The 56,675-nt window shown below is 66.3% G+C and carries 49 protein-coding genes and 2 pseudogenes; 22 read left to right on the plus strand and 29 right to left on the minus strand.

Translation table 11 applies throughout. The features are described 5' to 3' along the window. Nucleotides 1-81: 81 nt before the first annotated feature. Nucleotides 82-1,068: a TRAP transporter substrate-binding protein gene (locus O1Q03_RS05530; RefSeq protein ID WP_269502072.1), complete on the minus strand. Its 987-nt coding sequence runs from the start codon at nt 1,066-1,068 to the stop codon at nt 82-84. 558 nt (nt 1,069-1,626) lie between these two features. Between O1Q03_RS05530 and O1Q03_RS05535 the strand changes: the two genes are divergently transcribed. Beyond that, nucleotides 1,627-1,821, plus strand: a complete 195-nt coding sequence (locus tag O1Q03_RS05535; protein WP_269502073.1) for a hypothetical protein — start codon at nt 1,627-1,629, stop codon at nt 1,819-1,821. A gap of 126 nt (nt 1,822-1,947) precedes the next feature. On the opposite strand, the gene O1Q03_RS05540 is transcribed toward O1Q03_RS05535, so the two are convergent. After that, nucleotides 1,948-2,628 (minus strand): GntR family transcriptional regulator, encoded by a 681-nt coding sequence (locus tag O1Q03_RS05540; protein ID WP_269502074.1) that lies wholly within the window; start codon nt 2,626-2,628, stop codon nt 1,948-1,950. Nucleotides 2,629-2,838: 210 nt separating this feature from the next. After that, a complete protein-coding gene (abaF, locus tag O1Q03_RS05545; protein WP_269502075.1) occupies nt 2,839-4,218 on the minus strand; it encodes a fosfomycin efflux MFS transporter AbaF in 1,380 nt (459 codons plus the stop codon). A 588-nt stretch (nt 4,219-4,806) separates the two neighbouring features. On the opposite strand from abaF, the gene O1Q03_RS05550 reads away from it, so the two are divergent. Next, entirely contained in the window at nt 4,807-5,748 is a 942-nt protein-coding gene (locus tag O1Q03_RS05550; protein WP_269502076.1) for a dihydrodipicolinate synthase family protein, read from the plus strand. Nucleotides 5,749-5,940: 192 nt separating this feature from the next. Here O1Q03_RS05550 and O1Q03_RS05555 read toward each other — a convergent pair whose 3' ends face one another. Continuing rightward, nucleotides 5,941-6,447, minus strand: a complete 507-nt coding sequence (locus O1Q03_RS05555; RefSeq protein WP_269502077.1) for a hypothetical protein — start codon at nt 6,445-6,447, stop codon at nt 5,941-5,943. Between the two features lie 43 nt (nt 6,448-6,490). Further along, the gene (locus O1Q03_RS05560; RefSeq protein ID WP_269502078.1) at nt 6,491-7,141 is read right to left on the minus strand and encodes a hypothetical protein; all 651 of its coding nucleotides are present in this window, start codon (nt 7,139-7,141) and stop codon (nt 6,491-6,493) included. Between O1Q03_RS05560 and O1Q03_RS05565 the strand changes: the two genes are divergently transcribed. Next, nucleotides 7,140-7,490 carry a hypothetical protein gene (locus tag O1Q03_RS05565; RefSeq protein WP_269502079.1) on the plus strand — a complete coding sequence of 117 codons (351 nt, stop codon included), beginning with the start codon at nt 7,140-7,142 and terminating at the stop codon, nt 7,488-7,490. The two genes, O1Q03_RS05560 and O1Q03_RS05565, sit on opposite strands and share 2 nt — an antisense overlap. Nucleotides 7,491-7,633: 143 nt before the next feature. On the opposite strand, the gene O1Q03_RS39955 is transcribed toward O1Q03_RS05565, so the two are convergent. Continuing rightward, a complete protein-coding gene (locus tag O1Q03_RS39955; protein WP_332112515.1) occupies nt 7,634-7,885 on the minus strand; it encodes a hypothetical protein in 252 nt (83 codons plus the stop codon). 398 nt (nt 7,886-8,283) lie between these two features. On the opposite strand from O1Q03_RS39955, the gene O1Q03_RS05575 reads away from it, so the two are divergent. Then, entirely contained in the window at nt 8,284-9,390 is a 1,107-nt protein-coding gene (locus O1Q03_RS05575; protein WP_269502081.1) for a PAS domain-containing protein, read from the plus strand. Nucleotides 9,391-9,444: 54 nt separating this feature from the next. Here O1Q03_RS05575 and O1Q03_RS05580 read toward each other — a convergent pair whose 3' ends face one another. Beyond that, entirely contained in the window at nt 9,445-10,188 is a 744-nt protein-coding gene (locus O1Q03_RS05580) for a TetR/AcrR family transcriptional regulator (protein WP_269502362.1), read from the minus strand. A 52-nt stretch (nt 10,189-10,240) separates the two neighbouring features. Here O1Q03_RS05580 and shc point away from each other — a divergent pair, with 52 nt between their 5' ends. Further along, nucleotides 10,241-12,310, plus strand: a complete 2,070-nt coding sequence (gene shc, locus O1Q03_RS05585) for a squalene--hopene cyclase (RefSeq protein ID WP_269502082.1) — start codon at nt 10,241-10,243, stop codon at nt 12,308-12,310. 84 nt (nt 12,311-12,394) lie between these two features. Here the strand turns inward: shc and O1Q03_RS05590 are convergent, their stop codons facing one another. Next, entirely contained in the window at nt 12,395-13,309 is a 915-nt protein-coding gene (locus tag O1Q03_RS05590; protein WP_269502083.1) for a LysR substrate-binding domain-containing protein, read from the minus strand. A 149-nt stretch (nt 13,310-13,458) separates the two neighbouring features. Between O1Q03_RS05590 and O1Q03_RS05595 the strand changes: the two genes are divergently transcribed. From O1Q03_RS05595 to O1Q03_RS05610, 4 genes are read left to right on the plus strand one after another with little or no spacing between them, the layout of a single operon-like run. Beyond that, entirely contained in the window at nt 13,459-14,583 is a 1,125-nt protein-coding gene (locus O1Q03_RS05595; RefSeq protein ID WP_269502084.1) for an NAD(P)/FAD-dependent oxidoreductase, read from the plus strand. Further along, nucleotides 14,576-14,875 (plus strand): (2Fe-2S)-binding protein, encoded by a 300-nt coding sequence (locus O1Q03_RS05600; protein WP_269502085.1) that lies wholly within the window; start codon nt 14,576-14,578, stop codon nt 14,873-14,875. Before O1Q03_RS05595 ends, O1Q03_RS05600 begins: the two co-directional genes overlap by 8 nt. Then, nucleotides 14,872-16,308 (plus strand): FAD/NAD(P)-dependent oxidoreductase, encoded by a 1,437-nt coding sequence (locus O1Q03_RS05605; protein ID WP_269502086.1) that lies wholly within the window; start codon nt 14,872-14,874, stop codon nt 16,306-16,308. The genes O1Q03_RS05600 and O1Q03_RS05605 overlap by 4 nt, the downstream gene beginning before the upstream one ends. Before the next feature lie 52 nt (nt 16,309-16,360). Then, nucleotides 16,361-17,149: an ABC transporter substrate-binding protein gene (locus tag O1Q03_RS05610; RefSeq protein ID WP_269502087.1), complete on the plus strand. Its 789-nt coding sequence runs from the start codon at nt 16,361-16,363 to the stop codon at nt 17,147-17,149. A 158-nt stretch (nt 17,150-17,307) separates the two neighbouring features. Here the strand turns inward: O1Q03_RS05610 and O1Q03_RS05615 are convergent, their stop codons facing one another. From O1Q03_RS05615 to O1Q03_RS05655, 9 genes are all read right to left on the minus strand, one after another. Continuing rightward, nucleotides 17,308-17,907, minus strand: a complete 600-nt coding sequence (locus O1Q03_RS05615; protein WP_269502088.1) for a TetR/AcrR family transcriptional regulator — start codon at nt 17,905-17,907, stop codon at nt 17,308-17,310. Nucleotides 17,908-18,136: 229 nt separating this feature from the next. Beyond that, nucleotides 18,137-19,153: an ABC transporter ATP-binding protein gene (locus tag O1Q03_RS05620; protein WP_269502089.1), complete on the minus strand. Its 1,017-nt coding sequence runs from the start codon at nt 19,151-19,153 to the stop codon at nt 18,137-18,139. Next, nucleotides 19,137-20,153, minus strand: a complete 1,017-nt coding sequence (locus O1Q03_RS05625) for an ABC transporter ATP-binding protein (protein ID WP_269502090.1) — start codon at nt 20,151-20,153, stop codon at nt 19,137-19,139. Before O1Q03_RS05625 ends, O1Q03_RS05620 begins: the two co-directional genes overlap by 17 nt. Beyond that, nucleotides 20,150-21,712 (minus strand): ABC transporter substrate-binding protein, encoded by a 1,563-nt coding sequence (locus tag O1Q03_RS05630; RefSeq protein WP_269502091.1) that lies wholly within the window; start codon nt 21,710-21,712, stop codon nt 20,150-20,152. Before O1Q03_RS05630 ends, O1Q03_RS05625 begins: the two co-directional genes overlap by 4 nt. A gap of 49 nt (nt 21,713-21,761) precedes the next feature. Then, complete coding sequence (locus O1Q03_RS05635; RefSeq protein ID WP_269502092.1) at nt 21,762-22,652, minus strand: ABC transporter permease; 891 nt, start codon at nt 22,650-22,652, stop codon at nt 21,762-21,764. Beyond that, complete coding sequence (locus tag O1Q03_RS05640) at nt 22,649-23,566, minus strand: ABC transporter permease (protein ID WP_269502093.1); 918 nt, start codon at nt 23,564-23,566, stop codon at nt 22,649-22,651. The genes O1Q03_RS05635 and O1Q03_RS05640 overlap by 4 nt, the downstream gene beginning before the upstream one ends. 4 nt (nt 23,567-23,570) lie before the next feature. Continuing rightward, nucleotides 23,571-24,395, minus strand: coding sequence for an enoyl-CoA hydratase/isomerase family protein (locus O1Q03_RS05645; protein WP_269502094.1), 825 nt, complete (start codon nt 24,393-24,395; stop codon nt 23,571-23,573). Beyond that, the gene (locus O1Q03_RS05650) at nt 24,392-26,536 is read right to left on the minus strand and encodes an acetate--CoA ligase family protein (RefSeq protein WP_269502096.1); all 2,145 of its coding nucleotides are present in this window, start codon (nt 26,534-26,536) and stop codon (nt 24,392-24,394) included. The genes O1Q03_RS05645 and O1Q03_RS05650 overlap by 4 nt, the downstream gene beginning before the upstream one ends. 7 nt (nt 26,537-26,543) lie before the next feature. Beyond that, on the minus strand, nt 26,544-27,347 hold the full coding sequence (locus tag O1Q03_RS05655; protein WP_269502098.1) for an enoyl-CoA hydratase/isomerase family protein: 804 nt from the start codon (nt 27,345-27,347) through the stop codon (nt 26,544-26,546). 414 nt (nt 27,348-27,761) lie between these two features. On the opposite strand from O1Q03_RS05655, the gene O1Q03_RS05660 reads away from it, so the two are divergent. Beyond that, entirely contained in the window at nt 27,762-28,703 is a 942-nt protein-coding gene (locus tag O1Q03_RS05660) for a LysR family transcriptional regulator (protein WP_269502099.1), read from the plus strand. On the opposite strand, the gene O1Q03_RS05665 is transcribed toward O1Q03_RS05660, so the two are convergent. Together O1Q03_RS05665 and O1Q03_RS05670 are read right to left on the minus strand one after the other, a co-directional pair. Beyond that, nucleotides 28,696-29,010: an NIPSNAP family protein gene (locus O1Q03_RS05665; RefSeq protein ID WP_057923989.1), complete on the minus strand. Its 315-nt coding sequence runs from the start codon at nt 29,008-29,010 to the stop codon at nt 28,696-28,698. The genes O1Q03_RS05660 and O1Q03_RS05665 overlap by 8 nt on opposite strands. Nucleotides 29,011-29,073: 63 nt before the next feature. Further along, nucleotides 29,074-30,237, minus strand: a complete 1,164-nt coding sequence (locus O1Q03_RS05670) for an iron-containing alcohol dehydrogenase (RefSeq protein WP_269502103.1) — start codon at nt 30,235-30,237, stop codon at nt 29,074-29,076. A 235-nt stretch (nt 30,238-30,472) separates the two neighbouring features. On the opposite strand from O1Q03_RS05670, the gene O1Q03_RS05675 reads away from it, so the two are divergent. Next, nucleotides 30,473-31,798, plus strand: a complete 1,326-nt coding sequence (locus tag O1Q03_RS05675) for an MFS transporter (RefSeq protein WP_269502105.1) — start codon at nt 30,473-30,475, stop codon at nt 31,796-31,798. Between the two features lie 90 nt (nt 31,799-31,888). On the opposite strand, the gene O1Q03_RS05680 is transcribed toward O1Q03_RS05675, so the two are convergent. Next, nucleotides 31,889-32,908, minus strand: coding sequence for an aldo/keto reductase (locus O1Q03_RS05680; protein ID WP_269502106.1), 1,020 nt, complete (start codon nt 32,906-32,908; stop codon nt 31,889-31,891). A gap of 101 nt (nt 32,909-33,009) precedes the next feature. Here O1Q03_RS05680 and O1Q03_RS05685 point away from each other — a divergent pair, with 101 nt between their 5' ends. Next, nucleotides 33,010-33,918 carry a LysR family transcriptional regulator gene (locus tag O1Q03_RS05685; RefSeq protein WP_269502108.1) on the plus strand — a complete coding sequence of 303 codons (909 nt, stop codon included), beginning with the start codon at nt 33,010-33,012 and terminating at the stop codon, nt 33,916-33,918. A 115-nt stretch (nt 33,919-34,033) separates the two neighbouring features. On the opposite strand, the gene O1Q03_RS05690 is transcribed toward O1Q03_RS05685, so the two are convergent. The 4 genes from O1Q03_RS05690 to O1Q03_RS05705 form a co-directional block, all read right to left on the minus strand. After that, nucleotides 34,034-35,617, minus strand: a complete 1,584-nt coding sequence (locus tag O1Q03_RS05690; protein ID WP_269502109.1) for an aldehyde dehydrogenase (NADP(+)) — start codon at nt 35,615-35,617, stop codon at nt 34,034-34,036. A 200-nt stretch (nt 35,618-35,817) separates the two neighbouring features. After that, on the minus strand, nt 35,818-36,606 hold the full coding sequence (locus O1Q03_RS05695) for an SDR family oxidoreductase (protein WP_269502111.1): 789 nt from the start codon (nt 36,604-36,606) through the stop codon (nt 35,818-35,820). Nucleotides 36,607-37,031: 425 nt separating this feature from the next. Further along, on the minus strand, nt 37,032-37,445 hold the full coding sequence (locus tag O1Q03_RS05700; protein WP_269502113.1) for an SRPBCC family protein: 414 nt from the start codon (nt 37,443-37,445) through the stop codon (nt 37,032-37,034). Between the two features lie 17 nt (nt 37,446-37,462). After that, nucleotides 37,463-38,482, minus strand: a complete 1,020-nt coding sequence (locus O1Q03_RS05705; RefSeq protein WP_269502114.1) for an aldo/keto reductase — start codon at nt 38,480-38,482, stop codon at nt 37,463-37,465. Nucleotides 38,483-38,804: 322 nt separating this feature from the next. Here O1Q03_RS05705 and O1Q03_RS05710 point away from each other — a divergent pair, with 322 nt between their 5' ends. The 4 genes from O1Q03_RS05710 (at nt 38,805) to O1Q03_RS05725 (ending at nt 45,272) form a co-directional block, all read left to right on the plus strand. Beyond that, nucleotides 38,805-39,146, plus strand: a complete 342-nt coding sequence (locus O1Q03_RS05710; protein ID WP_332112516.1) for a DUF4148 domain-containing protein — start codon at nt 38,805-38,807, stop codon at nt 39,144-39,146. Between the two features lie 299 nt (nt 39,147-39,445). Next, the gene (locus tag O1Q03_RS05715; RefSeq protein ID WP_269502117.1) at nt 39,446-40,681 is read left to right on the plus strand and encodes an efflux RND transporter periplasmic adaptor subunit; all 1,236 of its coding nucleotides are present in this window, start codon (nt 39,446-39,448) and stop codon (nt 40,679-40,681) included. Then, complete coding sequence (locus O1Q03_RS05720; RefSeq protein ID WP_269502119.1) at nt 40,678-43,881, plus strand: efflux RND transporter permease subunit; 3,204 nt, start codon at nt 40,678-40,680, stop codon at nt 43,879-43,881. Before O1Q03_RS05715 ends, O1Q03_RS05720 begins: the two co-directional genes overlap by 4 nt. After that, a complete protein-coding gene (locus tag O1Q03_RS05725) occupies nt 43,878-45,272 on the plus strand; it encodes an efflux transporter outer membrane subunit (RefSeq protein WP_269502120.1) in 1,395 nt (464 codons plus the stop codon). Before O1Q03_RS05720 ends, O1Q03_RS05725 begins: the two co-directional genes overlap by 4 nt. 132 nt (nt 45,273-45,404) lie before the next feature. On the opposite strand, the pseudogene O1Q03_RS05730 reads toward O1Q03_RS05725, so the two are convergent. The 5 genes and pseudogenes from O1Q03_RS05730 to O1Q03_RS05755 all read right to left on the minus strand — a co-directional run bounded on the left by O1Q03_RS05730 (nt 45,405) and on the right by O1Q03_RS05755 (nt 49,936). Further along, nucleotides 45,405-46,180: pseudogene (locus O1Q03_RS05730) on the minus strand (ornithine cyclodeaminase family protein). After that, nucleotides 46,129-46,359 carry a hypothetical protein gene (locus O1Q03_RS05740; RefSeq protein WP_269502122.1) on the minus strand — a complete coding sequence of 77 codons (231 nt, stop codon included), beginning with the start codon at nt 46,357-46,359 and terminating at the stop codon, nt 46,129-46,131. The pseudogene O1Q03_RS05730 and the gene O1Q03_RS05740 overlap by 52 nt, the downstream one beginning before the upstream one ends. Nucleotides 46,360-46,377: 18 nt before the next feature. Next, nucleotides 46,378-47,373, minus strand: coding sequence for an asparaginase (locus tag O1Q03_RS05745; RefSeq protein WP_269502123.1), 996 nt, complete (start codon nt 47,371-47,373; stop codon nt 46,378-46,380). A gap of 59 nt (nt 47,374-47,432) precedes the next feature. Continuing rightward, nucleotides 47,433-48,686, minus strand: coding sequence for a D-amino acid dehydrogenase (locus tag O1Q03_RS05750; protein ID WP_269502124.1), 1,254 nt, complete (start codon nt 48,684-48,686; stop codon nt 47,433-47,435). Between the two features lie 167 nt (nt 48,687-48,853). After that, nucleotides 48,854-49,936, minus strand: coding sequence for a GlxA family transcriptional regulator (locus tag O1Q03_RS05755; protein WP_269502125.1), 1,083 nt, complete (start codon nt 49,934-49,936; stop codon nt 48,854-48,856). 227 nt (nt 49,937-50,163) lie between these two features. On the opposite strand from O1Q03_RS05755, the gene O1Q03_RS05760 reads away from it, so the two are divergent. The 6 genes and pseudogenes from O1Q03_RS05760 to O1Q03_RS05785 form a co-directional block, all read left to right on the plus strand. Beyond that, nucleotides 50,164-51,318 carry a branched-chain amino acid ABC transporter substrate-binding protein gene (locus tag O1Q03_RS05760; RefSeq protein WP_269502126.1) on the plus strand — a complete coding sequence of 385 codons (1,155 nt, stop codon included), beginning with the start codon at nt 50,164-50,166 and terminating at the stop codon, nt 51,316-51,318. 181 nt (nt 51,319-51,499) lie between these two features. Beyond that, nucleotides 51,500-52,450 (plus strand): branched-chain amino acid ABC transporter permease, encoded by a 951-nt coding sequence (locus O1Q03_RS05765; protein ID WP_269502127.1) that lies wholly within the window; start codon nt 51,500-51,502, stop codon nt 52,448-52,450. Between the two features lie 15 nt (nt 52,451-52,465). Further along, on the plus strand, nt 52,466-53,635 hold the full coding sequence (locus tag O1Q03_RS05770) for an ABC transporter permease subunit (protein WP_269502129.1): 1,170 nt from the start codon (nt 52,466-52,468) through the stop codon (nt 53,633-53,635). Nucleotides 53,636-53,657: 22 nt separating this feature from the next. Continuing rightward, a complete protein-coding gene (locus O1Q03_RS05775) occupies nt 53,658-54,434 on the plus strand; it encodes an ABC transporter ATP-binding protein (protein WP_269502130.1) in 777 nt (258 codons plus the stop codon). A gap of 17 nt (nt 54,435-54,451) precedes the next feature. After that, nucleotides 54,452-55,156, plus strand: coding sequence for an ABC transporter ATP-binding protein (locus tag O1Q03_RS05780; protein WP_442865751.1), 705 nt, complete (start codon nt 54,452-54,454; stop codon nt 55,154-55,156). A gap of 858 nt (nt 55,157-56,014) precedes the next feature. Next, nucleotides 56,015-56,485, plus strand: a pseudogene (locus O1Q03_RS05785) (PLP-dependent aminotransferase family protein); the annotation flags it as partial. Nucleotides 56,486-56,675: the final 190 nt, after the last annotated feature.

Here is a 56,675-nt window from a genome sequence, read left to right on the forward strand (position 1 = left end):
GGCACGGTGCCGCCCCGTCCGCGGCGGCGGCCGCTTCCGCCGAGCCCACGGCCGCGGCGCCGTTCAGGGAAGTGCGACGGGTCACTTGGTCGCCTCGATCTCGTCGACGATCTGCTTCATCTGCGGCGTCTTTTCGTACTTCGCCCACAGCGGCTGCATCGCCTTCACGAACGCCGCGCGGTCGATCTGCGCGGCCGGCAGGATCTTCGCGCCGCCCTTCGTCACCAACTGCTGCGCGGACGCCTCGCGCGCCGTCCACAGCTTCTGGTAGTACGGCACCGAATCGGCCGCGGCCTTCTTGATCGCGGCCTGCTCCTGCGGCGACAGCGTGTCCCAGATCTTCTTCGAGAACACCAGCACTTCCGGCGTCATCGCGTGCTGCGTCTCCGAGTAGTCGGGCGCCACTTCGAAGTGCTTGGTTTCCTCGTACGACGGCAGGTTGTTTTCCGCGGCGTCGACGAGGCCCGTCTTCAGGCCCGTGTACACCTCGGCGAACGGCATCGGCGTCGGCGTGCCGCCCATCGCCTTGATCTCGTCGACCATCAGGTCGGATGGTTGCACGCGCACCTTCAAGCCCTTCATGTCCGCCGGCGAGCGCACCGGGCGCTTCGCGTAGATCGAGCGCGCGCCGCTCTCGTAGAACGTCAGCGCGACCATCCCCTTCGCCGAGAACGCGTCGAGGATCTTCTGGCCGGCCGGCCCGTACATCGCCTTGCGGAAATGATCGATGTCGCGGAACAGGAACGGCAACGACGGGATCAGCGACTCCGGCACGATCTCGTTGAACGACGCACCGTTCACGCGCGCCATGTCGATCGCGCCGATCCGCACCTGGTCGACCGTATCCTTCTCCGAGCCGAGCGCGCTGTTGCCGAACACCTTGATCGAGTCCTTGCCGCCCGTCATCTTCGACAGCTCGTCGCCCATGTACTTGACCGCCATGTTGGTCGGGAAGTTGTCGCCGTGCACGTCCGCCGAGCGGAACACGCGGGCATGCGCGGATGCCGCGAAGCCGGCCATCAGCGCGACGGCCAGTGCAGTACGGGAGCGGGTGAATCGGTGTTTCATCGTCTGTCTCCTTGATGGTTGCTCATTGTTTCGCGGCGATCGTGGCGGCATCCGCAGGCGGCGGTGCACGGCTTTCGTCTGATCGCAGTCATACGTTGTATGACGTGTCGTTGGAAATGTACGTCGGTTAATCGTTTAACTCACTCGGTGCATACCCCTATAATGACCTCCGATGCGGGTTTGCGGCCGACTACGAGGAAAAGCGTTCTCTGCGCGGCTGCCGTTGCGAGAAACGTTTTCCGGAACGACGTCCGCATGCTGAATCGACGTGCTGCCGCGTCGTTTTGCTGGCGCTGAACGCCAGGGTTTCGTTTCCGCTTAGCAGTGTTATAGGATGACTGACTACCAAGCCGCTCAAGGGCAACAGCCACCGTCGCCCGCCGGCTCGGGCGTGTTCGGCATCCACCGCAATCGCGACGTGCGCTCGGATCGCCAGTGCGGCGTCGTGGTCGCGCAACCAGCTACTGGCGAAAGGATCCCGATCGGCAGCGAGACCAACGAGCGGGCACGCGTGATGCGTGCTCGCCGCAATACGCGAGTCGCGAAAGGAGGTGTGCGATGCAGAACAGCAGAACGTCATCGGAACAGCGCGAGGACACGCCGTTGAATCCGGGCGACGAAGGACCGCCCGATGCGCCGGGGGTCGGCGAGGATCTGTGTACCGTGTGTCGCGGTACCGGCCTCGTCGAAGGGCAGGCGTGTACGGTGTGTGGCGGAACGGGGAAGGTGCTGCAGGGAATTGGTGGCGGTTAGCGTCGAGTTGGCGCAGGCAATCCGGTCGGCCACACGCCGGGAACCGCGCGCCGCATTCGCCCCTGCGTCAGCGCTGATACGCGCTACAGCAGGATTGCCGCCGCGCGGCGCGCGGCGGCAACGATCTCAGCGCCCAGCCCGCCGCTCCCGCAAAAACGCATTCAGTTCGCCGCCCGCATGCTCGATATGCCGCTTCAGCAGCGATGCGGCCGTACGCGTATCGCCCTTGCGGCACAACGCGACGAGTTCGGCGTGCTCGGATTCGGCGACGTCGCGCGCCGCTTCGGACAACGATAGTTGCACGCGCGTGTAGCGGTCCGTCTGCTGCAGCAGCGACGCGACGATCGCGGACGTCTTCGGCTGGTCCGCGCGCGACAGCAGCACATGATGGAGTTCGGTGTTCAGCTCGCCCCAGCGCCCCGACTGGCTCGCGTGCAGCACTGCGCTGTATTCCTCGAGGATCGCGTCGAGCCGCGCGAAATCGTCGGCGGTCAGCTTCGGAATGGATTTTTTCAGCAGCACGGGCTCCAGCAGCGCGCGCAGCTCGAACAGTTCGGTGATGTCCTCCGGGGACAACTCCGACACGATCGCGCCCTTGTGGGGCAGGATCTTCACGAGCCCTTCGCTCTCGAGCTGCACCAGCGCTTCGCGCAGCGGGATGCGGCTGATGCCCAGTTCGGTAGCCAGCGCATCCTGGCGCAGTTGATAGCCGTCGACATACTCGCCCGTCAGGATGCGGCGACGCAGTTCATTCGCTGCGGCTTCGGCGCGCGTGGCGTAGACAAGAGCTGGGCGTTTCTCGTTCATGTTGCGGTTCGGACTGGGGATGGCGGTCAGGCAAGTGCCGACGCCGCGGCGACGGATATTGCATATTTTCTACAATATTAGCAGAGCGCCCTTGCCGTCGAGCATCGGCGGCAGGATATCCCGGCGCGGTGCCGCGTCTCGATCGCTCCATCAAAAAAGCCACCATCGCTGGTGGCTTCCATGCATGCACGCCGGCTTCGGCTGCCGGAATTACGCGTTCGTGCGCCGATTGGCCTCGGCATCGACGTCGCGCAGCGACTTGCCGCGCGTTTCCTTCGCAAGGCCGACGCACACGATCGAGATCGCCGCCGCGGCGACCAGATAAAGCGCGATCGGCGTCGACGAATGATAGCGGTCCAGCAGCGACAACCCGATCAATGGCGCGAGCGAGCCGGCCATCAGCGGCGCGACCTGATAACACAGCGACAGCGCCGTGTAGCGCACGTTGGTCGGAAACATCTCCGTCATCAGCGCCGAATACGGCGAGTAGGTCATTGATTCGATGAACAGGCCGAGCACGATCGCGGCCATGATGATCCAGTCGTTGCCGGTGTCCATCATCGGGAACGCGACGAAGCCCCAGCCGGCGGTCAGCACGGCGCCCGTCAGGTACACCGGCTTGCGGCCGACCAGGTCCGACATCAGCCCCATCAGCGGGATGAACACGAAGTGGATCGCGTTGGCCGCGAACATCAGCTTCAGGATCCGCGTCGTGTCGAAACCGACAACGAGCTTCAGGTAGGTCAGCGAGAACGTGACGACCATGTAGTACAGGATGTTCTCGGCGAAACGCGCGCCGATGCCGATCAGCACCTGACGCCAGTGATACTTCAGCACGTGAACCACGCCGAGCTGCTTTTCCTGCTTCTTCTCGCGGCGCGCCTGCGCTTCCTTGAAGATCGGCGCATCGTCGACCTTGCGGCGAATCCAGAAACCGATCAGCACCACCACCGCCGAGAACCAGAACGCCGCGCGCCAGCCCCATGACAGGAAGTCGGCCTCCGACAGCGAGCTCGACAGCACCAGCAGGATGATGGTGGCAACCAGGTTGCCGGCCGGCACGCCGGCTTGCGGCCAACTGGCCCAGTAGCCGCGACGGTTGTCCGGGCTGTGTTCGCTGACCAGCAGGATCGCGCCGCCCCACTCGCCGCCGAATGCGAAGCCCTGGATCAGGCGCAGCGTGACCAGCAGCGCCGGCGCCCAGTAGCCGATCGAATCGAAGGTCGGCAGGCAGCCCATCAGGAAGGTCGTGATGCCGACCACGATCAGGCTCACCTGCAGCAGATACTTGCGGCCGAACTTGTCGCCGTAGTAACCGAACACCAGCCCGCCGATCGGGCGCGCGGCGAAGCCCACCGCATACAGCGCGAACGCGGCGAGCAGGCCGTCGATCGGGTTGCCCGTCTTCTTGAAGAAGTGCGTGCCGAACACCAGTGCCGACGCCGTTCCATACAGGAAGAACTCGTACCACTCCGCGATCGAGCCGACCATCGACGCCGCGACGACCCGTTTCAATTCCCGCTTCGACGCCGCGTCCTGCACGCCGGTTGTGTTGCGTGGCGAGACTGCCTCGCCGACCTGACTTGTCATCTCCGTATCTCCTCTCGTTATCTTCCATTTCCCTTGACGGGCGGTTCGCGAGTAAGCGCGCCGAAAGATTTTATACAATATTCAATAGACGATGTACGAAATCTCAAAAACGCCTTCGGCAGAAATGCGACACGGCGGGCGGCGGCTTGCGGTCGGGTTGGAAGCCGGCAAGACGGGGCATTGTTGTCGGAGGAAAACACGGTGAAAACGTCTTCCAGCACGCGCGGGGTTCGGCTCCGGAGGCCGCGGGCGCGACACGGGAGCACCGGAACAGCCATTGACCCGCTTCATCGGGATTCCCCCGAGATCCCCGCCGGCGGCCGCTGCGACGCGGGTTTTCCGCCCTTCCGCACGCCCGGAACGATCGCCTTCGTCACGCCCTTTTTATTTTATATTGTATAAAATATGCGAAGTGGCTAGAATGACTTCGTCGATGGCTGACTCTCGGGCGAAACCGGAGGCAACGTTTCGGTACCGAGGCAAACAAGAGGTGGCCACCGCGGTCCCGATCACGCAGACGAGACGGCGGGCGCGTACAGCCCAAGTTGCCAGCAATGGCAGTTGACCCTATCTGAATGAGGAAACGAGATGAGCGACAACATTTTTACCGGCACCATTCCGGCCCTGATGACTCCGTGCACCGCTGACCGTCAGCCGGATTTCGACGCGCTGGTAAAGAAGGGCAAGGAGCTGGTGGCACTCGGCATGCGCGCGGTGGTGTACTGCGGCTCGATGGGCGACTGGCCGCTGCTGACCGAAGCGCAGCGCCAGGAAGGCGTCGCGCGCCTGGTCGAAGCCGGCGTGCCGACCATCGTCGGCACCGGTGCCGTGAACTCGAAGGAAGCCGTGTCGCACGCGGCGCATGCCGCGAAGGTCGGCGCGCACGGCCTGATGGTGATCCCGCGCGTGCTGTCGCGTGGCGCGTCGCCGGCTGCACAGAAGGCGCACTTCGCCGCGATCCTGAACGCCGCGCCGAACCTGCCGGCCGTGATCTACAACAGCCCGTACTACGGTTTCGCGACCCGCGCAGACCTGTTCTTCGAACTGCGCCGCGCCCATCCGAACCTGATCGGCTTCAAGGAATTCGGCGGCGCCGCCGACATGCGCTACGCAGCGGAAAACATCACGTCGCAGGACGATAGCGTGACGCTGATGGCCGGTGTCGACACGCAAGTGTTCCACGGCTTCGTGAACTGCGGCGCAGCAGGCGCGATCACCGGTATCGGCAACGCGCTGCCGCGCGAAGTGCTGCAACTGGTCGATCTGTGCAAGAAGGCCGCGCAAGGCGATGCAGTGGCGCGTGTGCGTGCGAAGGAACTGGAATCGGCGCTGGCCGTGCTGTCGTCGTTCGACGAAGGCTGCGACCTGGTCCTGTTCTACAAGCACCTGATGGTGCTGAACGGCGACACGGAATACACGCTGCACTTCAACGAAACGGATGCACTGAGCGACGCGCAACGCAACTACGCGGAAGCGCAGTACACGCTGTTCCGCAACTGGTATGCGAACTGGTCGAAGTCGATCGCGTAAGCGGTTTGGCGATGTGCGCGATGCGCGGCCGTGAAACGGCTGCGTGACGGGAAAAGCCACGGAGGGATCCGTGGCTTTTCTCTTTGGTTGTTCGCGGATTTCCGTGGACGTCGCTTGCCGACCCGAAGCGGACTGTTGCATTCGCGGATAGCGGTCCTTGGGACGCTCTCGCGCATCTTGTACAGCCGCCATCTAGCCACTTGTAATGCGGAACTGTTCGTGTCTTAACCGCTGGATAAATTGATTCAGCACTGCAGATCTGTTTGCCCAGACATCGACAAGGTCTCCCTCCCAAAGAAGAAACGTGGCTCTTAGGGGTATGTATATGTATGCGCTCATGCCGCAACGAAGCGCTCTGGCGCAACACCCAAACATTTCATCCGCTTCACTGGCCTCAAATAGCAGGCCAAAGCCATCCCACGGTTTTAATTTTCCAGAGCATGTCGACTCCATTTCCTCCAATATTGAATTCTCAAGCGCCTCATACCTCGACCAGTCCGTCACCTGGAACAAGCAGGTTCGCAACGGTTCAAGATAACTACGGATGCCATCGACAATAATGGGGACTGCCTCATCGTTTTTCGGCACAGCGAACTGCAAATACGATGTGTAGTTTGATTCGGATCGTTCGTACGGCGATTCAAAATATTCTTCGCTTCTCAGCCATGCCGAACAATCGGAAGGGGAAAGCAATTTCATGTCGGTATCCGCGTCTCTGAACTTCATTCCAATTCATCTGGCCCTAGAATGAACCGCTTGGGGAGTTTGGCTGGCTTGCACCCGCTCGTGCTTTGGCTGCACGAATGTATGCGTCTGTCTGCCACTCCTCATAACCTAGAAGGAAGCCCTCCATGCGTTCAAGTGATTCGTTCCAGCCAGTCACTTGGCCCATGTGCCAAAGAAGGATATAGGCATCAATTCGCCACGCTTCATCAGGTCGCGCATACAAAACGCGCCGTGTACGGTAGCCTTTTAGAATTTCTGTATCGACGTACTCTCTCTTGAGAAAGCGCCCATCCGCCACATAGCGGTCGAATAGTTGCTCTGGAATCACGCTGTCGTCGATCGACAATGGATATTCTTCGCTGAAAGCCGCAAACGGCTTCGTTCCCTCAAGCATCAGCGCAAGCTCCCGGCCTGTGTGGACTTGGTAAGGAAGGTCATCAACCCAATGACGGGGTCTCAGAATCCCCGAGGCCGATTCTCCAACCGAGAAATCGAAATGCGATGAGAATCTAGCCGCCTCGTGCGCGTCCAACTCATAGTGACGCTCCGCGTCAAATTCCTCGTCCTCCAACAAAGAGGAAATGACAGACGAATCTGGGACTTCGATCAGAAAGCTCCTTACGGGACACGCCGTGGTCCTATCAATGGTTTCGAGGATGAATTTCATGACCTTATCGAAGCCCTCGAAGTTTGATGCTGAAGATTGTCGCCAATCTAGCGCCATCAGTCCAACGACCGCTCTTGGCCGAACGCCGCCGTTCCGCCACGGCGTTCCCTCGGAAATCCACGAAGAACTTTTTCCGGAATTGCCAGCGTATCCAGCGGTGTCAAACGCTATATCCCGCAGCCCGCATCAACGCGCGCGACACGTCGGCGCGCGCACCTTCCGCATCGAATTCAGCGCGCAGTTTCGCATCGGCCCGGCGGGTACGCCGCGCTGCATGGCTACGATCAATGCACGCGGCGCGAGGACATGCGAAGCCGATGGTCGCCATGCTGGCGCAGTCTTGAAGTGACCGAGAGAGCGTCGGCCAAGAACCAGACACTGTATCCAACTTACCGCCGGCAGCGAAGATCCGCCGCGGCCCACCCCACCGGCCCGCCATTCCCCGATGCGTCAGTCAGGTATTTTCAGCGAAAGCCACGCCCGCCCCATCCACTACTTCCCCACCGCCGCGCGCGACTCCATCCCGCCGAGCTTCGCGAGCAGCGCATCGCCGAGCCGCCTGGCGTCGCGCGGCAAACCGGGAATGGCCAGCAACGCCTCGATCCGCCCCCGCCAGTAGCTCGGGCGACTCACGCGCGTCGCGCACGGCAGCATCACGTCGCCCGCCCCTGTATCGCTTTCCAGCAGCGCGACCATGCGCTGGATGTGCGAGAGCTCCCGCTCCACATAGTCTCTAGTCAGCATCTGATCAAGCTCCTCGAAACCCGGCACCCGCCCTGTCGCAATCGGCGCGGCACCGCATGGTCTTTCGTCCGCCCGCTCGCTGTATACGCATTCCGGCGCCGTACGCGCGCCCTGTGTCAGAACATCGGCGGCAAGCGCGACGACGTCGTTCCATTCGTCGGACCAAAGGCCGCGCAGTCGCGCGACATGCAATCGTCGCGCTCCATCGGTTACCTTCACACCGCGATATTCCGTTGCCGATCGTAGACATTCGTCCCGTCGCCGGCATCCCCAAAATTGAGGACGCTTGCTAGAATCGATCGCACCGCGTCCGCATCGCGTGCCAGCGCGCACGATCCGGCGAACGCGGTGCGACGACACGCGCGACGCGCCGCGCGTGCGGCAACCGGGGAACGGGGATGTCCAAGGTACGATCGGCCGACGAGTCGATCGCGGCGCTCTACACGGCCGCCATCGACCCCGAACAGTGGGATGTCGCGCTCAACGCCCTCACGGCGCTCGCCGATGCGCGGGCCGCGAACTGCTTCGCGCATGACGCGCGCACCGGCACCTTCCTCGAATACCACTTCACCGGCTACGGCCCGGCCTGGGCCGATGCGTATGCGAGCCACTATCACGGCCTCGATCTCGCGCGCGGCGTGCTGATGCGCGAGCCGGCCGGGCGCATGTATCCGATGCATCGCTTCCTGCCGGATCAGGTGATCGAGCACAGCGAGTATTATCAGGACTTCTACATTCGCGAAGGGTTGCGCTATTCGTGCGGCGGAATGCGGCTCGACGGCAACCGGCGGCTGATTCTCGCCGTGCATCGCCCAGTCAATCACCGGCCGTACGACGCGCACACGACCCGCGAACTGCAGCGCGTGCTCGATCACCTGCCGAACGTGTTCCGCCTCCGGCAAACGGCCACGCCGCCAGCGGCGAGCCGCGAGCCGCTGATGGCGGCGGCACTCGACGCGCTGCCGCGCGCGGTGATCGTGGTCGACGACACGCTGCGCGTGCGCTACCTGAATGCCGCCGCGCTCGCGATGCTGCAGGCGTCGACGGAGCTCCGTACGCAAGCCGATCGGCTCGTGCTGTGGGCGCCGCAAGTCGCGGCGCAACTCGTGCAACGGGTCAGGGATGCGTGTTCGCCGAGTCCGGTCGTCGAACCGTTGCCGCTCTATGCGCTCGATCGCGAGCAACGTCCGACGCTGGAAATCCATGTCGTGCCGCTGAAGCCGCAATTGACCGCGCCGCTCGATCGCGACACGCGGCCGCTCGCGATGCTGCTGTTGCGCCGACCGTTCCAGCGCACCGTGCGAGCGCACGCGCAACAGCGTCCGTTCTCGCTCACGCGTGCGGAAATGGCCGTCGCGACGGGCATCGCGCGCGGCCAGACGCCGGCCGAATACGCGGCGTGCACCGGCGTGCAGGTCAGCACCGTGCGCAGCCAGATCAAGGCGATCTTCGGGAAGACGGGAATTCGGCGAATCGCGGATCTGGTCGCGTTGTTCGGCGATTGAAACGGTACTCGCGACAACCCCGCTTCGCGCGTCGTCGCTCGACTGAAACCGCGCTCAGCCGCGCCCGCCGCGCGCCTGCTTGCGTGTGGCGGCCGGCAGCTCGCCTCCGCTCATCCGGTCCAGTTGCCGGACGATCTCCGCGCGCAGTTCGGCCGACATCTCCACGCTGTCGAGCAGCTCCGAGATCCACAGCCCGTCGGCCGCGAGCCGGCAGATCATCAGCGTCGCCGCGTGCTCGAGCGGCACCGGGTCCGGCCGCGTCCACTCGCGCATCGGCACCGACCAGCGCGCGCGCGTCTCCTGTTCGGTAATCATCGAAGCGACGAGCACGCGCAGCACGTCGGTACTCGCCGCCGGCTGCGCGGTGTCGAGCACCGCATGCAGATACGCGCGCGCCGCCGCGCCTTCGCCATGCGGATCGGCAGCGCGGCGCGTGGCCATCTGCGCCGCGAAGCGCTCGGTCGCCTGCTCGAACAGCGCATCGAGCAAACCCTGCTTGTTCGCGAAGTGATATTGCAACGCGCCTTTCGTCACGCCCGCGCGCTCGGCCACGGCGTCCAGCGTCAACGCGGCCACGCCGTGATGGGTCGCGATTTCCGACGCGGCCTCCAGCAACTGCGCGCGCACCTGTTCGGGCGCTTTTTTTCGCCGAACGCCCACGGGCGCAGCAGCGGAAGCCACTACAGCCGCGGCAGCGGGCGCTTCCAAGGGCGCGGCGCGCCGCCGCGCGCCGGCCGGTTTGGCCGAGTGGTCGGGCACGGATGCGTCACGCAATGCGGGTTCGGGGCGTTTTTTCATGGGGGCGATGTTAGCACCCGCGGTCTCGATATAAACATTCCGGCTGGATGGTATGATCCGCCGCATGAACAAACCCGCCTCTTCCCCCTGGTCCGCGCTCGACACCGCGATCGCCCGCGGACGCGACGCGCTCGCGCGTCTACAGCAGCCCGACGGCAGCTGGTGTTTCGAACTCGAGTCCGATGCGACGATCACCGCGGAATACATCCTGATGATGCATTTCATGGACCGCATCGACGACGCGCGCCAGGAAAAGATGGCCCGCTACCTGCGCGCGATCCAGCGGCTCGACACGCATGGCGGGTGGGACCTGTACGTCGACGGCGAGCCGGACGTGTCGTGCAGCGTGAAGGCGTACTTCGCGCTGAAGGCGGCCGGCGACAGCGAGCATGCGCCGCACATGATCCGTGCGCGCGACGCGATCCTGAAGCTCGGCGGCGCGGCGCGCTCGAACGTGTTCACGCGCATCCTGCTCGCGACGTTCGGCCAGGTGCCGTGGCGCGCGGCGCCGTTCATGCCGATCGAATTCGTGCTGTTCCCGAAGTGGGTGCCGATCTCGATGTACAAGGTCGCGTACTGGGCGCGCACGACGATGGTGCCGCTGCTCGTGCTGTGCTCGCTGAAGGCGCGTGCGCGCAATCCGCGCAATATCGCGATCCCCGAGCTGTTCGTCACGCCGCCCGACCAGGAACGCCATTACTTCCCGCCCGCGCGCGGGATGCGCCGCGCGTTCCTCGCGCTCGATCGCGTGGTTCGCCACGTCGAGCCGCTGCTGCCGAAACGTCTGCGGCAACGCGCGATCCGGCATGCCGAAGCGTGGTGCGCGGAGCGGATGAACGGCGAAGACGGGCTCGGCGGAATCTTTCCGCCGATCGTGTACAGCTATCAGATGATGGACGTGCTCGGCTACCCGGAAGATCATCCGCTGCGCCGCGACTGCGAGAACGCACTGGAGAAGCTGCTGGTCACGCGGCCCGACGGCAGCGTGTACTGCCAGCCGTGCCTGTCGCCGGTATGGGATACCGCGTGGAGCACGATGGCGCTCGAACAGGCACGCGGCGTGGCCATGCCGGAAGCGGGCGAACCGGGCGGCGCACTCGATGAACTCGACGCACGCATCGCACGCGCATACGACTGGCTGGCCGAGCGCCAGGTCAACGACCTGCGCGGCGACTGGATCGAGAACGCGCCCGCCGACACGCAGCCGGGCGGCTGGGCATTCCAGTATGCGAACCCGTACTACCCCGACATCGACGACAGCGCGGTCGTCACCGCGATGCTCGATCGCCGCGGCCGCACGCATCGCCGCGCGGACGGCTCGCATCCGTATGCGGCCCGGGTCGCGCGCGCACTGGACTGGATGCGCGCGCTGCAATCGCGCAACGGCGGCTTCGCGGCGTTCGACGCGGATTGCGACCGCATGTACCTGAACGCGATCCCGTTCGCCGATCACGGTGCGCTGCTCGATCCGCCGACCGAAGACGTGTCGGGCCGCGTGCTGCTGTGCTTCGGCGTGACGAAGCGCGCGGACGACCGCGCATCGCTCGCGCGCGCGATCGACTACGTGAAGCGCACGCAGCAGCCGGACGGCAGCTGGTGGGGCCGCTGGGGCACGAACTATCTGTATGGCACGTGGAGCGTACTCGCGGGCCTCGCGCTTGCCGGCGAAGACGCGTCGCAGCCGTACATCGCGCGCGCGCTCGCGTGGTTGCGCGCGCGCCAGCATGCGGACGGCGGCTGGGGCGAAACGAACGACAGCTACATCGACCCGGCGCTTGCCGGCACCAACGGCGGCGAAAGCACGTCGAACTGCACCGCATGGGCGCTGCTCGCGCAGATGGCGTTCGGCGACTGCGAGTCCGACTCGGTGAAGCGCGGCATCGCGTATCTGCAATCGGTGCAGCAGGACGACGGTTTCTGGTGGCACCGGTCGCACAACGCTCCGGGCTTTCCGCGCATCTTCTACCTGAAGTATCACGGCTACACCGCGTACTTCCCGCTGTGGGCGCTCGCACGCTATCGGCGGCTCGCCGGCGCGAAGGATGCGGGCGCAGCCATGTCGCGTGCGTCGTCTACGTCCGGCGTACCCGCCGCACGCGCCACCGACAGCGCACCCGCCTGAGCCGGCACCCCGGCCGAAACGGCAATGCGCCGGCACGCCTGACGGCGTCCGGCGCGATCAACGCGGTTCCCCTTCCCTTCCCCCTTACGCGTCGCGCGGCGCCCGCAACCGCGCGAACGCGTCGCGCAAGTCCGCACAGAATGCGTCGCCGATCATCGACAGCGGCTGCGACGCGGACGTCACCAGATAGAAATGATCGGGCACGGCCGGCTCGAACGGCTTGACGGCCACGCGCTGCCCCGCATACGCGGCCGTCACCGGATCGATCAACGCGACGCCCGCGCCGTTCGCGACGAACGCGACGATCGTCTGCGACAACTGCGCCTCGATCGACAGCACGCGCGACACGCCGGCCTCGACGAACACGCGATCGATCGCGCTGCGCGCCTCGAAACTCGGCGGAAACGAAATGAACGGTTCGTCGCGCAGGTCCGCAGGCTGCACCACGCGCTTGCGCGCGAGCCGGTGTCCGCGCGGCACGATGCAGCACATCGCCGCTTCCGCGAGCCGTTCGCTGCGCACCGCCGGATGCGGCACGGGCTCGGCGATCAGCCCGACGTCGCACTGCCCTGACGCGACCTTGTCGACGACCGTCGACGCACTGTGCGCGAGCAGCGTGATGTCGACGCCCGGATGCGCGCCCGAGAAGCGCGTGACGAGCTCCGGCAGCAGGTCGAGCGCCACGGCGGGCGAGCCGGCCACGCGCAGCGTGCCGCGCCGCATCGCGCGGATCTGCTCGGCGGCCTGCGCGACCCGGTCGAGCCCGACGAACGCGCGCTCGACCTCCTCGTACAGCACGCGCGCCTGCGCGGTGGGCGTGAAACGCCCCTGCTCGCGCTCGAACAGCACGAAGCCGACACGATCCTCGAGATCGGCGATGAGCCGGCTCACGGCCGGCTGCGAGATATGCAGGTCGCGTGCCGCGCGCGTGACGGTATGGCGCTGCATCACCGCGCGGAACGCTTCGATCTGGCGAATTCTGAGCGAAGGCGTGGTCATAACATTGGATTATGGGTCGTTGATCAAGCTGTATTGGACAGTCTATTTTGCCTGCCCGAACATCGGTTCCGCAACGCACTGAAAGACAGGAACCGCGCCATCATGGCCCATAACACGAAGACATCGCCCCATCACAACCGGAGCCGCACATGACCGTGCGTCGCTTCGACGTCGTCGTGGCCGGCGGCGGTCTCGTCGGCATGGCGCTCGCGTGGGGCATCGCGCGGCTCGGCAAGCGCGTGGCCGTGTGCGACGGCGACGACATCGCATATCGCGCGGCACGCGGCAACTTCGGGCTGGTGTGGGTACAGGGCAAGGGCGGACGCTGCCTGCCGTACGCGCGCTGGTCGCGCGAATCGTCCGAGCGCTGGCACGCATTCGCCGCGCAATTGCAGCGCGCGACCGGCGTGGACTGCGGGTTCGAGCGCCCGGGCGGAATCGAACTCTTCGAACACGATGCCGAGCTGGAAAACGCGACCGCGCTGCTCGACTCGCTGCATCGGCAGGACGCGGCGCTGTCGTACGACGTGCTCGATCCGGCCGCGCTGCGCAAACGGATTCCGGCCGCGTCGCCGACGCTGGCCGGCGCGCTGTGGTCGCCGAACGACGGGCATGCGAATCCGCTCTACACGCTGCGCGCGATGCTGCAGGCGTTCCTGCAAAGCGGCGGCGTGTACCTGCCGCGCAACGAAGTCACCGAGATTCGTCCGCGCGCCGCGCGCTTCGACATCGATACGCGCGAAGGCCCGCTCGAAGCCGGGCGCGTGGTGCTCGCGGCCGGCCTCGACAACGCACGGCTCGCACCGATGGTCGACATGCTCGCGCCGATCGCGCCGCTGCGCGGCCAGATCATGGTGACGGAGCGCCTCGCACCGTTTCTCGCCTATCCGACGCTGGTCGTGCGCCAGACGCCGGAAGGCTCGGTCCTGCTCGGCGACTCGGCCGAAGACGTCGGCTTCGACGACGGCCAGACGCGCCCCGCGATGGTCGACATCGCACGCCGCGCACGCGCCGCGTTTCCGGCACTCGCGCGCGCACGAATCGTGCGCGCGTGGGGCGCGCTGCGCATCATGACGCCCGACGGGCTGCCGGTCTACGAGGAATCGACCCGGCACCCCGGCGCGTTCGTCGCGATCTGCCATAGCGGCGTGACGCTCGCGGCCGCGCATGCCGATCTCGTCGCGCCGTGGATCGCGGGCGACACCGCGCCGGCCGACCTGTCCGCCTTCACCACCGCGCGCTTTGCCGCGCCCACGGATGCCCGGCATGTTTGAATCCATCGTTCCCGCCGCCGCGACGCTCGCGCGCGTGCGGATCCATATCGACGGCACGCCGCACGACGTGCCCGCGCATTACAGCGTCGCGGCCGCGATGCTCGCCGCCGGCGCCACGGCATGCCGCACGAGCGCGGTGAGCGGTGCGCCGCGCGGCCCGTTCTGCATGATGGGCGTGTGCTTCGACTGCCTCGTCGAAGTCGACGGCGTGCCCAACGTGCAGGGCTGCATGACGCCCGTACGCGACGGCATGCAGGTATGCGCGATGCACGGCAAGGCGAGGCTCGCATGACGCGCCGCCAGTACGACCTGCTGATCGTCGGCGCCGGGCCGGCCGGGATGGCGGCGGCCACCGCCGCGCGCAGCGCGGGGCTGTCGGTCGTCGTCGCCGATGAAGGCGGCGCGCCCGGCGGCCAGATCTATCGCAACGTCGCGGACGCGCCGCCGACGCTCGCGCGATGGCTCGGCAAGGACTACGAAGCAGGCCGCCCGCTCGTCGACGGGCTGCTCGCGAGCGGCGCGCACTATCTGCCGCGCAGCATGGTGTGGCAGATCGCGCTCGAACCGGAACCGGTCGCGATGCTCACGCAAAGCGGCCCGTCGGGCGGCACGCTCGAAATCGGCGCGCGCGCGGTACTGATTGCAACCGGCGCGCAGGAACGCCCGTGGCCGGTGCGCGGCTGGACCTTGCCCGGCGTGATGGGCGTGGGCGCCGCACAAACCCTGCTGAAATCGTCGGGGCTCGCGCCGTCGGCCGACACCGTGCTCGCGGGCAGCGGCCCGCTGCTGTGGCTGTTCGCCGCGCAGTTGCTGCATGCGGGCCGGCGCGTGCGCGCGCTGGTCGACACGACGCCGCGCGACGCATGGCGCCACGCGCTGCCGCATGCGCTGCCCGCGCTGCGCGGCGCCGACTATCTGCTCAAGGGCTGGCGCATGCTGCGCACGGTGCGCAACGCCGGTATTCCGGTCTATCGCGGCGCGACTGGCGTGCGCATCGACGGCGACGGCCGCGCGCAGCACCTTCGCTTCGTCGACGCGGACGGCATCGTGCAATCGCTCGACACGTCGCTCGTGCTGCTCCATCAGGGCGTGATTCCGTCGACGCAGCTCGCACGCTCGCTCGGCTGCGCGCATGCATGGGACGAACGCGCGGCGTGCTGGCGGCCGCAATGCGACGCGCGCGGGCGCAGCAGCGTCGCGCACGTCTGGATCGCCGGCGACGGCGCGGGCATCGGCGGCGCGCAGGCCGCGGCGGTCGCGGGCGAAGTGTCGGCGCTCGACATCGCGGCCGCGCTCGGCGCACTCGAGCGTCACGCGCAACACGCACGCGAGCGCCCGCTGCGGCACGCGTTGCGCCGCCATCTCGCGGTGCGTCCGCTGCTCGATGCGCTGTACACGCCGAGCGCCGCATTGCGGCGCCCCGACGGCGACACGATCGTATGCCGCTGCGAGGAAATCACGGCCGGCGAGATCCGCGAGCTCGCGGCGCTCGGCTGCCAGGGGCCGAACCAGATGAAGGCGTTCACGCGCTGCGGGATGGGCCCGTGCCAGGGACGCTGGTGCGGCACCACGGTCGGCGAACTGATCGCCGACGTGCAGCAGCGCGACGTCGGCGACGTGGGTCACTACCGGATCCGCGCGCCGATCAAGCCGATCACCGTCGGCGAGATGGCCGACGCCCTCGAACTGTCGAACGATTTCCAGCGCGGCGAATTCCCGAGCTGACGCGCCCCCCCACGCTACCCCCAACGCTAGTCCACACGAACGGAGCCTGATCATGAAGAACAAGACGCGCATCACGATACTGCTGTCCGCGGCCGCGATGGCCTTCGCGACGCTCGCCTCGGCGAAGGAATGGACGACGATCCGCATCGGCGTCGACCCCACCTACCCGCCGTTCGAATCGACCGCGACCGACGGCAGCGTCAAAGGGTTCGACATCGATCTCGGCAATGCGCTGTGCGCGAAGCTCAACGCGAAATGCGTATGGGTGTCGAGCAGCTTCGACGGGCTGATCCCGGGGCTGCAGGCGCGCAAGTTCGACGTGATCCTGTCGTCGATGGCCGCGACCGAACAGCGCCGCCAGCAGATCGACTTCACCGATCGCCTGTACCGCAACCAGACGCGACTGATCGCGCGCACCGGCTCGGGGCTGCTGCCCGACGCGGCGAAGCTCGCGGGCAAGCGCGTCGCGGTCGAACAGGGGACGATCCAGGAAACCTATGCGCGCGAGAAATGGGCGGCGGCGAAGGTCGAGGTGGTGCCGTATCCGAGCTACGACCAGGCGTATGCGGACCTCGTGACCGGGCGCGTCGACGGCGTGCTGATGGATGCGGTGCAGGGCCAGCTCGGCTTCCTGTCGACGCCGCGCGGCAAGGGCTTCTCGTTCGCGGGGGGCGTCGTGTTCGACCCGAAGATCATGGGCAACGGCGACGCGGCCGGCGTGCGCAAGGCGGACACCGACCTGCGCGACGCGTTGAACCGCGCGATCGCGCAGATTCGCAGCGACGGCACGTACAACAAGATCCAGTCGAAGTACTTCGACTTCGACATGTACGGGAATTGACGCAAGCATGCGTATCGCGCAGCCGCGCGTGCCCGCCGCAAAGCCAGCGAGCGGCGGGTAAGCATGCGGCGGAGGGAAGTGCGCGGAAGTACGCGGAAAAAGCGCGAACGGCAGGAACGGCAGCGTTCCGGCGCGCGGCCGGCGTCAGGCGTCAGGCTTCACGCTTCGCGCTCGTAGCGCTGCATCACTTCGTACCAGATCTCGCTGACCTTCCTCGCGATGGCGTCCGCGGTCGGAAACGCGTCGACCAGCACCGCGTCGTTCGCGACGAAGCGCTCGCGCAGCGATTCGATCGTCATCGTGATCAGGATGCGGATCGTGCCTGCATATTCGATGCGCTCGGCGCCGACGAATTCGCGGCCGCGCCGCCGCCCCGAAACATGCACGATCTTCATCGCCCATTGTTCGTTGCGCCGTTCGCGGACCTTGCGCAGCGCTTCGTTGCGATGGATCGCGGCGAACAGGTTCGCGTTGGCCGCATAGGCGCGCGAGTACCACGTGTTGGCTTCGAGGATCGCATCGAACGTCGACAGCTCGCGCGAGCTGCTGACGCGGGTGCCCTCGATGTATTCGAAGAACAGGTCGAGCACCTCGAAGATGCAGTCGTCGATGTCCTTGAAGTGGTTGTAGAAGGTGCTGCGCGCCAGCCCGGACTGGGCCAGCACGAATTCGACGGTGGGGTTCTGCGCGGAATGTTCCTGCAGGAAGCGCGCCGCGATCGTCATGAACACGTACCGGGTGCGCTCCCGCTTCGACAACGACCGATCCAGGGTCTTGCGGCCCAGCATCTCCTCGAATCGCAGGGATGAAGGTTCGCTGCCCACCCCGGAAAGCGAGTCTGCCGTCATCGACTTCCCCCGTTACGCCTGTGAAAACGGCGATTATACCGAACGCGATCGTGCGACTTTTCGCGTGACGCCGCGCGCCCGGGCGCGGCCGTGCCGCGACATGCAGGCAGCAACGGCGCGCGTACGCACGCGATGCCGGTCACGCGAAATGACATGCGACCTGCTGCGGCGAGCCGGACCTCGACACCAGCGGCGGCACCGCTTGCGCGCACTCGGGCCGCGCCATCCAGCAGCGCGTGCGGAACCGGCAGCCCGACGGCGGATCGGTCGGGCGCGGCAATTCGCCGGCCAGCACGCGCGGCTGACGGCTGCGCTCGGTGTGCGGGTCGGGTGCGTTCGCGCTGTCGACGAGCGCCTGCGTGTACGGGTGACGCGGCGCTTGCAGCACATCCGCGGCCCGGCCCGATTCGACCACGCGCCCCATGTACATCACCGCGATGTCGTGCGACACGTTGGCCACGACCGCCAGATCGTGCGAGACGAACACGTACGACACGGCAAGCTCGTCCTGCAGTTCGCGCAGCAGGTTCACGACCTGGGCCTGCACCGACACGTCGAGGGCCGACACCGGCTCGTCGCAGATCACGGCGCGTGCGGGCCGCACGAGCGCGCGCGCAATGCCGACGCGCTGCAGCTGGCCGCCCGACAGCGAAAACGGATAGCGCTTCGCGTGCGCCGCATGCAGGCCGACTCGTTCGAGCATGGCGACCGCCCGCGCGTCGCGCTCGCCCTTCGGCACGTGCGGCTCGTGGATGTCGAGCGGCTCGCGCACGATCTCGCCGATCGTCAGCCGCGGGTTGAGCGCCGTGTACGGCGACTGGAACACCATCTGCACGTCGCGCATGACCGCGCGCCAGTGCTGGCCGCGCAGCGTCGACACGTCGACGCCGCCGACCCGCAGCGTGCCTGCGGACGGCGCCAGAATGCCGACCAGCATGCGCGACAACGTCGACTTGCCGCAGCCCGACTCGCCGACGATGCCGAGCGTGCGCCCGCGCGCGAGCGACAGCGACACGTCGTTGACCGCGTCGAGCGTGACCGCCCTGGCCGGCCACGGTCGTGGCAGGCGGAAGCGCCGTCCGAGGCCGGTCGCGCACAGCACCGGCGTTTCGTCGACGCCGTGCGTTGCGTTCGCAACATCAAGCGCGTTCTGCATGGATCACCTCGTCCGGAGTAAAGCGGCATTGCGACGATCGCCCGTCGGCGAACCGGATCGGCTGCGGCAGTTCCTGCGCGCAACGATCGATCGAGACCGGGCAGCGCGGATGGAACGGACAGCCCGACGGCATCGTGTGCGGCGTCGGCGGCGCGCCGGCGATCGCCCGCAGCGCCTGGCCCGGCCGGTCGAGGCGCGGCATTGCCTTCAGCAGCGCGCGCGTGTACGGATGGGCCGGCTCGTCGAACACGTCGACGACCGGACCGGTCTCGACGGCACGCCCCGCGTACATCACCAGCATCCGGTCCGCCATCCGCGCGACGACGCCCATGTCGTGCGTGACGATCAGCACCGCCATCCCGAGTTCGCTTTTCAGGCGCATCAGCAGTTGCAGGATTTGCGCCTTGATCGTCGCGTCGAGCGCGGTGGTCGGCTCGTCGGCGATCAGGATGTCGGGCTCGAGCGCGAGCGCCATCGCGATCAGCGCGCGCTGGCGCATGCCGCCCGAGAACTCGTGCGGATAGCGATGCGCGCGCTCTTCCGGCGACGGGATGCCGGTCAGCGTCAGCAGTTCGACCGCACGCTGCATCGCCGCGCGGCGCGACACGCCGCGATGCACCATCAGCGTCTCGGCGATCTGGAAGCCGACCGTCGTGCACGGATTGAGCGCGGCGAGCGCGTCCTGGCTGATCAGCGCCATGCGCTCGCCGCCCAGGCGCCGGCGAGCGGCCGCGCCGAGCGTGTGAATCGGCTGGCCGGCCAGCAGGATCCGGCCGTCGGTGCGCGCATTGCCGGGCAGCAGGCCCATCACGGCCTGCGCCATCGTCGACTTGCCGGAGCCGGATTCGCCGATCACCGCGAACACCTCGCCGCTGCCGACCGAAAACGACAGATCGCGCACCACCTGCACGCTGTCGGCGCCGAGCCCGAACGACACGTTCAGGCCGGCGACTTCGAGCACCGGCGTGCCGGCCGGGCAACGTGGCTTGGACGCGTTCATTTTGCGGAAACCTTGACCGTGGCGAGGTCGAAGTTGTCGCCGAAGCGCGCATCCCACTGCAGCCGCCTCGAGAATCCGTAGATCGACGCGGCCTGCCAGACCGCGGCGACGTAATAGCGATCGTGCACGAGCTTCTGCGCGGCCTTCCAGTCGTCGGCGCGCTTCGCGTCGTCCATCTCGCCGGCGGCTTGGGCGGCGAGCCGGTCGAACTCGGGGTCGTTGGTCACGCTCAGCGGCGAGCGCGAATTGAGGAACGAGTTCATCTTGCTCGCATCGCCTTCGCCGAAATCCCAGCCGATGATGTAGAACGGGCCGCCGCTCTTCGTCTGCATCAGCCCGATCAGCCGGCCCCACTCCATTACCTGCGGCTGGATCCGGAAGCCGGTCGAGTTCAGCTGCGCGTTGATCGCCTGGTAGATCTCGCGGTCGTTCACATAGCGGCCGTCGGACGTGTAGGTCTTCAGCTCGATGGCCTTGCCGCCCAGCAACGTCTTCGCATCCTTGCGGTCGGTCGGATACGGCTTGATCGACTTGTCGAACTGCACGACGGTCGGCGCGAGCGGAACGGCGAGCACGCGGCCGTACTTGCCGAGCACGTGCGTGACGATGTTGTTGATGTCGAGCGATTCGACGAAGGCCTTGCGCACGTTGATGTCGTTGAACGGCGGACGGCGCGAATCGAGCAGCAGCGTGTGCACGAGCCCGTCCGTGCTGGTGATCACCTTCGCGTTCTGCGCCTTGTCGATGCGATCGACGTCGGCGATCGGCACGCGCTGGATGATGTCGACCTCGCCCTGCAGCAGCGCGTTCACGCGCGTGCCGTTTTCCGGGACGAAGGTGAAGCGCCCGCTCGTCGCATCGGGCTTCGTCCCCCAGTAGGCGGCGTTGCGCTCGAGCGTGATCGAGCTGCCCTTGTGCCATTCCGCGAGCTTGTACGGGCCCGAACCGAGCGGCTTGTCGTTGACTTCCTGCTGGCTGTGCGCCTCGAAATAGTGCTTGGGCACGATGAACACGCGACCGCTGCCGCCGATCGGCTGCATGCGCCGCGGCAGCAGCGGGTCGGGCGTCTTGGTGCGGATCTGCACGGTCGACGGATCGGCGACGATCACCTCCGCGATCGACGCGAGCTGCGATGCGTGCGGGGAATTCGTCGCGGGATCAAGGATGCGATCGATCGAATACTTGACGTCGGCCGCGGTGAGCGGCTTGCCGTCCTGGAACCGGACGTCGTTGCGCAGCTTGAATTCCCACAGCGTCGGCTCCTTCAGCGTGTACGACGTCGCGAGGTTCGGCAGCAGCTTGCCGGTCTTCGGATCGAGCGCGAGCAGCGTTTCGTAGATCTGACTGATGATCGCCAGGTCGGGGCCGTTCGCGGTGCGCGCCGGGTCGAGCTGATCGATGCCGCCCGACAGCGCGATGCGCAGGTCGGTGGCCGCGGCCATCGCCGGCTGCACCGTCAGCGCGCCGCACGACACTGCGAGCGCGACACCCAGCGAGCGGCACGCATGCAGCGCGACCGTCCGCAACGATCGTTTCCCGACCAAGTCTCCGGTTTTCATGGGCTGTCCCTTCGAGTTGAACTGCGTGGTGGTTGAGGACGCGGCGGCTCTAGCGCCGGTTCAGTTTGGGATCGGATGCGTCGCGCAACTGCTCGCCGAGCACGTTGATCGACAGCACCAGCAGGAAAATGCACGAACCGGGGAAGACGGTGAGCCACCAGGCGGTCTCCATGTAGTCGCGCCCTTCGCTCAGCATGCGTCCCCAGGTCGGCGAGTCCGTCGGCACGCCGAGCCCGACGAAGCTCAGCCCGCTTTCCATCACGATCGCGGTGCCGAACGCGAAGGTCGCGAGCACCAGCACGTTCGGCAGCACGTTGGGCAGGATGTGCCGGAACAGCACGCGTGCCAGGCTGCCGCGCATCACGAGCACGGCCTCGACGTATTCGAGCTGCCGGATCTGACTCGTATCCGAATACGTGACGCGTGCGAACGGCACCCAGCTGCCGAGCGCGATGACCGCGACCACGAGCGGCACGCTCGGGCTCAGGATGCCGACGATCGTGATCGCGAGCAGGAAGAACGGAAACGACAACTGGATGTTCGACAGGTACATCAGCAGAACGGCGAAGCGTCCGCCGCGATAGCCGGCGAGGATGCCCGCGCCGATGCCGAGCGCCGCCGCGAGCGACACCGACGCGAGCGACACGAACAGCGCGGGCCGCGCGCCCATGATCAGCAGCGACAGCACGTCGCGGCCGAGCGCATCGGTGCCGAACCAGTAGCGTCCGTCCGCGCCCATCGTGCCGGGCGGCAGCAGCCGGGCGCCGAGATCCTGCAGCGTCGGGTCGAACGGCGCGAGCGCGTCGCCGGCGCACGCCGCGATCAGCATCGCGAGCATGAAAGCCGCGCACAGCGTCATCAGCGCCGGCTGCCGTGCGATGCCGCGGCTGACGCGCCGCCACGCCGATGCGGACAAAGCGGAAGTGGTCGATAGCATCATGTCTGCCTCAGTCTCGGGTTGACGATCCGGATCACGATCTCGACGGCCACGGTGATCACCGCGAAAATCACCGCGACATACGCGACGACGCCCTGGATGATCGGGAAGTCGCGACGCTGGATCGATTCGATCGCGAGCCGCCCGATACCGGGCCAGGAAAACACCGTTTCGGTCAGCACCGCGCCGCCGAACAGCGTGCCGATCTCGAGCGCGATGAGCGCGAGCACCGGCACGATCCCGTTGCGCATCACCGTGCGGAAGATCACGCGCCGCTCCGGCATGCCTTTCGCGCGCGCCGCGTTGACGTAGCTGGCCGGCAGCACTTCGAGCATCGACGAGCGCGTGAGCCGCGTGACGCCCGGAAACACATACAGCGCGAGCGTGAGCGCCGGCAGCACCAGATGGCGCCAGCCGCCGATCCCGTAGGTCGGCAGCCAGCCGAAGCCGACCGCGAACACCTGGATCATCAGCAGGCCCATCCAGAACGACGGCACCGACGCGCCCGCGACGCTCGCCACCTGCACCGCGCGGTCGAGCCAGCCGCCGCGCCGCGTCGCCGCCAACACGCCGAGCGGGATCGCCAGCCCCAGTGCAATCGCGAGCGCGGTGGTCGCGAGCAGCGCCGTGTTCGGCAGGCGGCGCATGATGATCGACGTCACCGTGTCGCCGTCGAAGTACGAGTTGCCGAATTCGCCGTGCGCGGCCCCCTCCATGTAGCTCAGGTACTGCGCGGGCACCGGCTTGTCGAGCCCGAGCTGCTTTTGCAGCGCAACGCGTTGCTCGACGCTCGCGTCCTGCGGCAGGATCTGCGCGGTCGGATCGCCGCTCAGCCGCACCATGAAGAACGTCAGCGTGATCGCCGTGACGACCACGGCGATGCCGAGCACGACCTGTCTGGCGATCAGGTTGAGCATGGCGTCAGCTCCGTCCGGATGCCTTGGCGGCGTAGTACTCCGTGCGCCACTGGATGCCCGCGCTCGGCCCCTGCTCCTTCACGCGGCGCGCGAATTCCCCGCGCGCGTCGTCGTCCATCATCGACAGGTAGGCCGCCGCCTCCACCCAGCCGTCGATATGCGCGGCCATCCCCTGGGCCTCGTACGCGCGATTGATGCCGACCTTGTTGATCGCCACCGCCGACGGCGGCAAGCGCAGCAGCGTCTGCGTCAGCGCGTCGACGGCCGCATCGAGCCCGTCGTCCGGCACCACGCTGCTGACGATGCCCATCCGCAACGCTTCGGCCGCGCTGAACTGGCGGCCGGTCAGCAGGATGTCCTTCGCGACCTTGTGATTGACGAGCCACGGCACCATCATGAAGGCCGGCCCCTCGCCGAACAGGATCTCGGGTTCGCCGAGCCGGCAGCTTTCGGTCGCGATCGTGAAGTCGCACGGCAGCACCAGTTCGAACGCGCCGCCCATGCAGTAACCGTGAATCGCCGCGATCACCGGTTTCTTGCAACGCCACACGGCCCAGCGCGCGCGGTTCGCGATGTCGTGAATCGAATGCAGCTTGTCCTCGAGCGAGTGGTCGCTCATCTGCAGCGACAGGTCGAAGCCCGCGGAGAACGCGCGGCCGTTGCCGCGCAGCACGATCGCGCGGCACGCGGGATCGGCACTCGCCTCGGTCACGCGCTCGCCGATGAACGCATAAATGTCCGGCGTGATCGCGTTGAGTTTTTCCGGGCGGTTGAACGTGATCGTCAGCACGTTGTCGCGCAGCTCGGTGAGTGGCATCGGGATATTCACGTCGGCTCCTTGTCGTTGACGGCGATGGCGGCATCGACGGGAACGAGGTCCCGGCCGACCACCATCACGGGGTTGCATTCGATGCTGTCGATCGCCTGATCGGACCGCAGCGCGGCGTCGAGCTGGTTGAGCAGCCCGGCCAGCGCAACGGTGGAAACGGCCGGTTCGCCGCGGAACGGGCCCCACGCGGCGGCGCTCGTGAGGCGCGCCAGCGCGCGCGCCACGCGCTCCGGCGTCGCGGGCAGCAGCACCACGGCGACGTCGTCGAGCGCTTCGGTCAGCACGCCGCCCAGGCCGATCAGCCCGAGCGACGCGAGCGACACGTCGCGCCGCACGCCGACGATCAACTCGCGGCGGCGGCCGAAATCGCGCGTCACCGTGAAACCGGCGAGCGCGCGCGGGCCGAGCGCCTGCGCGACGGATGCCGCGATCGCGTGCGCCGCCTCGCGCACGCCGTCCGCGCTGCCGACGCCGGTCCGCACGCCGCCGACGTCGCTCTTGTGCGCGACGCCCGGCAGGATCGCCTTCACGACGACCGGATAGCCGAGCCGCCCGGCCTGTTCGGCGGCCGCGTGGGGTGTGTCGGCCGTGAGCACGTCGGGCAGCGTCACGTCGTAGCGGGCGAGCAGCCGGTACGCGTCGACTTCCGACGCGTACGCGTGCGGCGCCGATGCCGGCGCGGCAGCCGCACGGGCTGCCGCCGCGCGCCGCGGCGCGGCTTCGCCGGCCCGCGCGAGGAAGCGGCCGCGTTGGCGCAGCGCCGCGAGCGCGACGCCGACCGACTCGATCGATTCGAGGCACGGCACGCCGGATGCCCGCATCGCGGTGAACGACGGATGCACGCGGTCCGCATACGGCGTGTAGAACAGCAACGGCTTGCCGAGCTTCGCCTGCAGCGCACCGAGCAACGGTGCGGCGCTGACGTAGTCGTGCGGGCTGTCCGGGTCGAGCGCGCCGCCCTTCCACAGCCCGTACAACCCGTAATTGACGGCCGCGCTGAACGACGGGCACGCGTTCATCACGAGTTCGGTCAACGACGAGAACAGGCTCGGGTCGCGGATGTACGCGCCGGTCATGTCGACCGGATTGCGCTTCGGCGCCCACGCGGGCAACAGGCCGGACAGCGTGTCGACGAGCGGCGCCGGAAACGCCGGCACGCGCAGCCCGACCGCTTCGACCTCGTCGGTGCAGACGATCGAGTGGCCGCCGCCCGAGCCGACGATCGCGACGTCGTCGCCGGTCATCGGCGGACACCGCATCAACGCTTCGGCCGCCGGCAGCAGATGCTCGAGTTCGCGCACCTCGATCACGCCGGCTTCCTCGAACAGCGCGCGATACACGCGCTCGGACGACGACAGCGACGCCGTGTGCGATTGCGCGGCGCGCTGCCCGGCCGACGCGCGCCCGCCCTTCAGCACGACGATCGGCTTCGTGCGCGACACGCGTGCACAGGTCTCGAAGAACGCATCGCCGCTGCCCGGACGCAGACCCTCGAGGTAGATCGCGATCACGCGCGTGTCGTTGTCCTGCCCGAGATAGTCGATGTACTCGTGCATCGGAATGTCGGCCTGGTTGCCGAAGCCGGCGAAGCACGAAAAGCCGAGATCGTGCTTGCGCGCCTGATCCCACAGCGTGACCGCGACGTTGCCGCTTTGCGATACCAGCGCGACGTTGCCGATCGGCAGCGGCGAGATCTCCGTCAGGTTCAGCCCGACGTGGAGATTGAACAGCCCCATGCAGTTCGGCCCGACGATGCGCATCCCGTGCGCATTGCAGGCCCGCACCATGTCGGCCTGCATCTGCTCGCCGGCCGCGCCCATCTCGGCGAAGCCCGCGGTAAACACCACCGCGAACGCGGCGCCGCGCGCGGCCACCGCTTCGAGCACCGCCGGCGTTTGCGCGGGGCCGAGCAGGTTGACCGCGACGTCGATGTCGGGCGGAAGCTCGGCCGGATCGGTGTGGATCGTCAGGCCGTCGAGCTCGCCGGCCTGGCGGCCGAGCAGCGAGATGCGGCCGGCGAAGCCGGCGTCGATCAGCGCGCGCAGGAACGTGTAGCCCAGCTTCCCGGTGTCGCGGGACACGCCGAGCAGCGCGACGTGGCGCGGCCGGAACAGGCGGTGCAGAGGATGAGTCGTGCTCATGTTCGGATCAGGCTCCAGAATGATCGGACGACGAATGAACGGATGCGCCCGCATCGGCGAAACGCGGCGCGCGCTTTTCCAGGAAGGCCGCGATCCCCTCGCGGGCATCGGCGCCTCGATGCAGGCGCAGCGCGGTCTCGGCTTCGTAACGTTCGGCCCTGATGCTGCCTTCGCGCAGGCCGAGATTGAATCCGGATTTCACCGCCTGCACGACCGCGGGCGAACGCGACGCGATCAGTTCGGCGAGCGCGAGCGCTTCGGCCAGCGCCTCACCGCGCGGCACCAGGCGCGACACCAGCTCGCATCGCGCGGCGTCGTCGGCCGACATGGGGTTTGCGGTCAGCATCATTTCGAGTGCGCGGGCCGGTGCGATCAGCTGCGGCAGCCGGTACAGCTGGCCGCCTTCGGGCAGGATGCCCAGGCGCGCGCCCGGCGAGCCGAACACCGCGTTCGCGGCGGCAATGCGCAGGTCGCACGACAGCGCGAGCATGAAGCCCGCGGCCCAGCAGTGTCCGTTGATCGCGGCGATCACCGGCTTGCGCATGGTCAGCGGCCGCACGAACGGCGCCTCGCCGACCGTGCTGCGCGCATGCGCGCCCGACGCCAGCTCGTTCAGGTCATGCCCGCTCGAGAACGCCAGGTCGCCCGCGCCCGTGACGACCACGACGCGTATGCGCGGATCGGCTTCGGCGTCGTCGAATGCGGCGAGCAGTGCCACCGACATCGCTTCGTCGAACGCATTGCGGATGCGCTCGTTGCAAATGGTCAGGACGCGCACCGCATCGCGCGTTTCCACCCGGATCTCACCCATGGATCTCGTGCTCCACATGAAAATGAACTATCTGTTCGATTTCGTACTTGATGTGTTTTTATGAATCTTATGTACGGAAATCGCGGGTTTCCATGAGCGTTAACCCGCCTGCGTCGCGCGGCGATGCCGGGCGCGCGCACGGGCGCACGGTGCGACGCCGTGGATGACGGAACTGCCGGATAGGGAATCGGCGCGATTTGCTGCGGCGCCGCAGCGCTTGCGTGCGCATCGGTCGTGCCTGCTGCGCGAACGCGACTGCGACTGCGACTGCGTTGCGCAACCCATGCACACAGTCGACCGACGAATCGAAGCGGCGCGTTCCGCACGCGCACGACATCGCGACAACTTAGTCTTACTGACAATATTCGACCGACCAAACCGGCTATAATGCGCGCTTTCGGTTTGGTCGTTGCCATGAAGCCGCTCGCGGTTCCCTCTCTCGCGAACATCGCGTCGCGCCTTCGCCTGAAGCAGCTCAAGCTGCTGATCGCGCTCGAAAACCATGGCTCGCTGCACAAGGCCGCCGAAGAGATCGCGATCTCGCAACCCGGCGCCACCAAGGTGCTGCGCGAAATCGAAGACATCCTCGGCATGCCGCTGTTCGAGCGACAACCGAAAGGCCTCGTCGCCAACGATCTCGGCCGCTGCGTCACGCGCTATGCGCGCCTCATCTACAGCGATCTCGAACACCTGCATACCGAAGTGCTTGCGATCACGCAGGGGCATGGCGGCCATCTGGCCGTCGGCGTGATCATGGGGGCGGTGCCGCTGCTGACGCGCGCGCTCACCGAGCTGCGCCGCCGCCAGCCGCACCTGTCGGTCGAGCTCGTCGAAGGCACCAGCGCGAGTCTGCTCGCGCTGATCGACGACGGCCGCATCGATCTCGCGATCTGCCGCAACGGCAACAGCCGGCGCCCGGAAGCGTACGACTACGTGCCGCTCAAGGCCGAACCGCTCGCGGTCGTGACCGCCCGCAACCATGCGCTGGCCGAACGCGACGCGCTGACGCTGCGCGATCTCGCCGATGCGGAATGGGTCGCGTATCCGGTCAACACGCCGATGCGGCTCGCGCTCGAACGCGCACTCGCGGATGCCGGCATCGACGTGCCGCGCTATCCGATCGAAACGGCTTCGACGTTCGCAACGCTGACGCTGTTGCAGGCCAACCCGGAACTCGTCGCGGTGATCCCGCGCGAAGTCGCCGAGTTCGGCGAGCGCTTCGGCCTCGTCACGTGCCTGCCGGTCGCGATCGCCGCGCTCGACGAGCCGTTCGGCGTGGTGGCCCGCACCTTCGCGCACCTGACGCCAGGCGCGCGCATGCTCGTCGAGACGCTACAGGATCACACGCTTACTTGATCGGCGAGAACGCTGCCGGACGCAGCAGCTTCGATTCCATCTTCTCGAGCATCGGGAACGCCTTCGGCACGAACTTCTCGAGCCAGTCCGGATCCTCGTACAGCGCGGTGCGTCGCTTGATGCGATCGTCGAGGCTTTCGTACGCCCAGATATGAACGACCTGGTTCAGCTCGCCGATTTCCGTGTACCACCAGCCGACCAGCGTCGCATAGCGGGAAATCACCGGCAGGCCTTCCTTCTCGAAGTGCCGCAGGTACTCGTTCATCTTGCCGATCTGGACCGTGTAGGTCCGCATTTCGTAATACATGACTGCTCCTGGTTGAATCGAATCGGGAAATCGGGAAATCGGTGAATGGCGGATGCCGCGCGCTCAGATCTCGCCGGCGTACGCGGCGCGGATGATCGCCTCGACGTCGCGCGCGGTGGTCAGGCGCGGATTGACGAGCACATTGCCGCTGCGCATCGAGTCGGCGATCATCTGCGGCAGGTGCTCGAGATCGACGCCGAGTTCGCGGATGTTCGACGGGATTGCGAGCGCGCGATTCAGCTCGACGATCTGCTCGACCAGCCCGCGTGCGGCCGTTTCCGCGTCGACGCCCGTCACGTCGCCGCCGAGCGCTTCCGCGATGTCGCGATACAGCGCCGGGCATGCCGGCCGGTTGAAGTCGATCACGTACGGCAGCAGCGCCGCATTCGCGATGCCGTGCGCGATGTTGAACACGCCGCCCATCGTGTGCGAGATCGCGTGCACATTGCCGAGCTTCGACTGCGAGAACGCGACGCCGGCGAGGAACGAGCCGAGCAGCATGTCTTCGCGCGCCGCGAGATCGGAGCCGACGTAGAACGCGGCGCGCAGGCTGCGGCCAATCAGGCGGATCGCACCGAGCGCGAGCGACTGGCTCACCGGGTTCGCCTGCTTCGACACGTACGATTCGATCGCATGGGTCAGCGCATCCATGCCGGTGGCCGCGGTGATCGGCGCGGGCAGCTTCAGCGTGAGTTCCGCATCGAGGATCGCGAGCTTCGGGAAAATCCGGTGGCTCACGATCACGGTCTTGAACAGCGTCTCCTTGTTCGTGAACACCGTCGACGCCGTGCATTCGCTGCCGGTGCCCGACGTGGTCGGGATCGCGAAGATCGGCAGCGGCTCGACCGGAATCTTGTTGTAGCCCTCGTAGTCGAGGATCGTGCCGCCGTTGGTCGCCATCGCGGCGACGCCCTTCGCGGTATCGATGCTGCTGCCGCCGCCGACGCCGATCACCGCGGTGCAGCGGTGCTCCTTCAGGAACGTCAGCGCGCTGTCGAGCACCGCCGTGCTGGGGTTCGCCTCGACGCCCGAGAAGATCGCGTACGCGACGTCCGCGTCGCGCAGCGATGCGAAGAAACCTTCGAGTACGCCGCTCTTGATCAGGCCTTCGTCGGTCACGACGAGCAGCTTGCCGCTGAACAGCGGCTTCAGCAGTTCGCCGGCCTGGCGCGCGAGGCCGTTGCCGAATTTCAGCGTGGTGGGGAAAAAGTACTGGAAGGGGTTCATGGTGCTGTCTCCGTGTGAAATCGCTGCACCGAACACTACAAGCCGCCCATCGCCGCCGGTAATGAAAAAACCGGATCGCCCGATAACGGCTGCTTATTCCCCGTCGCGCGCCCTTGTGCCGTTCCGTTTGGTTATCACGCGATCACGAAGCGTCATTAGGCAAGACGCGGCCGCCGCCCTACAGTCGCTGCTCGGGACGCGTCATCGCCCCTGCAACCATAACGACGGAGACACCATGCCCCCCTCGAATTCCCCTGCCGCCTCGGCGGCCGCACCGGCCGCACCCGCGTCGCTCGACGCGGCGGCCCGACCGACCAGCGTCCGCTGGCGCATCTTCCTGATCATGTTGCTGCTGGTCGCGATCAACTACATCGACCGCGCGTCGCTGTCGGTCGCGATGCCGCTGATCGCGCCGGAATTCAACATGTCGCCCGCGCTCGAAGGGCTGATGCTCAGCGCGTTCTTCTGGTCGTACGCGCTGATGCAGATTCCGGTCGGCGTGATGCTCGACCGCTATCACACGCGCGGCATCATCGCGACCGCCACGCTCGCGTGGGGCGCGTTCCAGGCGCTCGGCGCGGCATCGCACGGCTGGCTGCTGCTGATGCTCACGCGCATGGGCCTCGGCTTCTCCGAATCGCCGGTGTTTCCGGCCGGCGCGAAGCTGATCGGCTCGTGGCTCACGCCGCACGAACGCGGCCGCGGCGCGGTGCTGGTCGACGGCGGCGCGCCGCTCGGCAGTGCGCTCGGCGCGATCCTGATCTCCGGGCTGATCGCGTGGTTCGGATCGTGGCGCATCGCGTTCGTGATCGCCGGGGTCGGCACGATGCTGGTGGGCGTGCTCGTGTGGCGCTATATCCGCAACCATCCGTCCGAGCATCCGGGCGTCAACGCGGCGGAACTCGAGCACATCACGCGCGCGAATCCGCCCGCGCAAGCCGCGGCCGAACGCGTGCCGCTGCGCGAACTCGTGAAGGACCGTTCGGTGCTCGCGATGTTCGCCGGCTACAGCTGCATCCTCGCGGTGTTCTACGGGCTGCTCACGTGGATGCCGAGCTACCTGCACAAGACGTACGGCTTCAACATCGCGACGACGGGCGGCGCGACGTTCGTGATCTTCATGTCGGGCTTCGTCGGCGAACTGATCGGCGGCACCATCGGCGACCGCTGGAAAGCGTCGGGCGCATCGCCGAACCTGGTGATGCGCACGATGTTCGGCGGCTCGTCGTTGATCGCGGCGGCGTGCATCCTGGCCGCCGCCTATATCGCGAACGCGAGCGCGGTGGTGCTGCTGCTGAGCGTCGCGATGTTCTTCATCCGCTTCTGCGGGATGTACTGGAGCCTGCCGGCGATCGTCGGCGGCCCCGAGCGCGCCGGCGTGCTCGGCGGCACGATGAACTTCTGCGGCAGCATGGTCGGCGTGGTGGTACCGATCCTGATCGGGCTCATTGTCCAGTGGTCCGGTTCGTACTTCCTCGCGCTGCTGTTCTTCGTCGTGATGGCCGTGCTGATCGCGGTGTTCTCCAGCATGATCGACTACCGGCCGCGCGCGCACGGCTAACCACCTGCTCGCTCGAACCGCGCGTCATACGGCGCCGCAACGACAATGCCCGCTTGCGCGGGCATTCGTTTACCGCTTCGGTTCACGCATTCAACGATCGATCGGCAGCGGCGCATTCGCGGCGACGAGCCCTTGCTCGCGCATCTCGCGCCAGAAGTCGGCCGGAATCGTCGCGTTCAGTGCATCGACGTCTTCCGCGATCCGCGCGGGACGGCTCGCACCGGGAATCACCGACACCGTCGCCGGATGCGCGAGCACGAACTGCAACGCAGCGGCCTTGACCGGCACGTCGTAGCGCGCGGCGATGGCGGTGATGCGCTCGACCTTCGCGACGATTTCCGGCGGCGCCTTCTGGTATTCGAAGTGCGCGCCGCCGACCAGCACGCCCGAGCTGTACGGGCCGCCGACCACGATGCCGACATGGCGCGCGGCGGCCGCCGGCATCACGCGCTGCAGCGCACGTTCGTGATCGAGCAGCGTGTAGCGACCGGCGAGCAGCATGCCGTCCGGTTGCGGCTCGGCGAGGTCGAGCACGAGTTCGATCGGCTCGACGCGATTCACGCCGAGCCCCCACGCGCCGATCACGCGTTCGTCGCGCAGCTTGCTCAGCACGCGGAACGCACCCTTGCGCGCCACTTCGAATTGCGCGAGCCATTCGTCGCCGTAGATGTCCTGCGCGATGTCGTGCACCCACACGATGTCGAGGCGATCGGTGCGCAGGCGCTTCAGGCTCCCTTCGATCGAGCGCAGCGTCGCGTCGGCCGAGTAGTCGCTGACAAGCCGGTTCGCACGGCCATGCGCGAAGATGCCGGTCTTGTCGCCGTAGTCGCGCGTGTTCGCGTGTTCCATCTCATCGAGCACGATGCGGCCGACCTTCGTGCTGATCACATAGTCGTCGCGGCGATGCGCGGCGAGCACGTCGCCCAGGCGCGACTCGGCCAGCCCGGCGCCGTACGACGGCGCGGTGTCGAAGTAGCGGATGCCGCGCGCCCACGCGGCTTCGACCGTCGCGGCGGCTTCTTCGTCGGGGATGTCGCGGAACATGTTGCCGAGCGGGGCGGCGCCGAAACCGAGCGCATTGTCGGCCGGCAGCGTGTCTTTCAGACTCATGCATTTCTCCACAGGTAACGGGAAAGTGCGTCCAGTCTAGGTTGCACGGTTATGTCTGTCCAAGACATAATTCAGCAAACTTGAGTCCCTGAAGGTCTTATATGCTCGACATCCGTCAGCTTCAATATTTCATCGCGGTGGCGGAAGAGGAACACGTCGGCCGCGCCGCGGAACGCCTGCATATTTCGCAGTCGCCGCTCAGCCGCCAGATCGCGCAGCTCGAGGAAAAGCTCGGGTTGACGCTGTTCGAACGCAGCCAGCAGCGCATCCGTCTGACGCGTGACGGGCGCACGTTCCTCAGCGAAGCGCATGCGTTCCTGCGGCATGCGCACCGGCTGGAATCGCTCGCGCGCCGGCTCGGCCGCGGCGACGAAGGCGGGCTCTGCATCGGCTACCTGGAAACGGCCACGCACTCGGGCGTGCTGCCGCGTGCGCTGAAGACGCTGCGCGCCGATCGTCCGGCCGTGCACATCGCGCTGTACAACTACACGTCCGCCGCGCAGCTCGAAGGCTTGCGCGAGCGCAGTCTCGACATCGCGCTCGTCACCGAGCCGCCCGCGCCCGACGATCCCGAACTCGAATCGATGCGCGTGCTGAACGATCCGATGCTGCTCGCGCTGCCCGACGGGCATCCGCTCGCGAAGAAGAAAGCCCTCACGGCCGACGATCTCGCGACCCAGGCATGGATCGGCGTCACGCAGCAGGAAAGCGCGCCGCGCCACGGCGCGTTCGTCGCCGCGTGCGCGAAGGCGGGTTTCTCGCCGGACATCTCCGTCGAGGCGAGCGAGCCGCTCGCGGCGCTCGGGCTCGTCGCCGCCGGGCTCGGCGTGACGATGATCCAGCAGAGCCTGCGTCACCAGGTGCCCGAAGGCGTCGTGCTGCGCGAGCTGCCGTGGTTCAGCTATCGCACGCCGCTGTGGGCCGCGTGGCACAAGGTGAACCTGCGGCCGCTGGTCGGCATCTTCCGCGAGATCCTGACCGGCGAGGACGTCGTCGCCGCGGTCGAATGAAGTGACGTTCGCCGCGCGGCGTGGGAGCGCTCTGAACGCACGCCGCGCGGCCACCGGCATCAGGCTTGTGCATACCGCGGCATGCGCGCCCCGATGCCGGCATGGCGCTCGCACGTTACTTCGCGAGCGTGACCTTCCCGTCGAGCAGCCGGTTCAGCGCCAGCGGATTCGACGTTTTCAGCGCAGCGGGCAGCAGCGCGTCCGGCATGTCCTGATAGCTGATCGGGCGCAGGAAACGCTTGATCGCGAGGCTGCCGACCGACGTCGAGCGCCCGTCCGCGGTGGCCGGATACGGGCCGCCGTGCACCATCGCATGCGCGACTTCCACACCGGTGCCGAACCCGTTCACGAGCACGCGGCCCGCGCGCCGCTCCAGCGCCGGCAGGAACGTGCGCGCGGCGGCATAGTCGGCTTCGTCGATATGCAGCGCGGCCGTCAGCTGCCCTTCCAGCGATTCGATCAGGTCGAGCATCGTCTTCAGATCGGGACACCGAACGATCAGCGATGCCGCGCCGAAGATCTCCTCGTGCAGCGCCTTCGATTCGCGGAATGCGGCAGCGCTCGTCGAGAACAGCACGCCCTGCCCCTGGTTCGCGCCGGTCGGCGCATGCGCGCGTGCGACGGTGCGCACTTGCGGGTGCTGCGCGAACGCGGCCACCGCGCGCTCGAAGCTCTGATGAATGCCCGGCGTGAGCATCGTCGCGGCGGCTGCCTGGGCGAGCCGCTCCGACGCCGCCGCGGTGAAGCGCTCGAGCGCCGGCCCGTCGACCGCGACGATCAGCCCCGGGTTCGTGCAGAACTGCCCGGCGCCGAGCGTCAGCGACTGCACGAACTGCTGCGCGATCGCCTCGCCGCGCGCTTCGAGCGCATTCGGGAACAGCAGCACCGGATTGATGCTGCTCATTTCCGCGTACACGGGAATCGGTTCGGGCCGCGCGTTCGCGATCGCGATCAGCGCGGTGCCCGCATGGCGCGAGCCGGTGAAGCCGACCGCCTTGATGCGCGGGTCGCGCACGAGCCCCTGGCCGATCTCGAGGCCGCTGTCGAACAGCAGCGAGAACGTGCCTTCCGGCATCCCGCATCCGTTCACCGCCTGCTGCACGGCCATCCCGACGAGTTCGGACGTGCCCGGATGGGCGGAGTGCGCCTTGACGACCACCGGGCAGCCGGCCGCGAGCGCCGACGCCGTATCGCCGCCCGCCACCGAGAACGCAAGCGGGAAATTGCTCGCCCCGAACACGGCGACCGGCCCGACGCCGATATGACGCAGGCGCAGATCCGGGCGCGGCGCCGGCTGGCGCGCCGGTTGCGCCGGATCGATGCGCGCTTCGACGTAGTCGCCCGCGCGCACCACGTCGGCGAACATCCGCAACTGGCCGACCGTGCGGCCGCGCTCGCCTTCGACGCGGGCGCGCGGCAGGCCCGTTTCCGCGACGCAGCGCTCGACCAGCACGTCGCCGAGTGCGAGGATGTTCGCCGCGATCGTCTCGAGGAACGTTGCGCGCGCTTCGGGTTGCGTTTCGCGATACGTATCGAACGCGGCCCACGCGAGTGCGCACGCGTCGTCGAGATCGACGACGCTCGCGCCGCCGAATGCGGGCTCCATGCGTTCGCCGCTGGCCGCGTCGAGCGCGTACGTGACGCCGTGAGTGCCGCGCCGCGTGTGCTGGCCGATCAGCAGGTTGCCTGCGATATTCATCAGAATGTGCTCCGAGAAACTCCGCCATCGATGGCGGGACGAAAGAAGTGCTGTTGACGGGCGGCTTCTTTCACGGGTTGGGATCGCCGGTATGATTGTCGTCCGCCGCTACCGGGTGAAATCTGTCGACGGACTCCTCAACAAACAGTTGCGGGCTCGCATCGGGCAATGCATGCATCACCGTCTGGCCTCGCCGCCAATCAGAACGTACCCGGATACGCGCCGCCGTCGAGCAGCACGTTCTGCCCCGTCAGATAGCCCGCATGCGCGCTGCACAGGAATGCGCAGACCGCGCCGAACTCGTCGGCCGAGCCGAAGCGCCCGGCCGGTACGGCCTGCCGCTTCGCTTCGCGCGCCGCTTCGTAATCCTTGCCATCCGCCTTTGCCGATGCGTCGGTCGCCTTCTTCAGGCGGTCGGTGTCGAACAGCCCCGGCAGCAGGTTGTTGATCGTCACGTTGCGCGACGCGATGCGCTTTTGACGCGCGACGCCCGCGATGAAGCCGGTCAGGCCCGTACGTGCGCCGTTCGACAGGCCGAGCACGTCGATCGGCGCCTTCACCGCGCTCGACGTGATGTTGACGATGCGGCCGAAGCCGCGCTCGGTCATCCCGTCGACCGTCGCCTTGATCAGCTCGATCGCGGTCAGCATGTTCGCGTCGAGCGCGGCGATCCAGTCGTCGCGCGTCCATTCGCGGAAGTCGCCCGGCGGCGGGCCACCCGCGTTGTTCACGAGGATGTCGATGTGCGGCGCGGCCGCGAGCGCCGCCGCGCGACCCGCGCTCGTCGTGATGTCGCCGGCCACCGCGATCACCGTGACGGCCGGATCGAGTGCGCGCAGCTCGCGGGCCGTCGCTTCCAGCGCGTCGCTGCCGCGCGCGGTGATCACGACGTTCACGCCTTCGGCGACGAGCGCCTGCGCGCAGCCCTTGCCGAGCCCCTTGCTGGCCGCGCAGACCAGCGCCCAACGGCCTTCTATGTTCAGATTCATGCTTCACTCCAGGAATGCCGTGCGCGCAGTTGCCGCGTTGTGCTCGTGCTCGGGCTGCGATCGATACGATCGAGCCAGAGCCGCCGTGCGTTCGCCCCGTGCCTGCCGCGTGCTGGCGGCACATCGGCGCGCACGTCAGCACTACGCTTGAAAACCCGCGCAATGGGCCAGCATAAGGAGTCCTCCTCCGCGCGACAATTGACAGAAAGTGATACTGAGATAACCGCCGGTTATCGCAGCCACTGCGCCGCGCCACGTGTGTGTGTTCCGCCTTGACCGTCACGCGTGAGCGCGAGCCGCCGCGGCGCCTGTTCGACGAACTGCGCGACGCGTTCAGCGTCGACGCGCGCGACGCCGCGTCTGGCAATCGACGATATCGCGCCCGGGGAGAACCCCGGGTGCGATATCGTCACGCAGTTACATCATCACGCCGCGAATCGCTTCGCCAGCTCCGCGAGACCGTCTTCGTAAATACCGCGGAACAACCGAATCGCTTCGTCGTCCGTCGCGCCGTTCGGCGTGAACGTGCCCGACCACTCGATCGTCGCCGCGTTCGCGCCGTTCTCGTGCACGCGCAGCGTGGAGCGATAGTCGACGACCGGGAACGGTGCGTCGAGGATCGCGTACGTGTAGCTGCGCGCCGCGTCGTCGAATGCGACCAGACGCTCGACGATCGCGTCGCCGTCCGGGTTCGCGAGGCTGCGCACGCGACCGCCGTCGCTCAGCTCGCTCGCCGGGATATACGACAGCCAGTCGGGCAGCGACCCGAAGCCGCCGATCAGTTGCCAGACCGTGTCGGCCGAAGCCGCGACCTGGATGCTTGCATGTGCCTGTGCCATGTCATCACCTTTGACGGTCAACGATCGGTCGGCAGCGGCGCATCGGCTGCAACCAGACCCTGCTCGCGCATTTCGCGCCAGAAGTCGGCCGGAATCACCACGTTCAGCGCGGCCTGGTCTTCCGCGATCCGCTCCGGACGGCTTGCGCCCGGAATCACCGCGGCGGTGGCCGGATGCGCCATCGAGAACTGCAGCGCGGCGGCCTTGATCGGCACGTCGTGACGCGCGGCGATCGCCTTCATCCGTTCGACCTTCGCGATGATTTCCGGCGAAGCCTTCTGGTATTCGAAGTGCGTACCGCCTGCCAGCACGCCCGAGCTGTACGGGCCGCCGACGACGATCCCGACGCCCTGCGCGGCTGCCGTCGGCATCACGCGCTGCAGTGCGCGCTCGTGATCGAGCAGCGTGTAGCGGCCGGCCAGCAGCATGCCGTCCGGTTGCGGTTCCGACAGGTCGAGCACCAGTTCGACCGGCTCGACGCGGTTCACGCCGAGGCCCCATGCGTTGATCACGCCTTCTTCGCGCAGCTTGCTCAGCACGCGAAACGCGCCCTTGCGTGCCACTTCGAATTGCGCGAGCCATTCGTCGCCGTAGAAGTCCTGCGCAATGTCGTGCACCCAGACGATGTCGAGACGGTCGGTGCGCAGGCGCTTCAGGCTGTCCTCGATCGAGCGCAGTGTGGCATCGGCCGTGTAGTCGTTGACGATGCGGTTCGGCCGGCCGTGTTCGAACAGGCCGCCCTTCTCGCCCAGATCGCGCGCCGACACGTCTTCGACTTCGTCGAGGATCACGCGGCCGACCTTCGTGCTCAGCACGTATTCGTCACGCGGATGGTGTGCGAGCGCGTCGCCCAGACGCATTTCGGCGAGGCCGGCGCCATAGAACGGCGCCGAATCGAAATAGCGGATGCCGTGCTGCCATGCGGCCTCGACGGTCGCCGCCGCTTCCGCGTCGGGGATGTTGCGGAACATGTTGCCGAGCGGCGCGGTACCGAAGCCGAGGATCTTTTCTGCGGGAAGCTTGCCTTTGAGACTCATGATTTTCTCCAGGGATGAAGGAAAGTGAGATCAGTCTAGGGAGATGGGTTGAGTCTGTCCAAGACGGAATTCGACAGAGTTGAGTCCCTGGAGGTCTGATTGGGGGTTTAGCGGCGTAGTCGGGTATTTGCCGCCGCGGGCAATTCGCGGGGGAGTCCCGCCCACCAAGGCTGGCGATGGAATCAAGCGTCGATTCGTGATCCGGGATCAAAAATGATTTCCCCGCCGCCCCGTTTTTCCACAGCACCGGGATACCTATATTGAGTGCACTCGCAACGACATCACCGTGGTTGCGGCTCACTCACCCAGACAGGTACCCACCATGAAAACGCTCGTTTCCTCCGCGCTCGCCGCATTGATCATCGCCGCACCGGCCGTTTCGTTCGCGCAGCAGAATGACCATCAACTGACCCGTGCCGAAGTGAAGGCCGAAATGGCCCGCCTCGCGGCCGTCGGCTACACCCCGGCGCTGGACCACAACCAGTATCCGGCCGCGATCCTCGCCGCCGAAAAGCGCGTGCGTGAAAACGCCGTCGCGCAAGCAGCATCCGGCGCGGCACCGGCGGCAGACGCGACCGGTTACGGCAACGCAGGCACCACCCCCAGCGAATCCGGCCGCGCGATGGTGACCAGCGGCCGCGACTCGATCTATCGCGGTCATTGATCGGCATCGACATCGACACGCGCACGAGCACGCCGCTCGCCTCGCGCGCCCGCTCGTCCATCCGTTCCGCTTTGCCGGCCCGAACCGCCTGAACAGGCGCTCGGGCCGCGCGTCGTCACATCGTTCCCTGCATACCGTCCCGCCATTCGCATGCGGCTCGCGCAGCGTCCGCGCACCGCGCGATTCGTGACTGCGCAGTACAAGTTCTTATGTCGCCGCATGCGTTTATCGATCGCGCGCCGCGCACGATACTGCGCACCATCCGGCGCCGTGCGCGTCATTCGACACATCGCAACGACATGAACAGGTACTCAGGATTGAAGCGCTTCGCGCGCCCGGCCGTGCTGGCCGCCATTCCACTGGCCGCACTGCTCGCATTGACGGGCTGCCAGTCCGACGACAAGACGCCAACCGCGCCGCCCAGCGTGATCGTCAGCGCGCCGGTCATACGCAACGTCAACGACGTCGACGTATACACGGGCCGCTTCGAAGCAGTCGACACGGTCGACGTACGCCCGCGCGTGAGCGGCTATCTCGAACGCGTCGCATTCCAGGACGGCGCGACCGTGAAGAAAGGCGACCTGCTGTTCGTCATCGATCCGCGCCCGTACGACGCGGCCGTCACGGCCGCGCAGGGCACGCTGGCGCGCGCGCAGTCGCAATTGAAGCTGACCCAGCAGGATTTCGAGCGGGCCAGCATCCTGATCAAGACCGACACCATCGCGCAGAGCCTCTACGATCAGCGCCGCCAGGCCGTGCAAAGCGCGCAGGCCGACGTGACGAGCGCGCAAGGCGCACTCGAGCGCGCGCGGCTCGACCTGTCGTTCACGCGCATCGTCGCGCCGATGTCGGGGCGCATCGGCCGCAAGCTCGTCAGCGAGGGCAACCTCGTGAAGGGCGGCGACAGCGACGCAACGGTGCTGACGACGATCGTGTCGCAGGATCCGATCGACATCTACTTCGACGTCGACGAGGAAAGCTATCTGCGCTACACGCGCGAACCCGCGCAAAGCGGCGGCACTGCGTCGTCGCGGCAGGTGGCGATCGCGCTCCCGGGCGACGCACGGCCGTCGCTGGCGGGCACGATGGATTTCGTCGACAACCGCCTCGACAACTCGACCGGCACGCTGCGTCAGCGCGCGCGCGTCGCGAATCCGGCCGGGCGCCTGAGCCCCGGCCAGTTCGGCCGCGTGTACCTGTCGAGCCGCATCGCGCACGCCGCGCTGCTCGTGCCCGATTCGGCCGTCGCGACCGACGCGACGCGCCGCGTGCTGTACTTCGTCGACTCGAACGGCGCCGTGTCGGTGCGCCCCGTCACGCCCGGCCGCCTGTTCGGCAACCTGCGCGCAATCGACGCGGGGCTGAAGGCAGGCGACCGTGTGATCGTCGACGGCTTCCAGCGCGTGCAGGCCGGCGACAAGGTCAACGCGGTGCCGCGCGCAATCGACGCGGCGACCGTGGCCGACGCGATGAACGCGTCGAACGTTGCGCGCGCAACCGATGCGGCGAGCGCCGCCGCAGGGAGCACGCAATGAACCTCGGCCGCCTGTCCGTCCAGCAGCCGGTGCTCGCGATCGTCCTGTCGATCGTGCTGACCATCGCCGGCGCGCTGGCCTATTTCTCGCTCGCGGTGTCCGAGTATCCGGACATCGCGCCGCCGACCGTCGTGATCCAGGCGAGCTATCCGGGCGCGTCCGCGGAAACCGTGTCGCAAACGGTGTCGACGCCGATCGAGCTCGAAGTGAACGGCGTCGAGGACATGCTGTACATGGCCAGCCAGGCGACCTCCGACGGCAGCCTGAACATCACCGTCACGTTCAAGCCAGGCACCGACGTCGACAAGGCGCAGGTGCTGGTGCAGAACCGCGTCGCGCTCGCGACCCCGCGCCTGCCCGAACCGGTGCAGCGCAGCGGCGTGTCGGTGCGCAAGTCGTCGCCGACGCAGCTCGGCACCATCTTCATCTACTCGCCGGACCAGCGCTACGATCCGCTGTACGTGTCGAACTACGCGATCCGCAACGTCGCCGACGTGCTGAAGCGGATCGACGGCGTCGGCGACATCAACCCGCTCGGCGCGCGCGAATACTCGATGCGCATCTGGCTCGACCCGGAACGCGTCGCATCGTTCGGCCTCAGCCCGACCGACATCATCGCCGCGGTGCGCGCACAGAACACGCAGCTCGCGGGCGGCGTGGTCGCGCAGGCGCCGATCACGAACCAGGCGTTCCAGCCGAACCTGATCTTCGAAGGGCGCCTGAAGCGGCCCGAGGACTTCAGCGACATCGTCGTCAAGCAAGGCCAGGACGGGCGGCTCGTGCGGCTGAAGGACGTCGCGCGCGTCGAAGTCGGCGCGCTCGCGTACTCGACCGACAGCTACATGCTGCGTCACCCGACGATCGCGCTGCAGGTGCTGCAGCAGCCGGGCGCGAACGCGGTCGCGACGATGGACGCGGTCGAGAAGAAGATGGCCGAACTCGGCAAGACCTTCCCGAAGGGCATCGTCTACAACATCGGCTACAACCCGACCGCGTTCATCGGCGACAGCATTCACGAGCTCGTGAAGACGATCTACGAAGCGGTCGTGCTCGTCGTGTTCGTCGTGCTGCTGTTCCTGCAGGGCTGGCGGCCGTCGATCATCCCGATCCTGTCGATTCCGGTGTCGCTGGTCGGCACGTTCGCGGCGATGGCGATGCTCGGCTACTCGATCAACAACCTGACGCTGTTCGGCCTCGTGCTCGCGGTGGGCATCGTCGTCGACAACGCGATCGTCGTGGTCGAGAACGTCGAGCGGCACCTGGCGGCGGGCGCCGGCCCGCGCGACGCGACGCTGCTGACGATGAAGGAAGTCGGCGGCGCGCTGTTCGCGATCACGCTGGTGCTGTGCGCGGTGTTCGTGCCGACCTCGTTCATGCCGGGCATCTCCGGCCAGTTCTTTCGCCAGTTCGGCGTGACGATCGCCGTGTCGACCGCGATCTCGTTCTTCACGTCGGTGACGCTCGCCCCCGCGCTGTCCGCGATGATGCTGAAGGCGCATGACAACGCGCACGATGCGTCGGCATCGGCATCGGCGTCGACGTCGCGCGCGGCCGCGCTTTTCGCGCCGCCGATGCGCATCGTGCAGCGTTTCGCGGCTGCATTCAACCGCGCGTTCCAGCGCGTGTCCGACGCGTACGGCGCGCTCGTCAGGAAGCTCGTGCGGATCATCCCGGCGATGACCGTGCTGTACGTCGTGCTGATCGCGGCGACCGGCTACCTGCTCGTGTCGAGCCCGAAGGGCTTCATTCCCGCGCAGGATCGCGGCTACCTCGTCGTGCTCGTGCGCACGCCCGACGGCGCGACGCTCGAACGCACCAGCGCGGTCGCGCGCAAGATCGAGGACATCGCGCTGTCGGTGCCGGGCGTCGCACGCGTGCCGGTGTTTTCCGGCGTGAACGCGGCCACCGGCACGAACTCGGCGAACAGCGCGGGCCTGTTCCCGGTGTTCAAGCCGTGGCCGGAACGCAAGGCACGGGGGCTGACGATCGACACGATCGCGGCCGAAATGCGCAAGCGGCTGGCCGGCATCACGGAAGCGTCGATCGTCGTCGCGATGCCGCCGCCGGTGCAGGGCCTCGGCAGCACGGGCGGCTTCGCGATGCGGCTCGAAGACCGCAACGGGCTCGGCACCGCCGCGCTCGCGAAGGCGACGCAGGATCTCGTCGCGGCCGCGAACCGCACGCCCGGCATGGTCGGCGTCTATACGCCGTATTCCGCGACCAGTCCGCAGGTGCATGTCGAGCTCGACCGCGAGAAGGCGGAAATGCTCGGCGTGGCGAGCCAGGCGATCAACGATGCGGTCGAAACGTATTTCGGCTCGACCTACATCAACGACTTCAACATCGTCGGGCGCACCTACCGCGTCACCGCGCAGGCCGACCTGCCGTTCCGCGTGAGCGCATCCGATCTCGCGCGGCTGAAGGTGCGCAACCGCAACGGCGACATGGTGCCGATCGGCAGCGTGACGCGCATCGACGACTCGCTCGGCGTCGACCGTGCGCCGCGCTACAACCTGTATCCGGCCACCGAGATCAACGGCGACACCACGCCGGGCCTCGGCTCCGGCTATGCGATCAAGACGATGGAAACGCTCGCGAAGCAGGTGCTGCCGCCCGGCATCTCGTACGAATGGACCGATCTGTCGTATCAACAGACCACGGCCGGCAACACCGGGCTGCTCGTGTTCCCGCTGTGCGTGCTGCTCGTCTATCTGGTGCTGGCCGCGCAGTACGGCAGCTGGAGCCTGCCCGTGTCGATCCTGCTGATCGTGCCGATGTGCCTGCTGGCCGCGTCGCTCGGCGTGCGCGTGCTCGGCCAGGACGTGAACATCCTCACGCAGATCGGCTTCATCGTGCTGGTCGGGCTTGCCGCGAAGAACGCGATCCTGATCGTCGAGGTCGCGAGGCAGCTCGAAGCCGACGGCCGGGAACTCGTCGACGCCGTGGTCGAAGCATGCGTGCAGCGGCTGCGCCCGATCGTGATGACGTCGCTCGCATTCATCCTCGGCGTGCTGCCGCTCGTGATCTCCGAAGGCGCCGGCGCGGAAATGCGTCAGGCGGTCGGCGCCGCGGTGTTCTTCGGGATGATCGGCGTGACGTTCTTCGGGCTGCTGTTTACGCCTGTGTTCTATGTACTGGTCCGCCGGCTCGCGACGCGCAAGTCCGGCGTCGCGGTCGCGGCCGCGGAGGTCGTCCAATGAAGTTCATCCGACTCGTGGCCGCGCTGTCCGCGGCGGCCGTCCTGACCGCGTGCACCAGCGCACCGGTCGCCACCGTCGCGCCGCCGCCGCTCGCCGCGACCTATGCCAACGCGGAGCTCGCGCGCGGCGGCGCGGCCGCCGCCACCGATACGTGGTGGCACGGCTTTCACGATCCGATTCTCGACCGGCTGGTCGATCGCGCGCTCGCGAACAACCTCGACCTGAAGGCCGCGGTCGCACGCATCGACGCGGCACGCGCGGTGCGGATCGGCGCCGCATCGCAGTGGCTTCCGTCGCTCGACCTGAATGCGGGCGCGGATCGTCAGCGGCTGTCCGCGTCGCAGGCATTCCCGACCAATACGCCGACCGTCGGCAATGCGTTCGACCTGAATGCGAGCGTCGCGTGGGAAATCGACATCTTCGGGCGCATCCGCCAGGGCGTGTCGGCGGCCGACGCGGACATCGTGTCCGCGCAGAACGACGCGGCCGCCGTGCGGATCGCGACGATCGACGAAACCGTGCGGACCTACGTGACGGTGCGCGGGCTCGAACAGCGGCTCGCGCTGATCGAGGCAAACGCGCAGAGCCAACGCGGCACCGAAGCGTCGACTCGGCGCCTGTTCGATGCGGGCGTCGTGCCGATCGCCGACGTCGATCGCGCCGCCGCGCAGGCGGAAACGACGCTCGCCGAGCTCCCCGCGCTGCAGTTGCAGCGGCAGGCTGCGATTCATCGGCTGTCGATCATCACCGCATCGACGCCGCAGGACATCTACGCACGGCTCGATCCGCCCGCGCCGGGGCCCGTATGGACGGCGGCCGTGCCCGGCATCGGCACGCCGGCCGACCTGCTGCGCCGGCGGCCGGACGTGCGCGCGGCCGAGGCCCGCGTCGTCGCGGCCTACGCCCGCATCGGCGTGGCCGAGGCCGACCTGAAGCCGCATCTGCAGCTGATCGGCATCATCGGCGCGGCGGTCGACGGCTTCTCCGGCGCGACGCTTGCACGTTCGCTCGCATGGATGGCGGGCGCCGGCGCGAGTGCGCCGCTGTTCGACGGCGGACGCCGACGCAGCGTCGTCGCGTTGCGCCGCGCGCAGGCCGAGCAGGCGCTTGCGGCCTATCGGTCGACCGTGCTCACGGCGGTGAGCGACGTCGAGACGTCGGTGGCGGCGACCGCGCGCGATCACAGCCGGACCGAGCGCCTCGAACGCGCGGTGTCGAATGCACGGGATGCGTATACGCAGATCAATCGATCATGGCGCAGCGGCGAATCGGCGTTCATCGACACGCTGGAGGTGCAGCGCGCGCTGCTCGCGGCCGAGGATGCGCTCGCGCAGGCGCGGACCGATGAGATGCTCGCGCAGGTCCGGTTGATGACCGCGCTCGGGCAGTAGGCGGGTTGACGCGATGCGACCGGTGCGGGCGTGCAGCGGTCGACATGTAGAGAAGCGGCTCTTCGTGAATTTCCGGGGAACGCCGGGGAGGAACGTCGGCATTCGGCCACAAAGAGACGTTTGCCTGTTTCTCTACCGAGACATCTGGACGTCCGGTCCTAGCTCAGCCTCCGCCACTGCCATCGCCCTGCGCGTGACCAGCTCGCCGAGTGCAACGTCGGCAAGCGCAATCCCAAGCGATTTGAAGACCGTTATATCGGCTTGCGAGCGCGTCCCGGCAACTCCATTGGCGATGACATCGCCGAGTTCCGCAACGGTGCTCCAGTCAACGACACCCGGCGCCGCCATCAGCAGATCCCCCGCCTCTTTCTCTGCCTGCTCTAGTGATTCGACAACAATCATGCCGGCCCGGGAAAGTGTCGTATCGTCCACTTCGCGTGCGCTTGGCTTGCTGGAGCCGATCGCTGCGACGAAGGTTCCTGGTTTGAGGTCGGCGCCGTCGAAGAGCGGGACCGTGCTGCGGGTTGCAGTGACAACGACGTCGGCCACCTGCACCGCTGTTTCTGCGGTTGAGGCCTCAAAGCGTATGCCAGCGTAACGCGCTTGCATTTGCGCAATCGCTTCCTGCTCGCCCTCGATGCCGACCACCAGTACGCGCTTGATGCCCGAATTATCGACAAGCGCCCGGATGTGGCTCTCGCCTGGACGCCAGTTCCGAACACGGCCAGAGCCTCAGCATCGGTGCGGCCAAACGTATCAAACGCGACGCGGGTTACCGCCGCTGTGCGGTATTCCGTGAGTGCGCCGCCGTGGATAATGGAGAGCAACCTGCCGTCACGCGTGGAAAACAACGGAATCACGAAGTCGAAGACGCCGTTGTGCGTCGAGTAGACCTTCGCACCGCACACGCCGGCAGCGGGCAGAATTGCCCCATCGTGCTCAACGACACGTTTTCGCCGAGCGTGCGCACGCGTGACTGAATCTTTGCGTGCCAGCGGCCTTGTTCAGCAAGCGCAAAGCGCATTGTTTCAATGGCGTCGCCCATGGTGATCAGCCGTTGAACCTGATCGTCGGTAATGATGTACATGGTATTTCCTGGCAGGGTTCAGAAGCGGTAGAAGGCTGCCTGCAATGCGCGGCGGTCATCCGGATGGCTGAGCATCGCCAGCATCAGGAGAATGCGAGCCTTTTGAGGCGCCTGATCGTCGACGACGATCCAGTCATAGTCGTCGTCAGGCTGCGCGCCGTTGCGCACGACTATGCCACTGCCTGTGCGCGAAGCCCTCACCACGTGCATGCCGCCGCGCGTTGCCTCCCGCAGCGGCCCGACCATATGCTCCGCGATGTTGCCGTTGCCGGTGCCAGCGAAGACAAGGCCGCGCGCATCCGCTGCAATGGCGCGGACGAGACTACTGCCAAGCGCGCCGTAGGCGTAGACGACGTCGACTTTTGGCAACGCCTTGATGTCGTCGATGGACCACGGGGTGGAAACAGTATGATCGCGCGATGGCATGCGGTAGTAGCGAGGCTTGCCTTGGGTCACGTAACCAAGCGCGCCGTAGGGCGAGCGGAATGCCTCGAGCTTGAAGCTGTTTGTCTTCGTAACGTCTCGAGCAGTGTGGATTTCTTCGTTTGCGACGACAAGCGTTCCCTTTCCATGCGAGGACGGATGAATGGCTACCGCAATCGCGGAGTAGAGATTCAGCGATGCGTCGGAGCTCATCGCCGATGGCGGCCTCATCGAACCGACTACAACGACGGGCTTCACGCTCTTCAACGTCAGATGCAGAAAGTACGCGGTTTCCTCGATGGTGTCAGTGCCGTGCGTGAGAATGACACCGTCTACTGTGTCGTCCTTGAGCACCTCGGACACCCGCTTCCCGATCATGAGCAGGTGCTGTTCGTTGAAGTTCTCTGAGCCCGCCTGCAGCAGCTGTTCTGCGCTCAGGTTTGCGAGCGACGACGCTTCTGGAATGGCCGACAACATTTCATCAATCGGGAGCACTGAGCACGCGTATGCTGAAGTGTCGACAGCGCTTGCGCCACGGCCGGCAATCGTACCGCCCGTGCCGATGACCACAATATTGGGTTTGTCTTTCATTCAGTATCGACTCGAGGAATTTTTGATTGAGGACAGCCGTGCGCCACAGGCTGCACGGCTCATTGGGCGAGCGCGAAAAAGCTGGACAGCGACGAGTCAGGCTTGCCGTCGATCCAACCCGTGAGCAACGCAGCTGAACCGGAGGCCAACGTAAAACCGAGCGCACCATGCCCGATGTTGAGCCAGAGATTCGGATAACGCGTGGGCCCGATAATCGGCTTGCCGCGTGGCGTGGCGGGACGCAGCCCGGTCCACTCAGTGGCGTCAGCGTGATTGGCTACAACCTGAGGGAACAGCGCGGCGGCCTCCGCACGTAGCGCGGCAACGCGCGATGGATCGGGCTTCAGGGAGTACCCGTCTAGGTCGGCCATACCTGCCACGCGCAACCGGTCGCCAAGTCGCGCATAGACCACTTTGCGGGCGAAATCGGTAACACTCAACGTCGGTGCTATTGCCTGAGGTCCCAGCGAGTAGGTCAGGCTGTAGCCCTTGAGAGGATAGACGGGCACACGAACGCCCAATGGCTGGAGCAGGTGCGCAGCGCTTGCCCCGGCAGCTACGACGACATGGTCCGCTTCGAGTGTCCCGCCGCCGCTGCGCGCTACGATGTGTCCGCCTTTGGCGACCTCCAGTGCGTCGATGCGCGTATTCATCGCAAACTGCACGCCGCGTGCCCTCAAAATGGCTTCAAGACCTTTGCTAAAGCGATGGCAATCGGCTGTATCTTCGCTACGCGTATAGATACCGCCGACAATCAGCTCGCGCACATCAGTCAGTGCGGGTTCGAGCGCGACGCATTCGGCGGCAGACAGTGCCTTCTGCTCGCAGCCGAGCGAGCGCTGGAAATCAAGCAAATCGATGGCACCCTTCATGGCGGCAGCGTCGCGGTGCAGGACGAGCTTTCCAGAGTGTTGAAAGTCGAAGTCGAGCGTGGGTTCGTCGCGCAGGAGTTGGTGCACGAGCGCGCGGCTCGCAAATGAGAGCGAGAGCAACTCGCGCGTGGTGAGATTGCTACGCCGGTGCGTGCAGGCGAACACGAATTTCAGGCACCAGAGCCACTGCTCGGTGCTCACCGACGGCCGGAAGCGCACTGGCGAATCCCGTCGAGCGAGCCACGCGGGCAGCTTCGACAGCACGCCCGGCCCGGCAAGCGGCGCGACGTAGCTATACGACAACTGGCCGCCATTACCGAAGCTGGTCTCGGCGGCCACGTCACCATGCCGGTCGATAACGATGACCTGATGTCCGGCCCGGTTCAGATAGTAGGCGCTCGCCAGACCGACGACACCTGCACCCAATACGGCAATCTGCATGTCGCTTGTTTCCCTGTTTCACGGTGCACTCACACGAGACAGGATGTTGAGCCAGGCGACACCAGCGGGATTGCACTGAAGAGCAAAAAAATAGAAGAAACGCGACAACGAATCTCCGCCGGACAGGGTGCGCGCAGCGATGGCGTCGCCCCCCCGGCCGCACAGCTTCAGTCCTCGGTTGGACCTGCGCGCGAACCACGCAGCTTGCCAGGGGTCACGCCGTAGGTCTCGCGGAACACCCTGATGAAATGCGCGGAATCGGCAAAACCACACTCATATGCGATGTCCGTGACCTTGCGCCCGGTGTTCAGCAGCATCCAGCGCGCGTAGCGTAGCCTCATACCTCGATAGAACTCATTCGGCGACACCTTCATCTCGGCCATGAATGCCCGCTCGAGCTGGCGCACGCTCGTGCCAATCATCTTCGCGATCACCGCGATGTTAAGCGGCGCTTCGAGGTTTTCCTCCATGAGCAGCGCAGCATGGCGTACGTTTGCATCGTCCACCGACAGGTAGCCCAGTGCGCGGCGGCGCTCGATGAACGAGGCGCCGGCCTGCCGACTTACGGTCATCTGGTGAATCACCTTCGATGCGCGGTCAGGTCCGCAATGCAGATTGATGAGCCGCGCGGCGAGCTCGATGACCGAGATGCCGCCCGCACACGTGATGCGATCGCCGTCAATAAAGTAGTCGGCATGCGTGACGACGCGTAGCCCGGGGAACATGTTGCGATAGTCGTCGAAGTGAAAGCTGTGCACGCATGCGACGTGATCCTGCATGAGCCCGGCATGGGCGAGGACAAAGCTACCAGTGCAGATGCCTACCAGCGGAACGCCCGCCTGTGCGGCGGCGCTCAGGTAGTCCCAGTAGCGCCTGTCCACCTTCTCGAGATGCGGCAGCAGGCCGCCGATGACGACGATGTAGTCGAACTGCGCGACTTCCGGAAAGGCCGCCTGCACCGGTACAGCGATACCGCAGCTCGATTCGACGGTGGTGTCGTGCACGCCGATCGTCGTCCAGAGACAGCGCAACTGACGACTCTGGTCGCTGCGATCGGCAGCGTGACGTAACGCGTCACAGAGCCCGCCAAGCGACAAGAGCGGAAAGCGCGGCCATAGCAGGATTCCGACATTGAGTTCCGCGCCGGAACGCCCCAGAAGCGACTCGGGTGCCGTAGAAAGCGAGTCAAGCCGGTCCACCAGTTCGTGGGCCGGCGGCGCTTTGGCCGGGGGATCGTCGGAGGAAAACATGGGCAGCGCGAGTAATCGGTGTCACGCCATTATAGGACCGCACGGCACGCATCGCCGCTGTCGCATTTCTTCTGTTTTCTGGCAAATCGGTGCAATGCCGCTGGTTTGTGTTTGCATAAATTTGTCTCGCCAGCGCAGACCACCTGCCGCGCGGTACAAGGACGGAGGCGACGGGGACAATCCAGCGGATCGCCCTCGATGCAGATAACTATCGATGAGGTAATGCAATGACCAAGAGCAAAATATTGGGTCGCCGTGCGACGACCTTTGGCATTCTGGGGGCGCTGGCCGCCGTTTCTGCCGGGGTGGCGCATGCCGACGAAACCGTGAAAGTCGGTGAAGTTGCGCCTCTCACCGGTCCGGCTTCATATCTGGGCAAGGACACTGAGAACGGTGCAAGGCTCGCGGTCGAGGAAGTCAACGAAAAGGGGCTTGTCGTCGGCGGAAAGAAAGTCACGCTGGTTCTCGACACCGAAGACGATGCTGGCGATCCGCGCCAGGCCACGCAGGTCGCACAAAAGCTTGTCGACGCCAAAGTAGTGGCGATAGTCGGTCACATGAATTCTGGAACGACGATCCCGGCCTCCAAGATCTATCGTGACGCCGGTATCGTTCAGGTCTCACCGGCGGCTACGAATCCGGCGTACACGCTCCAGGGCTTCAAGACCGCATACCGCGTGGTGGCAACTGATGCCCAGCAAGGGCCGGCCCTCGCCGATTACGCGATGCGGAAGTTAAAAGTCAGGACAGTTGCCATCGTCGACGACGCCACCGCATATGGGCAGGGTCTGGCCAATGAATTCGAGAAACGTGCGAAGGCAGATGGCCTTTCGGTGGTTTCGCACGACGCGACCAACGATAAGGCTATCGACTTCCGCGCTATCCTGACAAAAATCAAGGGCGCGCATCCGGACGTAATCATGTATGGGGGCCTCGACGCAACGGGCGGCCCGTTTGCGAAGCAGGCCAAGCAGCTCGGCATGACGCAGAAGATTCTTGCAGGCGACGGCCTGTGTGCCGACGACCTTTCAAAACTCGCCGGGGACGCGGCCGATGATGTGATCTGCTCCGTCGCAGGCTCGCCGCTCGAGAAGATGCCCAAGGGCCCGGCCTTCATGCAGCGCTACGAAAAGCGCTTCGGTACACACCCCGTCCTCAACTCGCCATTCGCTTACGACGCTGTATACGTCATCGCCGAAGCGATGAAGCGCGCCGGCTCGACGGCCCCCGACAAGATTCTTGCCGCAATGCCAGAGACGAACTACGAGGGTGTGCTCGGCCAGACACAGTTCGATTCGAAGGGCGACCTGGTCCACGGGACGATTTCCCTCTACAAGTATGTCGGTGGAAAGCAAACCCTCCTTGACTACGTGAAGAACTAACCCGGCAGGGCCGGTTGTTCAAACCGGCACAACTTCAGTGATGCGGTTGTGTCGGTCGTACACCTCCTCTTTTTCCCTCACTCCCGCCGTCTTGATAGCGAAAACGCTGACTGCCGACGCATCCTGTCGTGCGGGGCGTAATTTCCGTAAGCGCACAACGGCCGGACGCTCTAAACCGGATATGGATATCTTCCTGCAGCAGTTAATCAACGGGCTGGTACTTGGCAGCATTTACGCCATCATCGCGCTCGGCTACACCATGGTGTACGGGATTCTGGGCATCATCAACTTCGCGCACGGCGACGTGCTCATGATGGGCGCCATGGTCGCGCTCTCCGCGATCAACGTGCTCCACAATCACTTCCCGGGCCTCGGGAACATCCCCACGCTGTGCATCGCGCTCGCGGTCGCCGCGGTCGTGTGTGCGGTCATCGGGTACGCGATTGAAAAGGTCGCGTACCGGCCACTGCGCCGCGCGCCGCGTCTCGCCCCGCTGATTACCGCGATCGGCGTGTCGATCCTGCTGCAGACGCTCGCGATGATCATCTGGGGCCGCAATCCGCTCGCGTTCCCCCAGCTCATCTCGACCGATCCCATCAACGTCATCAAGCCGACTGAAACCGGCGTCGGCGCCGTGATCTCGCCCACCGAGATCGTGATCATCGTCGTCGCGTTCCTCGTGATGGCGGGCCTCCTGCTGCTCGTGCACAACACCAAGCTCGGCCGCGCGATGCGCGCCATCGCCGAGAACTCCGGCGTCGCGAGCCTGATGGGCGTGAATCCGAACTTCGTGATTTCGGCCACCTTCATGATCGGCTCGGCGCTTGCCGCGCTGGCCGGCGTGATGATCGCCTCCGAATACGGCAACGCCCACTTCTATATGGGCTTCATCCCGGGCATGAAGGCGTTCACCGCGGCGGTGCTTGGTGGCATCGGCAACCTGGGCGGCGCGATGGTGGGCGGCGTGCTGCTCGGCCTCATCGAGCAGCTTGGCGCCGGCTACATCGGCAGCCTCACGGGCGGCGTGTTCGGCAGTAACTATCAGGACGTGTTTGCGTTCGTCGTGCTGATCGTCGTGCTCGTGTTCCGTCCGTCGGGGCTGTTGGGCGAACGGGTCGCGGACCGCGCATAAAGAGGGGAACACAACATGACATCCATTCAACCGATCGAGCCGCGGACGACGCTCATCCCTGAAAAAAACACCGCGAAAACGCTCACGGTGGGCATCGTGACCGCCATCGTCGTGGCCTCGCTGCCCTTCGTGGTCGGCGCCACGGGCGGCAACTACTGGGTCCGCGTGCTCGACTTCGCGATGCTCTACGTGATGCTCGCGCTGGGCCTGAACGTGGTGGTCGGCTTCGCCGGCCTGCTGGACTTGGGCTACATCGCGTTCTATGCGGTGGGCGCCTACACCGCCGCGTTGCTGACTTCCCCGCACCTCGCCACGCAATTCGCCTGGATCGCCAACATGTTCCCGGGCGGGACGCACACGCCGTACTGGATCGTGGTGCCGGCGGCGATGGGGCTCGCCGCGCTAGCGGGCGTCCTGCTCGGCGCGCCGACACTGCGTCTGCGCGGCGACTACCTCGCGATCGTGACCCTCGGCTTCGGGGAAATCGTCCGCATCTTCATGAACAACCTCGACCGTCCGGTGAACATCACCAACGGGCCGCAGGGCATTACGGGGGTCGCGCCGCTGCATGTTGCGGGTATGGATCTCTCGCAGCCGTACACGCTGTTCGGCTTCACGTTTACCGCGGTGTACTGCTACTACTACGTATTCGTGCTCTGCGCATTGATCGTGATCTGGGTGTGTACGCGTTTGCAGCACTCGCGCATCGGCCGCGCATGGGCCGCGATCCGCGAAGACGAAATCGCCGCGAAGGCCATGGGCATCAACACCCGTAACGTGAAACTGCTCGCGTTTGCGATGGGCGCGTCGTTCGGCGGCCTCTCGGGCGCGATGTTCGGCGCGTTCCAGGGCTTCGTCTCGCCGGAATCGTTCACGTTCTGGGAATCGGTCGTGGTGCTCGCCTGCGTGGTGCTGGGCGGCATGGGCCATATTCCGGGCGTGATTCTCGGCGCGGTGCTGCTGGCCATTTTCCCCGAGTTCCTGCGCTCGTCCATGGGCCCGCTGCAGCACATGCTGTTCGGCCATGAAGTCGTCGATACCGAAGTCATTCGTCAGCTGCTCTACGGCCTCGCGATGGTCATCATCATGCTCTACCGGTCGGAAGGCTTGTGGCCTGCCGCGAAGCACGCAGACAAGATCGCGAAGATCGCGAAGCGCACGAGCAAGAAGCCGGTGCGCGCATAAACGACCGGACGGAGAACAGACTATGAGCGACAAACCAATCCGCCTGTCGGTGAAGGGCGTGAGCAAACGCTTCGGCGGCCTGCAGGCACTCTCCGAAGTGGGCCTGCAGATCGAGGCAGGCACCATCTACGGCCTGATCGGCCCGAACGGCGCGGGCAAGACCACGTTCTTCAACGTGATCACGGGCCTCTATACGCCAGACTCGGGCGAGTTCCGGCTCGACGGCGACACCTATACGCCGACCGCCGTGTATCAGGTGGCGAAGGCGGGCATCGCGCGCACCTTCCAGAATATTCGCCTGTTCGGCGGTATGACCGCGCTGGAAAACGTGATGGTGGGCCGCCACGTGCGCACGAAGCACGGCCTGTTGGGCGCGGTGTTCCAGACGCCGGCCGAGCGCAAGGAAGAGCGCGAGATCAAGGAGCGCGCGCTCGAACTGCTCGAATACGTGGGCATTGCGCAGTACGCCGACTACACCTCACGCAATCTCTCGTACGGCCATCAGCGCCGTTTGGAAATCGCGCGCGCGCTCGCGACCGATCCGAAGCTGCTTGCGCTCGATGAGCCGGCAGCGGGCATGAACGCGACCGAGAAGGTCGAACTCACGCGCCTGCTCGACAAGATCCGCGCCGATGGCAGGACCATCCTGCTAATCGAGCACGACGTGAAACTGGTGATGGGCCTGTGCAACCGCATGACAGTGCTCGACTATGGGAAGGTGATTGCGCAGGGTCTGCCGCAGGACGTGCAGAAGGATGCGAAGGTGATCGAAGCTTATCTGGGTGCGGGGGGCCACTGATGTCCACGACGCAAGCAATGTTGAAAATCAAGGGCCTGCAGGTCAACTACGGCGGCATTCAGGCGGTCAAGGGTGTCGACCTCGAGGTCGGGCAGGGTGAACTCGTCACGCTGATCGGCGCGAACGGCGCGGGCAAGACCACGACGATGAAGGCGATCACGGGCCTGAAGGCGTACGCGGCCGGTGACATCGAGTACATGGGTCAGTCCATCAAAGGGCTGCCCGCGCACGAGTTGCTCATGCGCGGTCTCGCGATGGTGCCGGAAGGGCGCGGCATCTTCGCGCGCATGTCGATCGTCGAGAACATGCAGATGGGCGCGTATCTGCGCACCGACAAGGACGCCATCCAGAAGGACGTCGACCGCATGTTCGGCTTCTTTCCGCGTCTGAAAGAGCGCGCATCACAATACGCGGGCACGCTGTCGGGGGGCGAACAGCAGATGCTGGCGATGGCGCGCGCGATCATCTCGCGTCCGAAGCTGCTGCTGCTCGATGAGCCGTCGATGGGTCTGTCGCCGATCATGGTCGAGAAGATCTTCGAAGTGGTGCGGTTGATTTCGTCCGAAGGCATGACCGTCCTGCTGGTCGAGCAGAACGCGCGTCTTGCGCTGCAGGCGGCGAATCGCGGCTACGTGATGGACTCGGGTCTCGTCACGATGTCGGGTGATGCGAAGCAGATGCTCGATGATCCGAAGGTGCGGGCGGCGTATCTGGGCGAGTGAATCAGCGATACCAGCGAGGACTGAAATCCTTCGAAAAGCTTCACTACGGTAGACGGCTATCTGGGCGACCAGCAATACGAGGGTAGTCCCAAGTGGATGGCGCCTTCGCCACCGAAAGCCGCCATCCAGCGCTGGACGATCCGATGACCGGAAGGGGTTGAAAGCGGACGGCATGGCCCGCGTACCCCGTAAATCTGCGGATGAACTTTTGTTACCACCGATCGCGGTCGGGCATGGCGTCGACAGCCATAGCAATCCGGTCCTCGACCGGCAAATCGTCGTGTTCCGGGGGCGACCGCCCCGTGGTGGATGCGCTCACGAGCCGCTTGCGATAAATACCCTTATCGCATGCGCCCTTTGCGCGACCTAAACTGTTCCCATGAAAACCGCTCCCGTGCCGCGCGCGCGGACGGGGCACCGACCGTCCGCCGGGCCGGCCGCCAGAACCTTCCCCTCCCGGCCCGGTAGCCGGACGAGTCGTACGGAACCGGCTGACGGCAACACAGCCCCGTCACAAGAGGCGCTGTTGGGCTCGGCTAACGTTCAGGCGCGTTCGCGCTTGTCCCGTTTTGACGCCACAGGTCAAATGCGCGCGTGGCCGCCCACGTGTCGATCGACGGATCAAGAGTCCCGCATGCGGCCGTGACGCATTAAAAAATGCGTCAGATACAATTATGTCACATTAGTTGCGTGCGCAACTTTAGTGAAGCCCCCGTCACGGCGGCGTTTTTGTTTGCTAAGCTTACCACTTTCTCGATGTCGCCGGTCGGCGCTGGCGAGCCACGCGCTTGGTGCAGCTGCGGCGCAAGCATGCCGCCAGGGTGCGGATTTCGTTGATGGTGATCAGCCGTTCCGGCGATCGCTTACCTGCTCGCGCCGACGGTGCGTGAAGCGCAGCGGATCGCCAGCGCATTTCGCGCCACGACCGTGATGCCGAGCCCCTTCACGATGCTGCTGTCGACCCAATGGATCAACGACGGCACCGCGAGTGAAATGCTGGCCACGATTCGATCGGAGGCGCATGCACGGCAGGCGATCGCGGGCCGGATTCTCCGCGCATGGCCTTTCGATGCCCACCCCGACGGTTTCCATCTCTGGCTGCCGATTCCGCGCGAGTGCCTATGGACCGCACCGGACCTGGCGCAGCATCTGCGGAGTCGAAGCGTCGCCGCCGTGGCAAGCGCGGCATTTTCGACGGACGGCGACCCGCCAGCGGCGATTCGCATCTGCCTCCGCGGGCCGCAGGATCGGGAACAGTGCCAGGACGGCCTGGAACTCGTCGCGGAGGCACTGACCGACGCGCATCATCTTTATGGCGCGGCGATGTAGCGGCTGGGTAGCCGCGGACCCAAATAAACTTGACACCGCTATCAGGATCGGCACGAAGCTGCCCTCACGGCCACGAGCGATTTCGACACGAACCCGATCGCGAGCCGTGAGGGCGCGTCTCGTTATAGTACGTGCGTCAGTCGTCGATTTTGCGTCTTGCGTCCCGCCCTCCGCTCCGAGTCCACACAAC

It is taken from the genome of Burkholderia sp. IMCC1007, from assembly GCF_027257875.1.
Lineage (GTDB): Bacteria > Pseudomonadota > Gammaproteobacteria > Burkholderiales > Burkholderiaceae > Burkholderia.

Bases quoted from the DNA above. Each gene is read 5' to 3' on its own strand.
- O1Q03_RS05530 (WP_269502072.1), bottom strand. From the start codon at position 1,068: ATGAAACACCGATTCACCCGCTCCCGTACTGCACTGGCCGTCGCGCTG.
- O1Q03_RS05535 (WP_269502073.1), top strand. From the start codon at position 1,627: ATGCAGAACAGCAGAACGTCATCGGAACAGCGCGAGGACACGCCGTTG.
- O1Q03_RS05540 (WP_269502074.1), bottom strand. From the start codon at position 2,628: ATGAACGAGAAACGCCCAGCTCTTGTCTACGCCACGCGCGCCGAAGCC.
- abaF (WP_269502075.1), bottom strand. From the start codon at position 4,218: ATGACAAGTCAGGTCGGCGAGGCAGTCTCGCCACGCAACACAACCGGC.
- O1Q03_RS05550 (WP_269502076.1), top strand. From the start codon at position 4,807: ATGAGCGACAACATTTTTACCGGCACCATTCCGGCCCTGATGACTCCG.
- O1Q03_RS05555 (WP_269502077.1), bottom strand. From the start codon at position 6,447: ATGAAATTGCTTTCCCCTTCCGATTGTTCGGCATGGCTGAGAAGCGAA.
- O1Q03_RS05565 (WP_269502079.1), top strand. From the start codon at position 7,140: ATGACCTTATCGAAGCCCTCGAAGTTTGATGCTGAAGATTGTCGCCAA.
- O1Q03_RS05560 (WP_269502078.1), bottom strand. From the start codon at position 7,141: ATGAAATTCATCCTCGAAACCATTGATAGGACCACGGCGTGTCCCGTA.
- O1Q03_RS39955 (WP_332112515.1), bottom strand. From the start codon at position 7,885: ATGCTGACTAGAGACTATGTGGAGCGGGAGCTCTCGCACATCCAGCGC.
- O1Q03_RS05575 (WP_269502081.1), top strand. From the start codon at position 8,284: ATGTCCAAGGTACGATCGGCCGACGAGTCGATCGCGGCGCTCTACACG.
- O1Q03_RS05580 (WP_269502362.1), bottom strand. From the start codon at position 10,188: ATGAAAAAACGCCCCGAACCCGCATTGCGTGACGCATCCGTGCCCGAC.
- shc (WP_269502082.1), top strand. From the start codon at position 10,241: ATGATCCGCCGCATGAACAAACCCGCCTCTTCCCCCTGGTCCGCGCTC.
- O1Q03_RS05590 (WP_269502083.1), bottom strand. From the start codon at position 13,309: ATGACCACGCCTTCGCTCAGAATTCGCCAGATCGAAGCGTTCCGCGCG.
- O1Q03_RS05595 (WP_269502084.1), top strand. From the start codon at position 13,459: ATGACCGTGCGTCGCTTCGACGTCGTCGTGGCCGGCGGCGGTCTCGTC.
- O1Q03_RS05600 (WP_269502085.1), top strand. From the start codon at position 14,576: ATGTTTGAATCCATCGTTCCCGCCGCCGCGACGCTCGCGCGCGTGCGG.
- O1Q03_RS05605 (WP_269502086.1), top strand. From the start codon at position 14,872: ATGACGCGCCGCCAGTACGACCTGCTGATCGTCGGCGCCGGGCCGGCC.
- O1Q03_RS05610 (WP_269502087.1), top strand. From the start codon at position 16,361: ATGAAGAACAAGACGCGCATCACGATACTGCTGTCCGCGGCCGCGATG.
- O1Q03_RS05620 (WP_269502089.1), bottom strand. From the start codon at position 19,153: ATGCAGAACGCGCTTGATGTTGCGAACGCAACGCACGGCGTCGACGAA.
- O1Q03_RS05625 (WP_269502090.1), bottom strand. From the start codon at position 20,153: ATGAACGCGTCCAAGCCACGTTGCCCGGCCGGCACGCCGGTGCTCGAA.
- O1Q03_RS05630 (WP_269502091.1), bottom strand. From the start codon at position 21,712: ATGAAAACCGGAGACTTGGTCGGGAAACGATCGTTGCGGACGGTCGCG.
- O1Q03_RS05635 (WP_269502092.1), bottom strand. From the start codon at position 22,652: ATGATGCTATCGACCACTTCCGCTTTGTCCGCATCGGCGTGGCGGCGC.
- O1Q03_RS05640 (WP_269502093.1), bottom strand. From the start codon at position 23,566: ATGCTCAACCTGATCGCCAGACAGGTCGTGCTCGGCATCGCCGTGGTC.
- O1Q03_RS05650 (WP_269502096.1), bottom strand. From the start codon at position 26,536: ATGAGCACGACTCATCCTCTGCACCGCCTGTTCCGGCCGCGCCACGTC.
- O1Q03_RS05655 (WP_269502098.1), bottom strand. From the start codon at position 27,347: ATGGGTGAGATCCGGGTGGAAACGCGCGATGCGGTGCGCGTCCTGACC.
- O1Q03_RS05660 (WP_269502099.1), top strand. From the start codon at position 27,762: ATGAAGCCGCTCGCGGTTCCCTCTCTCGCGAACATCGCGTCGCGCCTT.
- O1Q03_RS05665 (WP_057923989.1), bottom strand. From the start codon at position 29,010: ATGTATTACGAAATGCGGACCTACACGGTCCAGATCGGCAAGATGAAC.
- O1Q03_RS05670 (WP_269502103.1), bottom strand. From the start codon at position 30,237: ATGAACCCCTTCCAGTACTTTTTCCCCACCACGCTGAAATTCGGCAAC.
- O1Q03_RS05675 (WP_269502105.1), top strand. From the start codon at position 30,473: ATGCCCCCCTCGAATTCCCCTGCCGCCTCGGCGGCCGCACCGGCCGCA.
- O1Q03_RS05680 (WP_269502106.1), bottom strand. From the start codon at position 32,908: ATGAGTCTGAAAGACACGCTGCCGGCCGACAATGCGCTCGGTTTCGGC.
- O1Q03_RS05685 (WP_269502108.1), top strand. From the start codon at position 33,010: ATGCTCGACATCCGTCAGCTTCAATATTTCATCGCGGTGGCGGAAGAG.
- O1Q03_RS05690 (WP_269502109.1), bottom strand. From the start codon at position 35,617: ATGAATATCGCAGGCAACCTGCTGATCGGCCAGCACACGCGGCGCGGC.
- O1Q03_RS05695 (WP_269502111.1), bottom strand. From the start codon at position 36,606: ATGAATCTGAACATAGAAGGCCGTTGGGCGCTGGTCTGCGCGGCCAGC.
- O1Q03_RS05700 (WP_269502113.1), bottom strand. From the start codon at position 37,445: ATGGCACAGGCACATGCAAGCATCCAGGTCGCGGCTTCGGCCGACACG.
- O1Q03_RS05705 (WP_269502114.1), bottom strand. From the start codon at position 38,482: ATGAGTCTCAAAGGCAAGCTTCCCGCAGAAAAGATCCTCGGCTTCGGT.
- O1Q03_RS05710 (WP_332112516.1), top strand. From the start codon at position 38,805: ATGAAAACGCTCGTTTCCTCCGCGCTCGCCGCATTGATCATCGCCGCA.
- O1Q03_RS05715 (WP_269502117.1), top strand. From the start codon at position 39,446: ATGAACAGGTACTCAGGATTGAAGCGCTTCGCGCGCCCGGCCGTGCTG.
- O1Q03_RS05720 (WP_269502119.1), top strand. From the start codon at position 40,678: ATGAACCTCGGCCGCCTGTCCGTCCAGCAGCCGGTGCTCGCGATCGTC.
- O1Q03_RS05725 (WP_269502120.1), top strand. From the start codon at position 43,878: ATGAAGTTCATCCGACTCGTGGCCGCGCTGTCCGCGGCGGCCGTCCTG.
- O1Q03_RS05740 (WP_269502122.1), bottom strand. From the start codon at position 46,359: ATGTACATCATTACCGACGATCAGGTTCAACGGCTGATCACCATGGGC.
- O1Q03_RS05745 (WP_269502123.1), bottom strand. From the start codon at position 47,373: ATGAAAGACAAACCCAATATTGTGGTCATCGGCACGGGCGGTACGATT.
- O1Q03_RS05750 (WP_269502124.1), bottom strand. From the start codon at position 48,686: ATGCAGATTGCCGTATTGGGTGCAGGTGTCGTCGGTCTGGCGAGCGCC.
- O1Q03_RS05755 (WP_269502125.1), bottom strand. From the start codon at position 49,936: ATGTTTTCCTCCGACGATCCCCCGGCCAAAGCGCCGCCGGCCCACGAA.
- O1Q03_RS05760 (WP_269502126.1), top strand. From the start codon at position 50,164: ATGACCAAGAGCAAAATATTGGGTCGCCGTGCGACGACCTTTGGCATT.
- O1Q03_RS05765 (WP_269502127.1), top strand. From the start codon at position 51,500: ATGGATATCTTCCTGCAGCAGTTAATCAACGGGCTGGTACTTGGCAGC.
- O1Q03_RS05770 (WP_269502129.1), top strand. From the start codon at position 52,466: ATGACATCCATTCAACCGATCGAGCCGCGGACGACGCTCATCCCTGAA.
- O1Q03_RS05775 (WP_269502130.1), top strand. From the start codon at position 53,658: ATGAGCGACAAACCAATCCGCCTGTCGGTGAAGGGCGTGAGCAAACGC.
- O1Q03_RS05780 (WP_442865751.1), top strand. From the start codon at position 54,452: ATGTTGAAAATCAAGGGCCTGCAGGTCAACTACGGCGGCATTCAGGCG.